Genomic DNA, 57671 nt, shown 5'->3' on the forward strand with positions numbered 1-57671 from the left:
AGTGGAAGTAACCGCTGCTAATGTTTATGACGGCGAGGCAGCCAAAAGCCTAATAGACCAGCAGCCCGAGGGACGAAAGCCAGCCCGCATGCTGGGAGATACCTGTTACGGCACGGGTCCCGTCCGTAAAGACATGGAAGAGCGCCAGGTGGAAGTAATAGCCCCGGTGGCCGAGGCCAGGAACCCCAAAGGATTTCTCAAAAAGAGCGATTTCCAGCTAGACCTAAAGGCTCAAACTTGCCGCTGTCCGGCCGGACATCAAGCCGTAAAAGTGCGCCGCGACCACAAAACTAATGAACCCAAAGCCTTTGACTTCTCCCCTGCGCAGTGCCAGACCTGCCCTTTAAAAGGCCGGTGCTTTGACAATAAAAAAGGTTACCGCACCATTCCGGTGCATCCCTATGAACGTTATCTTCAAGAAGGCAGGAAGCAACAAGAAACGCCAGAATTTAGAGCGGAATACCGCCGGCATCGCCCGGCCATAGAACGCAAACAGGCAGAAATGGTACGCCATGGTGTACGTAAAGCCCGCTACTTTGGCCTGGCTAAAGTCCGGCTACAAATGCTCTTTGTAGCGGCTACTGTTAACTACAAACGTTTAATCAAAAAACTCCAGGAGAAGGCAGAAGCCTCCTTAAAAAATCAAGTTACCAGCCCAGGGATAAGTGTCGCTACTTAGCTGGGAATAAACGGAAATACCAGGAAAAATCAAGGAGCATGATAGTTATTATGAGCCAAAACCATCCCTATGTGCCTCCGTAAGACCGTTTCTATCGCCTAATTTCTGTTAAACAGTTTTTGGGCATAGAAGTTCTTATCCCTAAATAAATGGGTATTGGTCAACAGTCTCCTAGGCTTATTGTAAGATGGGACAGGCAAGGGGGCTTTAAGAATGGACTGGCGAGAAGAAATGGGGCGCGGTCTAAAAAGCGCCTTGCCCATTGTCCTGGGCTATCTACCTCTGGGCTTTGTCTACGGTGTGCTGGCCCGGGAAGCCGGGTTAGATCTTTTCACCACTGTGCTAATGTCGGTGCTCGTGTACGCCGGCTCCGCCCAGTTTATCGCCGTCAGCCTCCTGGCCAGCGGCGCTGCAGTTCTCTCCATTGTTTTTACTGTTTTTTTAGTCAACCTGCGCCACTTGCTTATGAGCGCTTCCCTGGTGCCCTATCTCAGACGGTACCATCCTGCCCTTTTAGCCTTGCTCTCGGCAGAAATCACGGACGAAACCTTTGCCATGGCCATGGCCCATTACGCGGACCACGAGCCAAGCCTTTTTTATCATTTTACCTTGCACCTTACTTCCCACTTCTCCTGGGTGCTGGCTTCCCTCCTCGGCGGCCTAACGGGTAATCTTTTGGGAGACCCCGGCCGTTTGGGCTTCAATTTTGCCTTGCCGGCCATGTTTATCATCCTGCTCATCCTGCAGCTCAAAAATAAAAAGACCCTGCTGGTAGCAGGGATGGCCGGAGCTTTATCGGTAGCTATTGCGCTTTTTTTGCCCGGCAACTGGAATATTATCCTAGCCGCTTGTTTAGCGGCCACTATTGGGGTGGCGGTGGAACCATGGATCGACAGATCCTGTTAGTTATCCTCGGTATGGCTTTAGTAACCTATTTGCCCCGCACGTTGCCTCTGGTAATCTTAAGCCGAACGCAACTGCCGGATATATTTTTACGCTGGCTAAGTTATATTCCTGCGGCTGTGTTAGCTGCTCTGCTGGCCCCCGCTTTATTTCTACCTGAGGGAAAATTCGCCCTGGTGGGAAACCCCTATCTCCTAGCAGCTATACCCACCGGCCTGGTAGCTATAAGGACGCGCAGCATAGCCCTTACCATCTTATGCGGTATGGGAGCCATGGTCTTATTAAATTACATTTAACTCTGCCAACCAAGTCCGCTCCTCTCTACGGGGTAGCCAAGCATGAAATGGCAGCCTGCAAGGCCAGGCCGAGGAATAAATTGGAGGAAAAGTTAGTCCCTTGCTAAGGAGCAGGCTTAAAGCTAAAATTAAGGTAAAAAGGCTACCGGAAGGAAGCTAATACCAGAGGAATGGAGGTGTAACCGAATGAGCGTTATACTGGCAGAACTGGCGGCAGGGCAGGAGCGGTATACCTATGAAGATTATTGCCGCCTGCCGGAAGGAGCACCTTATCAACTCATCGGAGGGAAACTAGTGATGACGCCTTCGCCCACACCTTATCACCAGATGGTGTCTATGAAATTGGAGTTACAAATGGCAGGCTATATTTTGGAAAAAGGATTAGGTATTGTGTTATATGCCCCGCTCGATGTCTACCTGGATGAAACGGAAACCTACCAGCCGGATATAATTTTTATTTCCAATGAAAGGCTAGATATCATTGAGGAGAAATGCATTAAAGGTGCTCCTGACCTGGTGGTAGAGATTCTCTCCCCCAATACCGCTTATTATGACCTGCGCAGTAAATACAAGGTTTATGAAAAGAAGGGTGTCCAGGAATACTGGATAGTCGATCCCCAAGCTAAATCGATACAAATTTTTTATTCGCGAGAAGGTAAGTTTGTACTAGATCAGGAAGCAGAGGCAGAGGGAGTAGTCAAGTCGCGGGTAATTCCTGGATTGGAAGTCCGGGTAGAAAGTATTTTCTAAGCCCCGCCAAAGTTTGTTCGCGCCCTACAGGAGCTACAGCAGAATCTTTTCGTCTGCACGGGGTCCTTTGTGCAAGCCGCCGCTATTGCCGCCCTATATACCGCACATCGCCGGCAGCAAACACGCTGGAGATGTTGGTCTGGTTTTCGTTTTTCCTAGCCTGTTCCTGGACCACTTTGTTGGCACCTATGATGCCCCCACCGTTAACGGCGGAAATGATACTCTGCTGGCAAAGTTGGTGAGGAAGATGGCTTCTTCTTCCATGGCGGCCTACTCAGTGCTCAGTAGTTCCTCTACTTCTTTCCTCAGGGGCAGAGCAGGTATTACGCCTGGACGGGTACACGTGAGGGCAGCGGCCGCATTTCCCCATCGCCCGAGTTTTACTAGCCACTCCTTATCCAGATCCTCTAAAGCAACCCCTTGCTCCAGAGCTCCGGCCAATATCGTGAGCATCCCGGCCATAAAGGCATCCCCGGCCCCGGTGGTATCCACGGGATTTACCTGGAAAGGCGGGAGCAGAACCCTTTCCCTTTTTTCCGCCACCCAGGCCCCTTGTTCGCCCCGGGTCACAGCCACCAGCTTAGGCCCTTTTTCCAGCAAGAAAGTAATGCCCGCAGCCATTTCTTCCTTGACCCCTGACAAGAACTGCAGTTCCTCCTCGTTGAGCTTAATTACGTCGGCCAAACTGACAGCCGCCAGTATTTCTTCTCGGGCTCGCTCCCGGCTTGGCCAGAGGGAAAGGCGAAGATTGGGATCAAAGGAAATGACGGCACCTTCCGCCCTAGCTAGCTGCACCGCTTCTAGGCTGGCACTGCGGGCCGGCTCCACCGTAAGGGAAACGGAGCTGAAGTGAAGGATCCGAGTAGCCTTTAGGACATCCTGAGGTAACTCTTCAGGGGAAAGCCGGGTATCGGCCGTACCGCAGCGGTAAAAGGCAAATTCGGGGACGGCCCGTTGGTTTAAGGCTACAAAAACCAAGGTGGTGTTGGCTTCTGGGTCCCGTAGGAGGCCACGCGCATCGACTCCATTTTCCTCCAGGACCTCTTTTAAATGATCGCCGAAGGCGTCCTGGCCTACCTTGCCGATGAAGCCGGCGCGGCCACCTAAGCGGGCCACTCCAACGGCCACATTGGCCGGCCCCCCGCCAGCAGCGCGCCTGAACTCTTGGACTTCTGATAAGCGAAAACCAGTGTCTTTGCCCACGAAATCAATCAAAATCTCGCCTATGGAAACTACATCCAGTGTTTTACGTTCCATTTTTTATTTCCCCTCATAGTCTCGTTCCTTTATACAGGCCCCGTTTCTTCAGTGCATTTTTCAATACCCTGGAAGCAAAGCTAATTGGGACCAGTGCATAATAAGGGGTATTGCTAAGACCAATATTTTAGAAGCTCCTCAAACTTCCTGTACGCTTCTTCCCAAACTGGCCTATCCTGAGGCTCATACCCTTTGAGCTCGCAGGAATCGTTCACTACCCGCCGTAGCTCGGCAAAAGAAGCAAGCTGTTTTAAGGCCATGGCTTGCACTAACAGATTCCCCGTAGCTGTGGCCTCTACTGGCCCGGCCAACACCAGACGGCCTGTAGCATTAGCTGTAAACTGACAAAAGAGCTCATTCTTACTACCCCCGCCTACTATATGGATAACCCCGAGCCGTCTACCTAGAATCTCTTCTATCCTATCAAGTACCCACCTGTATTTTAAAGCCAGGCTTTCCAGGGCACACCTTATAATCTCCCCCTTTCTTTGGGGTACGGGTTGGCCTGTTTCCTGGCAGAATTTCTGGATGGCCACCGGCATATCTTCGGGATTTAAGAAAGAAGGATGGTCGGGGTCCACTAAAGAAACAAGGGGCCTAGCTTCCCGGGCCATCTGGGTTAAAGTAGTATAATCTAGAACCTCTCCTTGGCGTTCGAAGGCGCGCCGGCATTCTTGCACCAGCCATAGACCCACTACGTTCTTAAGCAGGCGGAAAGAGCCTCCTACACCGCCTTCATTGGTAAAGTTCAACCTCAAGGTATCTTGGTTAATTACCGGTTCCGGTACTTCCACCCCCACCAGGGACCAGGTTCCGGAGCTAATATATAGGTAATCCGGGGTCTGGGCCGGTACAGCGGCTACAGCGCTAGCAGTATCATGGCTTGCAGGGGCAATGACCAGCACTTCCCTGGCGCCTGTCTCTTTGGCCACCTGGGGAAGCAGGGTTCCTAAAATAGTGCCAGGTGGGTGTATTTCAGGTAAGATAGAAGAGGGAAGTTCCAAGGAAGTCAACAATTCTCTAGCCCAATCCTTTTTTCTGGGGTCATACATTTGGGTGGTGGTGGCTATGGTAAACTCACTGGCCTTCTGCCCTGTAAGAAAGAAATTAAAGAGATCGGGCATCATGAGAAAAGTTTTAGCTTGGGCCAGCAGGGAGGGCTGTTGCAATCTATAAGCTAATAACTGGTATAGGGAATTTATAGGCATGAACTGGATACCTGTCCGGTAGAATATTTCATCCTGCGGCACCTTCTTAAAGGCTTCCTCCATCATGCCTTGGGTACGCCTATCCCGGTAATGATAGGGATTGCTTAAGAGAATATCCTTCTCTCCTAAAAGGGCGAAATCTACCCCCCACGTATCTATCCCTATACTTTGGATATCCCTTCCATAACGGGCTACAGCCAGCAGCAAACCCTTCTTTATTTCATGAAAAAGCCGCAGCACATCCCAATAAAGGCTATCTAATACCCGTACAGGCTCATTAGGAAAGCGGTAAACTTCGTCTAAAGTAAGGCGGTCATCTTCTAACGTGCCTACTATAGCCCGGCCGCTCTCTGCTCCCAGGTCAAAGGCTAGAAAACGCATGAAACCCGAACCCCTTTCTGCCTTTAGCCGCTAAAGCCATTACCAAGTGCGATACCTATCAGTACCCTTCCGGTATTCTTTAATATCCTTCTGCAGGGCTTCAGTGAAGTAAATGATCTGGCTAGAGATCTCTAAAGAAGAGGTCCACTGGTAAGCTTCCTCCAAAAACTGGCCTATGGCAAAAGTACCGTGCCCGCGTAACACTACAATTTTATATTTCTGCAGGGCCTCGGACACGATGGCGGCCACTTCTTCAGCTCCTACTGTGTACTCGGAGCTTAAGACCGGTACCCGGTGTAGAAGATAAGACCCTTCAGAATCTAGAGGGATTATCTCATCCCGCGTTAGGGAGAGGGCTACAGTAACCGGGGGATGGGCATGGATTATGGCCAGGGCTGAAGTTTTTTTATAGATGGCCCGGTGGACGCCTATCTCTGTAGAGGCCAGGGCTATATGGCTGTCGTCCTTCTCCAGACCGGTTTCAATGAGGTCATGCTCCTTTAACCGGCCTATCATGGAACCCCGCCGGGTGATAAGTATCCGGTCTCCTAGTCTTACACTCATGTTACCCCCATGGGAACTGACGAGCCCAGCCAAAAAAAGATCCCGGCCTATATCTCTAAATTCCTGGTACATTTTGATCCTCCTCAAGTAAGCCTAGCTCGGCTAATTTTTTAGCAGTAGGTTTCCCGTCAGCATCCCAACCGCGGAAACGGTAATACTCCTCTAGCATCTTTTGAAGCTCTACTTTCTGGCCGGATGAGGGCCCTTGGGTATGGGGTTGTTCGAGGATACGTAAAGGTAAGGTATCGTCTTCCTTAGTGAATCCCGCCCGCAGGTTATACAGGCGCTCTAAGTTATAAATGCGTTCACCGATGCGCTGCAAATCCTGCGCTTTATATTCCTTGCCCAGAGCAGCCGTCAAAAGCCGGGCAAAATATTCATCGGAGATGGCGAAAGTGGCAAAAACGCAAGCTACCAGAGAATCTACAGCAGCCCAGGAATTCTGGATAACTATTACTATCCCTGCTTTGCCCGAGGTAGCGAAACGGTCTATGAGTTTAGGCGCACCCAACACCTCTGGCCCCAGCATATTAGCCCTTAGGTGACACCCACCACGGTTGGAGGTGGCATAGGCCAACCCTTGTCCCTTCATTCCCCGGGGATCATAGGCAGGGAGCTCTAGCCCTTTTACCTGCATGGCCACTTCCGGTGCTCCACATCTTTCGGCTAGCCTTTTAGAGCCCTCCGCCAAAAGATCGCCTATGCCTTGCCGATAAGCTATTTTTTTAATGATCTCGGGGAGCAAGGCTGCATCGCCAAAGGAAAGCCGCTCATTTAGGAGACCTTGCTGGCTTAACTCCATGGCACAGGCTATAGTAGCACCCGTGGAAATAGTGTCTAGTCCCAGCTCGTTGCAGAGAACATTTGCTTTAATTATAGCCTCCAAATTATCAATACCGCAGTCGGCACCCAAAGCCCACACCGTTTCATACTCTGGCCCGTGGACTACCCCTTCGCCTATCTTTATCTCCCGGCCACACCCGATGGGGCAGCCCCAGCAGGCAGTTCTCTTAAACAAGAGCCTCTCCATAGCCTCTCCCGAAATATTCTCAGCTCCTTCAAAATGGGGCTCTCGGTAGTTTCTCGTAGGAAAGGCGCCTATCTCATTTAAAATATTAACGAGCATGGAAGTACCAAACTGAGGCAGCCCTTTAGACGTAATGGGATTAGCCTTAATTTGTTTCCGGGCTTCATATAATATAAAGTCGAACTGTTCCGGGTCGGCGATTCTAGGCTTCTTTGAGCCCTCAACGACTATGGCTTTCAAATTTTTAGAACCCATTACCGCGCCTACGCCGCCCCGGCCGAAAGCCCGCCTGCCCTCGGCTATTATGGCAGCAAACCGGACCAAATTCTCTCCTGCCGGCCCTATGCAGATAACTGAAGAATTCTCCCCCTGTTTAAGGGCTTGTAAAGTAGAAAACGTATCTTTACCCCAGAGTTCTGGGGCTTCTTTTATTTCCACCCCCTTTTCACTTAAGCTTAAATACACCGGCTTAGGCGCCTTGCCCCTTATGAGCAGGGCGTCATAGCCGGCCTGCTTTAGCTTAACCCCAAAGCTTCCCCCTACATTGGAATCATGGATGGTGCCCGTAAGGGGAGATTTGGTAGAGAGGCTAGCCCGCCCTGTGGCCGGAGCTTTGGTAGCCGTAAGGGGCCCTGTGGCAAATACCAGGATATTTTCGGGGCTTAAAGGATCGGTAGTAGGAGGCACGCTATCCCATACTAGCCTCGCCCCTAGACCCCTTCCGCCCAAATATTTTTGGGCTAAATCAATGGGTAGCTCCCTGACCTCTATACTATGGGTAGTAAGATCGATATCTAAGATTTTCCCCATCCAGCCGTACATAGAAGTTAACCTCGCCTTCGCTTAAGATGTCCTTAGCCGCCTCCCAACGGTGGAAAAACGCTTACCACATCGCCAGGTAAAAGTTGTCTCTGCGGAGTAGCATGTACACCATTTACTAAGATTAACATCGGCTCTGCTAGAGGAACGTTAAGCTTTCCTAGCACGTCAGCTACCTGAGCAGTGGTTTCTATTTCTAGCTTTAATGTGCCGTTTCCTTTTTCCTTAGGAAGATACCGGCGCAGATGCCCAAACAAGCGGACTTCGATTATCATAGGTCCTGATTCACACCTTGTATGCTTGATCGTTTCAGGCTAAAGTTTCCAGCCCAACCGGCCCTAAAGCCGGTTGGGCTGGGCCTAGTGCCTCTAAACTACTCGTACAGCAGCGGCTTAATTTGCGGGGAATCTATGTTCGACTTATCGTACCAGTGGAACCCCGTATCGATCTGCTTCGGTAGTTTCTCACCCTTTATAGCCTTCACAGCCGCCTCAACAGCCTTGTACCCTATGTTGATGGGGTCCTGGGTTATAGCGCCAGCCATTATACCGTTACGGATAGCATCCATCTGCAGCTTACCAGAATCGTAACCGACAATAACAATTTTACCTTCTTTCTTCAGCTCTTTTACAGCATTTATGATCCCCACTGCAGAACCTTCATTGGCGCCGAAGAAACCTTTGAGGTTAGGATAGGCTTGAATAATGGCCTTCGCCAGGTCGGTAGATTTGAGCTGGTCGCCACCGCCATACTGGATATCGACAATCTTGATTTTAGGATATTTTTCCTTAATGCGGTTAACAAAACCATCGCGGCGGTCGATGCCGGTACGGCTGGTCTGGTCATGCACGATTAGAGCGATCTCTCCTTCTCCACCGATAAGCTCTGCCATTTTATCAGCAGCAAAAGCAGCTGCAGCAACATTGTTGGTGGCAACAGTAGTAACGGGAATATCACTGTCTACACCCGAGTCAAACCCGATAACTGGAATGTTTGCTGCTTTAGCTTTTTCCAAGAGAGGTATGACCGCCTTGCTGTCTAGAGCAGCTAAGCCGATGGCGCTGGGGTTTTTGCTCAAGGCAGCTTGGAGCATATCGATCTGTTTGTCCACCTGGGATTCACTTTCTGGCCCCTCAAAAGTGATGTCTACATTGTAATCTTTTGCGGCTTTCTCCGCACCCAATTTTACAGCTTGCCAGAACTGGTGCTGGAAACCTTTAGAAATAAGAGGAATATAGGGTTTCTTACCGGATTCCGTCTGTTTCGTCTCCCCTTGCTGGGGCGCGGCTTGCTTCGTTTCCGTCTTCTGGCCACAACCGGCCACTAGCGCGAGGGCAAGCAATAGACTCACAAAAAGGGTAAAGAATTTAATGTTCTTCCGCATGATAGTAACCTCCTTTAGAGACATTCTTATTTGGTGTTATAATTTGAAGGGTTATAAATTGTTAAAGGTTACAAAATACCTACATACTTCATTCCCCCTCCCTATGGTCAAAACCGCTTATCACAAAGCGCTAATAAAGTATTACTGCTTACGGCGCCGGATTATATCCGCATACACGGCCATTATGACTATAGCGCCAATCACTACCATCTGCCACTCTTGTGGGACGGAAAGGATACGTAACCCATTGGTCAGCACGCTCATTATAAACGCGCCTATGACCGTTCCTAATATACTGCCCTCACCGCCGCTAAGAGAAGTACCGCCGATAACAGCTGCCGCTATGGCTTCCAACTCATACCCCATACCCAAGGATGGCTGGGCAGAGTTAAGGCGGGATGCCATTATAACACCAGCTAATCCGCTGAACATTCCGCAGAGTGTATAGATAGCCATCTTCCAGGCGTCAACATTTATTCCCGAAAGGCGAGTAGCTTCTTCATTGCTACCGAGGGCAAAATTATATCTGCCCAATACTGTCTTGGTGAGAATAATACTAGCGATCACGGCTACGCCTAAGAAAATGACTACTGCATTGGGAATACCCAAGAGAGAACCCATAGCGATCTCTCGGAAGACCGGGGTGCTGGTAAAGTAAATGGGCTTAGAATGGGAAATAACAAGGGAAAGCCCCCGCGCGATCATCATCATGCCTAAGGTGGCAATAAAGGGCGGTATTTTTAACTTAGCCGTAACCGAGCCATTAATAAAACCGCATAGCGCTCCTGTAGCTAGCCCACCCAGTACGCCCAAGGCAACGGGTAGCTTCCAAAAGGTAATGAATACACCGGTCATAACTGCGGATAAGGTCATGACCGTACCAATGGATAGGTCAATTCCTCCACTGATGATAACAAAGGTTACCCCCACCGCTAGTACACCATTAACGGCAGTGGAGAGCAAAATGCCTACTATATTATCAAACGTGGCAAAATTTGGTGAAGCCAGAGAAAATACTACCAGCATTATAATCAAGCTAGCAAAAGCAGCCAGCTTCTGTACAGCATCTGCGCGGAGCAGGGATTTTTTGCGGGACGTCTCTAATTCCACGGTTAAGGGTTTATTTTCCATATTACAAAACCTCCGAGACCGATATTTAACACAAAACTCTTTCCACAACCCCACTTTCATTTTGCATGCATAGTAGCATATTTCATAATAAGTTCTTCCGTAGCCTCCCTGGCATTTAATTCGCCTGTAATACGGCCCTCACACATTACAAGGATGCGGTGGCTCATGCGTAAGATTTCCGGGAGTTCTGAGGAGATCATGATAATCGATTTTCCGCTTTCAGCTAAATCGTTGAGTAGCCTGTAGATTTCGCTTTTGGCCCCAACATCGATACCCCGAGTGGGTTCATCAAAGATCAAGATATCGCAGTTGCGCGTAAGCCATTTTCCTATAACTACTTTCTGCTGATTCCCGCCGGAAAGATATTTAACCTTTTGTTGCAGGTTAGGCGTTTTGATTTTAAGTTCATTTACCCGTAATTGGGCCTCTCTCCGGGTCTTAGCCCTCTTAACCCAGCCGAGAAAACCCCGGAACTTTTCTAGGCTAGCCAGGACAATATTGGTTTCCACATCCATATCTAGCACTAAACCGTAACGCTTGCGGTCCTCGGAGAGGTAACCGATCCCGTGCTTGACGGCGTCTTTAGGGCTCCTGATCTTTACCTTCCGACCCCGTACGTAGATTTCCCCCGCATCGATAGGGTCTGCACCGAAAATAGCCCTGGCCACTTCTGTCCGGCCAGCACCCATCAGACCAGCAAAACCGAGTATTTCACCTTTTTTCAGAGTGAAGCTTATGTCTTTAATAATACGACCACGTCTAAGATTCTTTAGTTCTAGTACAACTTCTTGACTCCGCAGTTCCGGGTTCATACGAGAGCTCTCATAAATTTCTCGCCCTACCATCATACTGATGATATGGTCAATAGTAGCATCGGGGGTAGCGACGGTGTTGATGTAACGACCGTCGCGCATTACTGTGATACGGTCCGAAATTTGCTTAACTTCCTCCAAGCGATGGGATATAAAAACTATCCCCACCCCTCTATCCCGAAGCTGGCGGATGATGCGAAAAAGCTCTTTGACTTCCGCCTCCGTCAGTGCTGCCGTCGGTTCATCCATAATTAATACCTCGGAATTGAAGGAAAGGGCTTTGGCTATCTCCACCATTTGCTGCTTGGCCACGGTAAGGTCGGAAACCTTGGCCCGTGGATCTAGGTCTAGGTGTAGCATATCGAGCAAGTATTTTGTCTTTTCGTTTATGGCTTTTTCATCTAGGATAAACCTCAAGCCTTGGCGGGGCTCACGGCCAATAAAGATATTCTGGGCCACCGTCAAGTGGGGCATAAGGTTAAATTCCTGGTGGATCATGCTGATCCCTAATTCTTGTGCGGCCCTAGGGTTGGCGATCTCCACTTCCTTCCCCTTGTACAAGATGCGTCCAACATCTTTTGTATACACGCCAGCCAGTATTTTCATCAGAGTGGACTTACCTGCACCATTTTCGCCAACCAGAGCGTGTACCTCGCCCGACCGCAGCTCAAAACGACATTCTTTTAGTGCGTGTACACCCGGAAAAGACTTCTCTATCCCTTCCATTACCACTAAAGTTTCACCCAACTGGTACCACCCCAGATCCGGATATCCCCCAGTAGAGTCGCCTTCAGGCTTCAAAAAAAATCACATCCCTCTACCATACAGCGGGCCAAAATTCTGGCAGGCCCTGTAGTCGGTATCCACGGAATCTACAGGTCCAAAGGCGCCCCACGCGCTGGGACGGAAGATCCTCTCCTCCGGAACATTATGCATGCATACAGGGATGCGCAATATCGAAGCTAAGGTGATGAGTTCGGCTCCTATATGGCCATAGCTTACTGCAGCATGATTGGCTCCCCAATTGTTCATAACTGAATAAACGTCTTTGAAGGGACCCTTGCCAGTCAGAATAGGTACGAACCATGTTGTGGGCCAGGTGGGATTGGTCCGTTCATTAAGGAGGTAATGAATATCCTCAGGTAAATCTACAGTATACCCTTCTGCAATCTGCAGGACTGGACCTAATCCCTTAACGATATTTATCCTCGACATCGTTACCGGCATCCCGCCTTTGGTAAGGAAGCTAACCGAGAACCCGCCACCCCTGAAATATTCCCTGATAGCAGGATGCCACGTGGCAGCATCAAGACATTTCTTTACTTCTTCTGGAGTAATCTCCCAGAAGGGTTTTATTGCCGGCTGCCCATCGATGGACTGCTGCCCTGTACCATCCAATGCGGCTGAGCCTGAATTAATTAGATGTATTATACCGTTTGAGGCCAGTCCAGTAAGCTTTCTACCTGTAACCCGTTTTACTGCTTCAGGGCTCCAGTATGTCCTGACATCTGCAAAAACTTGGGCCGTATTGGTCAATAGGTGGCCGAACAACATCGCTACAGCGTTTAAGCTGTCATTTTCTGTAGCAAGAATAAAAGGTGGACGTAGGCCGTTCCAATCGAAGGAGGAGTTAAGAATAGCCTCTGTAAAATCGCCATTGGGAAAGTGATCAGTCCACTGCCTCTGGCCCTGGAATCCCGCAGCAATAGCGTTATGCCCTTCCGCTTCTTCAAGATACCCTAATTCAGCCAATTTGGGATTGCCCACCATAAGATCCCTTATAATGAGGGTCATTTTAACCACAGTTTCCCATTCTCTATCTTTTTTCTCCCTTGATGCCTGCCGTGCCGGTGGATTGGGTTCTCTGCCCTCTTGGCAATTCTGTTTTACCCAGGCGAGCGCCTTCTCGTATTCTTCTTCATCGTAGATCTTTTCTTCTATCCTCCGGACGAGCTCGGACATGTCCACATATTCGACCCTCATCCCCAGGTAGCTCTCAAAGAAATCCGGGTCTACTATAGAGCCAGCTATGCCCATGGAAACGCCACCTATGGCGAGATAGGATTTCCCCCTCATAATGGCCACAGCTAAACCCGCTCGGGCGAATTGGAGGAGTTTTTGTTTTACGTCTTCTGGAATAGTGGTGTCCCCGGCATCTTGAACATCTCTTCCATATATGCCGAAAGCAGGCAGGCCCTTTTGATTGTGTGCCGCCAACGCCGCTGCAAGATATACAGCCCCTGGCCGTTCAGTGCCGTTAAATCCCCAGATGGCTTTGGGTATATAAGGGTCCATATCTATAGTTTCTGACCCATAACACCAGCAAGGCGTAACTGTAATGGAAACCCCTACTCCTTCCCTGGCAAACTTCTCGGCGGTTCTGGCGGCCTCAGCTACCCCTCCAATCGTGGTATCAGCAATAACACATTCAACTGGCTTACCATTGGGATATCTTAGATTTTTTGTCAACAGCTCAGCAACGGCTTTAGCCATCCCCATTGTCTGTTCCTCTAGCGATTCCCTTACGCCGCCTCGCCGGCCATCAATCACCGGGCGAATGCCTATTTTGGGTAAGCTCCCCATTAACCTGTAATCCCCTTGTACTGCCATGTTTTCCCCTACTCTCCTTTTCTGAAATTGGAATTATTCATTAGCTTAAGGTTAAAACTCTACATCGAAGTCTTTCTTAAACTCATCGGCCTGTGAGGCTGCCACAAGAAGAACGTTGGCATAAGGAGTAAACTCCCCCGTCCTTACAATGAACTTCACGTTCCGTGAGTGTTCCTTAAATTGAGAATGGGGAAGCATTTCAAATTCCTGATGCTTGAAGAGATTTTTTAGCTCTCTGCACAGCTCTGGGCTTACTTTTTCTGTCTCCTCGGCCATTACCACCTTTTCCACCACAATCTCCTTTAGAATGGCTTTCAGGGTGTCCATGAAGCTCGGTATCCCCTTTATTAGAGCTAAGTCGATTCTCTTCACCTCTTTGGGGATGGGAAAGCCGGCATCGCAAATTATAAACTCATCCATATGGCCTAAACCAGCTAGTTCTCCTGATAGCTCTTTGTTTAATATACCAGCTTTTTTCAATATAGATTCTCCTTTCTATATTTTGTATTTAGAAACGGTTTGGGTTGTGGAGTACTGTTTAAGGACCTTCATTACTTCTCTGTTGGTTTCCCCGAAATATCTGTGGAGAATCCGGTAGGCTTTATAGAGCTCAGCATATCGCTCCTTTGAGGCAGGCCGCGGTTCAAAAGCTCTTCCCTCAACCTTGCCCATCCTTTTAGAAGCCTCGATTACTGAATCGTAACCGCCCTTGCTGCTACCTGCAGCACAAGCCCCTAAAACAGCAGCTCCTACTGCGGAAGCATGGGAAGTTGAAGCCCTCTTAAACGGTAAGCCTGTAACATCCGCAAAGGTCTGGGCCACCAAGTCGTTAGTAGCTAGGGTACCACAAGCGTATAACTCCTCCACAGGTATACCGTTCTCTATAACGTTGTCGATAATCATCTTAGTGCCGAAAGCCAAACTTTCTATCAAAGCGAGGTATATATGCTCGCACTTGGTTTTTAGGGTACACCCGACAATCAGCCCGCTTAGGTCCGCTGTCCCCAAGAATCGGCTCCCATTCCACCAGTCTAAAGCTACCAAGCCATGCCCTCCGGGCTCTACTCTTAATGCTCGCTCAGCCAGAACCTCATGGATGCTTATACTTCTCTCTTTTGCCTCCTGCTGAGTGTCCTTCGGTACCATGTTATCAACAAACCACGCCAGCATGTCGCCACCCGCAGCCTGTCCAGCTTCATAGCCAAAAAACCCCGGCAGGATACCGTCTTCCACTACCCCGGCTACCCCAGGAATGAACCTTTCTTCGAGGGATAAGAACATGTGACAAATGGAAGTCCCCATCACTAATACCATTTTTCCCGGAGCAGTTACCCCCAACCCCAACACCGAAGCATGGGCATCTATTATTGCTGTAGCCACCGGGGTGCCTGGCTCAAGCCCTATCCTTTGGGCAACCTCCTTAGATAATGTCCCTGCACGGGTGCCGCTGGGGTAAACCTCACCCCTTAATTTCTCATCCACCAGGTTTTCTAGCCTGGGATCCACAGAAGCCAGAAATTCTTTACTGGGATACCCCTCTTTCTTGTTCCATATGGCTTTATAACCCGCACAGCATGAGTTGCGGCATAGGTTCCCTGTAAGCTGCCATACTATCCAATCCGCAGCTTCCACAAATTGATCCGCTGCTTCGCATATTTCAGGAGCCTCTCTTAATATTTGCAAAATCTTAGGCAACATCCACTCGGAGGAAATTTTACCTCCATAGCGCTTTAGAAAATTTTCTTTTCTTTTTTCGGCTATATCGTTAATGAGATCAGCTTCCCTCTGGGCTGCATGATGCTTCCATAGTTTTACCCAGCTATGCGGATTACTGCGGTACCGCTCATCCCAGCACAAGGGCTGGCCATACTTGTCAACTGGGAGCATAGTGCAAGAGGTAAAATCTATTCCTATGCCTATAACCTGTTCAGGGAGAATACAGGCTCTTTGGATAACTTCAGGTATACCTTTGGTCAATACCTCCCAATAATCTCCTGGATCCTGTAACGCCCAATCAGGACCCAATATGATACTGATACTACTGTCTGGTAATGTAGAATCGATCACACCGTGCGGATATTTAACCACCGCCGTTGAAGCTATTTCTCCGTCTGAAGTCCGCACAAGGATAAATCTGGCTGATTCTGTGCCAAAATCGATCCCTAAGCTGTATTTATCCTTCAACTAATGATACCTCCCTTATAAGGCCACCTTGTTCACGGTAACTTCACTAGATGCCTCTAACCTTCCCGGAGGCACAGATGAACCTCGAACTACCAGTTCGGGTTTCAAGCGGTACATCTGGGGAAAATCGCTATTATCTCCACTAACTCGCTTATATATCAAATGCGCAGCTGTCTTACCTATTTCCTCCATGGGTTGCACCACTACCGTCAAAGGCGGGGTGGCAATTCTATATAGCTCCATATCGTCAAAAGCCACGATAGCCAGATCTTCTGGTACTCTAATCCCTAGTTCGCTTATAGCTAACATGGCCCCCATGGTCATGTAACAGTTGGCAATGAATACCGCCTGGGGAGGATGAGGTAAAGCCATCAACTCTTTTATTAAAATATAGCCGCTTTGGCTGGAGAAATCTCCTGTACGGATAAGCTCTTCTGCTATAGGCAGATTATAATCTTCAAAGACTCGTAAGTAACCGCGGTATCTCTCTTCTCCAGTGGTCACTTCTAACCGCCCATTTATAACCCCGATACGCCGATAACCCATAGTTACCAGATGCTCTACCGCCTGGTAAGCCCCATTAACGTTATCAACCAAGACGCAATCCACTTGCATGTCTTTTACTAATCGGTCGACCAAGACCACAGGGATACCCTTTTTCTGCGCTTCAAGCAGATGCTCTGAAGAACTGCTAGTAGGGACCACCAAGAGGCCATCCACTTGCCTTTCCACCAGCATCTGTACCCGCTCTATTTCTCGGCTCAAATCCTCATTGCTGTTACATACGATCAAGCTATATCCGTAGCTGTTCAATATCTCCTCTACAGCCTCCGCTACCCGCATAAAGAAGGAACCAAAATCTGGGACTACAAAGCCTATAATCTGGGTTTTCTGCGTTTTAAGGCTACGGGCTACCAGATTGGGCCTGTATCCCAAAGCTTCGATAGCAGCCAGCACCTTTTCCTTTGTTTCCTGTTTTACTCGTTCACCATTTAAGACGCGCGAAACAGTAGCCGTCGATACACCCGCCCTTGCTGCCACGTCCTTTATTGTTGCCATCTTTAGTTTCCCTTTCACAGTTTTCCTTGTTAATTTCTTAATTCGTAATTATTGTTAATACTTGGTCTAGCTCATTAAACGTTATCTCATTGTTAGCGTATAGTTTATGTAATCGTTTACTTAATTAACATATATTCGAGCCTCCCTTTAAAATTCCTGCTGGGGTAAACAAAAATTTTTTTAGGGTGAATGCCATGTATATATTTCCATGTAAATGCAATCAATCCTTTTCTTCCCATATACTTTATGGTAACGTTTACACTGACTATAGCCACGGAAAACTGGAGTATAGCAAATTAACAGCAACCCCACCCCAAAGGTAATAGCCTACTCCCTAGCCTTCCCTCTATAAGGCTACACCTGCACCATGGTTCTAACTTTTCACTCCCCTTATGCGGCATAAAAGCCATGGTCTTATTAAATTATATTTCACTCCACTTGCCGGACCCTCTCCACTTCCTCTCCGCTTCCACTCCGCTTTCTGAACATATGAGTCATAAAACATAGTTAAACACAGCACCGCGCCCCCTACTGCCCCAGGCTTTACCGCAAAAGATAAGCTACCAGGGCTACCGCCATCAGGACCGCCTCAGGGCCGACTAACATACGCAGAACCTTACGCAAATCCGCTTTAAAAAAGTCCACCGTTAACGCCAGGCAAAGATGGAGAGGGGTTAATATGGTGCCAGTAAAACCGGAGATGAAAACAAACACCACCAAGGGGAGGCTCAACTGGTCGCCCAGGCTGACGGCAATAAGGGGGAAGGCAATGCCCACAAAGGCAGCCATGAGCCCCGTCAACATGCCAACTAAGAAGCTCAACAAGCCGAAAACCAGGAAATCGGGCACTGGCAGTCTGGCCAGCAAAGGGGTTAAACCTTCAACCGCCCGCGTGTCCTCTAGTACCTGCTTAAAGACCATAATCCCCCAGACCAACACCAGGGTCTTCAGGGAAATGGCTTCCCGGCAAAGGTGCCACAGTCTAGCAGGGGTGTAGCGGTGATATATTAGTAGTACGACCAGTACCGCTCCTACTGCTAGTCCCACTTCTATTTGGGTTACTAGCACCAGCCCCAATACCGCCAGGACAGGCAGGGTACCGAGGAAAAGTTCCCTGGCCATGGCCCGCCGGTCCATGAACGCCTCGCCTTCTTCCTTTAGGGGAGGAACCCGCCGCAGAGTGGGCAACCCTAGAAGGATGACCAAGAGCCCATAAGGAGCTAAGGAAGTGATCAACCGGGGTAAGGGCTGGCCGCTCAGGCGCGAGGCCAGCAATACTCCCGGGTAGAGGGGCAGGAAGTATTCCCAGATATGCCGGTAGTAGTAATTCACAAAGCTTTTTTGTTCGGCAGTAATCCGGTTGCTGGCTGCCGCTTGCCCTACCAGGGGGGCGGAAAAGAGGGCACCGCCAGCCGAAGGCATCAATCCTATAAAAGCAGGTATCAAGGCCATGACTATCCGGCCGTCACGGAACAGCCCCTGCAAACCCCGGAGCATCCTCTGGAGATAACCTTCCTGGCCCAAGAAATGTTCCAGGATCATGATTAAGGTCAAAATGATCACCAGTTCCCAAGTAGTAGGGCTTTGGGTGGCTCGCCAGACCATCCCTAAAAAAGACCCTGGGCTCGTGCGGTAAAGGGCGGCCAGGAGGATAGAACCACCCAACATTACCGGCCCCAAAGGAGCTCGTCGTATCAAAAGCACCATAATAAATATGAATACCAGCAATAACTTAAGACCTTCCAAGAATTCTCCCTTCTTTACTGCCGTAATAGTTTTTCTCCCTTGGGTATACCTCCAGCTCTTTATAATACCACAAAAAGCGTTAAGCTGTTACTTGATTTTTGGCCCTAATAATAAATAAAACCCCGATCTGGATTTCTCGGGGTTTATAATGTTTAGCCCAACGGCATCCGAGACAATAGTCGTGACAGATCTACAGCCAGATTGACACTGCAGGGCTATGTCCGCGCCAGCTCTTCCAAAGTCTTGCCCTTAGTTTCAATGCCCAGTAAAAGCATCCCGAGAGCTGTGAAAATAAAAACTCCTGCAATGAGGGTAAAAACTAACGGATAAGCTGCTGCTTGTCCTACAGAAGCTATAATTTTACCAACAGCCATGGGGGCAATTATAGCCCCCATCCGGCCGCAAAAAGAAGCCCAGCCCGAGCCGGTAGCCCGCACAGCCGTCGGGTACATCTCCGGAGTATACGCGTAAAGGACACCCCACGCCCCCAGGTTAAAGAAGTAAATGGCTGAACCCCAGAGGATTATCTGGCTAATGGTGGTAGAAAGGGAAAACATGTAGGCTGCTATACCGCTTAGTAGCAGATAAGAGGTCAGCGTATACTTCCGGCCGATCTTTTCTACCAAGTACGCCGCGCTAAAATAGCCTGGTATTTGCGCTATGGTCATAATTAAAACATACTCGAAACTCTTAACAATAGTAAAGCCTTTGCCTTCCATGAGAGTAGGCAGCCAGATAACAATCCCATAATAGGCAACATTAAGTCCAAACCATAAAATCCAGAGGCAGAGGGTGCGTCGCAAGTAGAGGCGGGACCAGAGATCGAAAACATTAATCTTAATGGTAGCTTCCTTAAAGTCTCGACCAGTTTCCGGAGATACTTGGGTTGGAGTAAAAGCCGCTCCGCAAGCTTTCGCCACCCTGACCACTATCGCTTCTGCTTCGGCCAGGCGTCCCTTTTTCTCCAAATACCGGGGGGACTCAGGCAACAGGCTCCGCAAGACCGCAGAATAAAGTGCCGGCAAGCTCCCGATAAAGAAAGCCGCGCGCCAGCCCCATCGAGGTACAACCAAATATCCGATAAGTGCAGCTGCAATCCAACCGAAAGCCCAAAAACTCTCCAACAGCACTGTCATGCGCCCCCTATGGGCTGCTGGGGAAAACTCGCTCATAAGGGTAAAAGCAACAGGTATCTCCGCGCCTAAACCTAACCCAATAATAAAGCGCATAAGCATAAGCATAGTATAATCAGTAGCCAGGCCCGCCAGGAAAGTGGCCACTCCATAGACAATTAGGGTATAAGTAAATACCCTCTTGCGCCCCCACAAATCGCCCAAAGTGCCCCCTACCACAGCACCCAGGCCCATCCCTAACATGCCTATACTTCCCAAGGCCCCGAGCTGGGTGGGTGTCAGCTGCCATTGTTTGCCCACTGCCGGCAAAACAAAGGCTATCAACCCCACATCCATAGCATCAAACATCCACCCCAGGCCAGCTACAATAAGGAGCTTGTAATGGAAATAACTTAGCGGTAGCCGCTCCAACCGGGCAACAATACTCACCGAACCCTACCCCCTTTAAACAAGCCACCTTTGGAAGTATTAATTTGATGATACCACAAAAAGGTAGCTCTATATACGATTTTAGCGACCGCTCGCGAGGAATACAAATTAGCTAAGGTGACCGAACTTGGGCTCAATCTTTTTAGGAATATTTCCTTTTGTTTAGGTAATCATAAACCAAGGATAAAGCTTCTCCGGCAGCGCTAAGAATAGACTACTTCTCGGTCCCGCAGAACTGCAGGACTTAAGTAAACCTCAGGATCGTCGGAGAGATGAGAGGGGAAGTAAGCAATGTCTAACAAATCAAGTCCTGGCCGATCGGACAGGGAAGGCTTGCCTTTATGGTGGTTATTAATCTATATTAGCATGGCTTTAGCCATTAGCTTCCTTTATTACCAGAATCCCGGCCTGTGGCAGTTGATGGAGAGGGCACTGAGATGGCTGGAATGGGCAAAAGCCGTACTAGCTCAAAATGCTATTTTAAGGCTTTGTAGCCTCTAACGTTTAACCCCATAAAAAATTAGACCTACCCCCAGAATAATGGTCAGCATCTTACTCAGGGGAATTTTGCCGGCTAAACCCCAGAGGCCTAAGGCCATCACCGTCAACATAATCGTCGGGCCGACTAAAGCCAGGGTGGCGTTTATTTTTAAAGCTGCTTCCACCCGGTTTAATTTTAACATAAGGATGGCCGCTGTTAATTCTATCAAGCTGGACAATATGCGCACTGCCGCCATGGCCAGCACATGTTTGTCTGACAAAAAAAACCACATGGCATGTATTCCCCCTGTGTTGTATGTACCCCCTGTAGAAATAAAAGAAACCTCCCAAGGAAGTTTATGACAAAATAAGGGGACCTATGAAAAATACCCGCGTTCATCACGCGGGCTGGCTGCGGCATTCCGGGCTGAAAGATGGCCCAATCCTTAGGGTTACAAGCTTCTATCTTATCAGGGCAAGCAGATATTCTGCCCAATTTGTAAATTATGGGGATCCACGTGGGGGTTAAGCTCCATCAACCGCTCCACCGTAGTACCTACTGCCTGGGCGATAGTAAATAAAGTATCGCCAGGGCCTACCTGCCAGAAGATGCCTGAAGGGCATGGCCTCTCTGGGGGTAAACATAAGAGTTGCCCCACCTGAAGGTTATATGGATCTACCCCCGGATTTAGGCGTAGTAGCTCTTCCACCGTTGTTCCTATACGCAAGGCGATTAAATAAAAGGTATCTCCTGCTTTAACACGCCAGTAACGCCCCGAGGGACATGGGGGTTTCAAGTTATCCATAATTGTCCCCTCCTGCGAATGATTTTCAGAATTATTCCATCGTTGTAGTTTATGATAGAGATACCCTCCTTGCGCCACCTTTGAAGGCAAGAGCCACAATCAGTGAGGTTGCCACACCCTCAAAGTTAAGCAACAGAAAAGTTCTAGCTGGGCGGCATGGTTAACCTCTTGATAAGCATTGTTCCGTAGCTTCCCCGTGGTAGCCGGAAGGAAAGGCGGATTTTCTGCTTCCCGGGATAAAGTTCATCAGGTTCCACCGGATCCAGGCGGAAGTCGTCGGGAAAGACTACGGCATCCCGCGGAGTTGACCTGAAAAAAGCCTGGCGCAACTTGCGCAGATTAAAATCGCTGCGCTTGAGGCCCCTCTCCTCCAGAATCGCCGCAAAGAGCTGCTCACTCCGGGAATCGACGAAGGTCATGCGGCTGGCGGCCAGCGGTAATACAAGGGACTTGAGGTAGTTCAGTTCCTTCCTCTCCAGGCGCCGGTAAAAAAGATACGGTCCGGCCACTCCGGGAACGGCCACCAGGTCCAGCCGGAGATCTAAAAGGATCTTTCTCAGGAGTTCATTCCAGAGAAAACTCTGATAGGCCGCAAAAAACAGGGAAAGCTCTTCTCCGGGAATTAGCTTTAGGGCTTCGACATACGCCTTCGGTTTTTGTGTGAGCAAAGTAAATATCTTTTTTTCCATGCTGGTCTTCGCCGCAAAGAGACAAGTAGCCCAGTCTTCCCAGTGTTCGCGGAAAAAGCGTTTCCTATCCTTAGCCTGTCTCGATTCTTCTGGATAGATGGCGGTAAGGTAGATCTCCAGGCTACCTTTGTAGTGCCCCTTGAGCAACCTTTCGGCGATGAAGCCCCTCTCGCGGTCCATACTACCGAAGCGCTGGTCATCGAAGTAATTGGGATAGCCAAACCCTCTGACTTCATCAGCTCGACGACAGATGCGGGATACCTCTTCCCCCTCGAGGGAGCGTATGGTGATAGTGAAAGCGTTTCCTTCCAAGAGGTCCGGCCCCATGGGCCTGTCCAGATAGCCAATACTCCGCAGGGAAAAATTTCGGCCCTCGCTGGTCAAATCAGCGGCATGCCTTACAGTAATGTACTGGAAGGTATGGGCATGCCTATCCTTTTTCCCACCGTAGGCGAAGAGGCGATAGGGAACACCATGCGTCCTGGCAATACGCATCAATAAATCGACAGTGTTCCACCCCTGCTTCTCCAAAAGGTATAAACGGTAAGGCCCCTTTTCCCGGATGGGCAGGCGGGCCAACTCCCTCACCACGAAATCCTCAGGAGTTACCTTCAATTTCATCGTCCGCTACATCCTTTCCCGCTACTTACTCCTCTCTAGTATGTACCATAATCTGCGCGTCCCTAAAAGGGTCGGTCATGGCTATTGCGTTCATAAAGAACATAACGGGCGAGGACCCCTTCTGATCCTCGCCCTTTTTATTTCTAATCAACTGGCCGGCAAAATATAACATAAAAATAGAGTAACGGTGGTTGATTATAACGGCCGGATATCTACCCGGTGGCCATAAAAGGTACTACCCCCACCCAGGTCGGTTAAATCGTCCCCAACGACGCTGTTAATGTTACGGCAGCCTGGGGAATGCTGGCACCACCAGACACCGGGAACTACAGCAATACCCGGGGGAACAGCGCTGCTGGCCCGCACTTTAAGGAGACAGGAGCCGCGCTGGTTGTAAACTTCAGCCAGGGCGCCCTCCACCAGGCCCTTTTTACGGCAGTCATCCGGGTTGATGAGAACCTGAGGGCCGCCTTCCCGTTCCCGGAGGGAAGCCAGCTGCCCGAAATTGGAGTTAAGGGCATAATGGGCCGGGGCGGTGATGAGGTAAAAAGGATAAAGGCCGGCCAGGTCAGTATCGCCGGGCGGCTCGTAGCCGGGGAGTTGAGCACCGGCAGCCATAAGTTCGATTTTCCCTGAAGGGGTGGCAAATCCCGGCGCCGGTTTTAATTTGACCGCCTTGCCGGCTGCCAGGGCTTCCCGGTCTGCCTGTTTCAGGGGAATCTCCCGGAGTAGAAGCTCGACCATATCCACCTCGGAACGCTGGAATATATCTTCGCTAAAGCCCAGGGTTTGAGCCAGGAGGCAAAAGGTCTGCCAGTTGCTCTTCGCCTGCCCCGGGGGTGGTAGTATTGCCGGGCTGCGCTGGAGGTAATACTGGCCGTAACTGCGGTACAGATCTTCTTGCTCTACAGAAAAGGTGGCTGGCAAGATGATGTCGGCGTAGAGGGCCGTATCCGTCAGGAAGCGCTCGTGCACTACTGTAAAGAGATCCTCCCGCCTTAAGCCCGCCAGGACGCGGTTCTGATCGGGAGCTACTGTGGCCGGATTGCCGTGGTAGACATAAAGACTCATCACGGGTGGATCTAGTGCCTCAGTTAAAGCCCGGCCCAGCTGGACCATATTTATCGCCCGTACTGGCCGCTTTCGCAGATCCGGCCGGGTCAGGACATCCAGCTTAAAAGCATTGCCGGTACCGGAGCTTTGCAAAGCTCCACCACCATATTTACAGTAGGCTCCCACCAGGGCCGGGAGGGAAACGATAAGCCGTACGGCCATACCACCCTGGCGGTGGCGGGAAAAGCCATAGCCGATGCGGATAAAAGGCGCCCTGGCGCGGCCGTAGGCCCGGGCCAGGTTAATTATCCTTTCGGCCGGTACCCCGGTAAGGGCGGCAACCCGCTCCGGGCTATAACCCGGAAGCACTTTAGTACAGAACTCTTCATAGCCGGAAACATGAGCGGCAATAAAGCCAGCATCGACCAGTCCTTCCGCTACCAGCACCTGCATGACACCTAAAGCCAGGGCGGCATCGCTGCCGGGCCGGACCAGGATGACCTCATCGGCCAGGGCAGCAGTCCGGGTACGGTACGCATCGATAACAATTAACCTGGCCCCCTTCCGCCGGGCCTGCTGGACCAGAGAAAAGAAATGGACGCTGGTAGAGGCTGGGTTCATGCCCCAGATGATTACCAGGTCCGCGTCCACAACCGTCTCCGGGTCGGTACCCCAGGTCTGGCCCAAAACCTGCTGCCAGCCGGCCTCGGCTGCCGGTGAGCAGATAGTCCGCTGGAGTTCCGTAGCTCCCAGGCGATGGAAAAAAGCATGGCCGGCATTGCGCTGGAGTAATCCCATGACGCCGGCATAGGAATAGGGGAGAATGGCTTCCGCGCCATAGGTAGCTATTATTTCCTGCCAGCGACTGGCGATGGTCTCCAGGGCTTCCGCCCAGGAAATGGGTGTAAAAAGTCCGCTACCTTTGGGGCCGCTACGCTTTAAGGGCGTCAGAATTCGTTCCGGGGAGTGAATAAGCTCGGGGTAATGGCGCATTTTGGTGCAGATAAAACCCCTCGTATAGGGGTGCTCTGGGTCCCCGCTGACTTTAGTCACCCGGCCTTGGTTTACTTCAATGAGCAAGCCACAGGTATCGGGGCAGTCGAGGGGACAGACGGAACGATAGGTAGCCATATCCAAAACCTGCCTTAATTTGCTCGAATGTTATGTTCGACTTCCCAGAGTATCTCTTTAATGGCTACAACCCCGAGGCAGCCTATCCATAGAAACATCTATCTTCAGTAAACGTTTCCCCTTACTCCACGGTTACGCTTTTGGCCAAATTTCGAGGTTTATCCACCGAGCATCCCCGGGCAACTGCTACATGGTAAGCCAGTAACTGCAAGGGCACAACAGATAACAAGGGTGTTAAGAGCTGGTGGATGCGCGGCAAATAAAGGACGCAGTCGGCTTCCGCTGCCACGGCTTCATTGCCTTCCAGGGCTAAAGCCAACACCCAGGCACCTCTGGCTTTGACTTCCTTAATGTTGCTAAGCATTTTTTCTGCTAAATCTTCCTGGGTAGCCAGGGCTATCACCGGCGTCCCGTCTTCAATAAGGGCTAAGGGGCCGTGCTTGAGTTCTCCTGCCGGGCAGGCTTCTGCATGCAGATAGGAAATTTCCTTTAGTTTCAAAGCTCCCTCCAGGGCCACAGCGTAATCCAGACCCCGGCCGATGAAAAAGGCGTGCTCACGGGGCGCTATCTGGGCAGCTAACTCTTTGATGCGGTCTTCTAACTTAAGCACCTGCTCCACCTTAGAGGGAGCAGCAGCCAGTTCCCGGGTCAGTTCTGGGGCCCAGTGAGCTTCCCCGCGGGCCTGGCCCAGGTAAAGGGCCAGAAGGTACAGAGCCGCCAGCTGGGTAAGGTAAGCCTTGGTAGAGGCTACGGCGATTTCCGGGCCCGCCCAGGTATAGAGCACATCATCAGCTTCCCGCGCTACAGAGCTGCCCACTACATTGGTAATGGCCAGGACGCGGGCTCTCAGCTTTTTGGCCTCCCTTAAACCGGCCAGGGTATCCGCCGTCTCCCCGGACTGGCTGATAACCAGTCCTAGTGTTCTCTCATTTAAGATAGGCTCCCGGTAGCGGAACTCAGAGGCTACGTCAAATTCCACCGGCAGGCGCAGCAACTTTTCCCATACATATTTGCCTGCCATCCCGGCATAAGAAGCTGTGCCGCAGGCGATCAGGGCTACCTTCTGCAGATTCTTAGCTTCTTCAGGTGTAAGATTTACACCTTCTAACTTCACCTGGCCGCTAATAACATCCAGCCGGCCGGCCAGAGTATCCTGCAGGGCCCGGGGCTGCTCATGGATCTCCTTGAGCATGAAATGGGCATATCCGCCCTTTTCGGCTGCTTCCAGGTCCCAGGTAACATGAAAAACTCGTTTTTCCTTAAGGCTGCCATTGGCTCCCATAACGGTAGGGCCGGCAGGATTAAGGTACACAACTTCACCATTGTCCAAAATATAGGTATTCCTGGTATAGGGCAGCAGGGCTGGGATATCGGAAGCCAGAAAAGTCTCTTTCTCTCCCAGTCCCACGATCAGGGGGCTATCATGTCGGGCACCCACTATCTCCTGGGGATGATCCTTGGCGATAACTGCCAGGGCGTAGGACCCTTTTACTTTAGGCAATATGGACAATAGGGCCTTAAGCAAATCGCCCCGGTAATAGTGCTCTATAAGGTGGGACAACACTTCGGTATCCGTTTCCGAAATAAACCTATGTCCTTCAGCGGTCAACCACTGCCGCAACTCCTGATAGTTTTCAATAATACCATTATGCACTACGGCAAATTGGCCACTGCAATCCAGATGGGGATGGGCATTAATATCATTAGGGCGACCATGAGTAGCCCAGCGGGTGTGGCCAATACCCAACCGTGCCGCATCCAGGTGCCCGTTTAAGCGTGCCTTGAGTTCCGTCAATCTACCTGCGCTCTTGGCAACCTTTAGGCCGGTAGCATCTACCACAGCTATACCTGCCGAATCATATCCCCGATATTCCAATCTCTCCAATCCCTGCAGTAGTACCGGCACTGCCTGGCGGTAACCCATATATCCTACAATGCCGCACATACGAGGGTTCCCTCCCTCTCCCTTAGAAATTTTCATCACTAGCTTATCTGTCGGAAGCTGTACAAGACCACCAAGGGAGAGAGATTGAAGGTCACCCGGCGCCCTTTGTCCCCGGGATTGCTCCCGGGTTTTGTAGCGCCTTTAACGGTCGTAACCAACCGAGGGGCACCCGCCGAAAACCTCGATTAACCCCTTCCTCGTCAACCACCAGCCTTCCTGGCGTATCTCCAGCTTTGCTTCTAGGCCTGCTTGGCTTGCGCTCGCTCCAGAAACCTTCGCGGGCCAAACTAGTGCTTGGCTCAAGGCTCCGGCAGGCTTCCCGGCAAATTCGGCATCCTGCCTCAGTTGCCGGCCTCGGGCATCCATGCCCTCGGGCCTTTCTTAAGCCTTTCGCCAAGCTTAAGTTTGGCTACCGCGAAAGTTTGCTCGCTCGCTTCCAAGCCTAAACAGGCCTTCCCACCAAAACTGAAAATAACTCAGCCGGCCTTCCTCAAGGCAATATAGACGGCTGGTGGTCCAGGCGCTTGACTAATTTAAGCTTCTTAATCTCTCCCCCTGCTTAAACAGACGGCTTTTCTCCCTCTACCACCACCTTTCTTAACTCAGCCTGCGGGCAGCTTTTTCTAACCGGCTCAAAATCTCCTTTAACTCCTCTTCATCCGGCCCTTCTACCATCAGGCGCAAGATAGGCTCCGTACCCGAAGGGCGCACCAGGACACGACCCCGCTTACCCAGCTGATCCCTGGCTGCTGCTACTTCCGCCAGCAAGACTGGGTCCGCCATGGCCTGCTCTTTATCCTGCACAGGAACATTCACCAGGAGCTGGGGTAACCGCGGCATAACAGCGGCTAACTCTTTCAGGGGCTTGCCTGTAGCCATTATTACTTGCAGAAGCTGTACACCGGTGATGAGGCCATCCCCGGTGGTATTATGCTCCAGAAGGATAATGTGGCCCGACTGTTCCCCGCCCAGGACGGCACCTGTGCGCAGCATTTCCTCCAGCACGTAACGGTCCCCTACCTGGGTCTGGTGCACTATAAGGCCTGCTGCTGTTAACACCTGGTGCAGACCATAATTGCTCATGACGGTGACGACTACCCGGCCTCCGGGCAACCCACCCTGTTCTTGGCGGTAGAGGGCCAGGATGGCCATAATGGCATCGCCGTCCACTACCTGCCCTTCGCCATCTACAGCTATAACCCGGTCGGCATCGCCGTCAAAAGCTAAGCCGACATCAGCTTTAAACTTTCGCACTGCCTCTGCCAGACCTTGGGGGCAAGTAGATCCGCAGCCCACATTAATATTAGTCCCATCCGGACTATTGTTCAAGACCAAAACTTCTGCTCCCAGACGCCTGAATACAGCCGGCGCTACCTCGTAAGCAGCCCCATGGGCCACATCCAGTACTACTTTAAGGCCGTTTAAACCTCTGGTAGCGGTAGAACACACATAGGCTACATACTTTTCAGCTGCTTCAGGAACTTCCCCTACCCTCCCTAAAGCTGCGCCGGTAGGCCGGGGGAGATCATCGGTTTCCTTAAACACCAGTCTTTCAATCTCTTCCTCCACCGGGTCGGGTAATTTTAAGCCTTTGGAGCTGAAAAATTTTATGCCGTTGTCGGCCACCGGGTTATGTGATGCAGAAATCACCACTCCAGCATCAGCCCCCAGACCGGGCGTAAGCCAGGCTACAGCCGGCGTCGGCATTATACCTACTTTTAAAACGTCTCCTCCTACAGAGCAAATCCCTGCTATGAGGGCTGCTTCCAGCATGTCCCCTGAAATCCTGGTATCCCGCCCCACTACTACTCGTACCCGGCTGTTACCGCCGGCCAGGACAGCGGCTCCGCAGCGCCCCAGTCTAAAGGCCAACTCCGGGGTCAATACTTCATTGGCCACGCCCCGGACTCCATCAGTGCCAAATAATTTCCCCATGTTCTTATCCTCACCCTTCTTTACCTAAGCTTCAGGCCGGCCCTATCTCTACTATTACCCGCACCCGCGGGAAACTGCTGAGCTGTATACCCTGGGGAATTTCCAGGTTGCTCTCCACTATAATATTCTTGCGGGCCCCACCGATGTTAATGGGAGTGGTGTTTAGGTAGTCTAAATTAGCCAGCAGATTATAGGGAGCAAAAACTTCTATTACTTCAGGCTCTAAAATAACCCTTTTAATCTGATATCCAGGAGCCGGCTCACCTACCAGACGCGGTCGGACTGTTACCAGTTTATCAGGCATATCCTGTATTACGGGTACAAAGACTTCCACACTATTAGGTGTTACCGTAAGCCACCGGCTTAAGGATCGCCCTTCCCGGTCTACTATTTTAACCGGCAACTGAGCCAGATAATTTCCCCGGGCCTGATCCAGGTTCACCTCCACATAGACCTTACCAATATCTTTTAACATATCTTCGGGACCGGAAACAACTACCTGGGAAGGCTTAAAAACCGGATCTAAGGCGCGATAACCACCGGCCGGCGTACCGGTAAGGTTGGCCTGGACAGGAAGCTGAAGATCCTTAACTTGTTCCACTTTTACGTTAACCTGAGGCGGGTTGACCCGCACCAAGGCCACTCCGTCAGGAAGGCTCACCTGTACCGGCAAGGTGTTTTCCCCAATCCTGGCGGCCCTTAAGTCCACATAAGCTTTGATATCCTTGGGGAGCAAATTGTTGATTAACCCTTTACGTCCCTCTACCCTTACTTGAACTTCCGCTGGTAAGTTGGCCACCACCAGACCTTCCCCCAAATTCTCGCTTTCCAGGGGAATGCGTACCACATACTCGGTATTGGGGTTCTGTTCGGAAGTCACGTATAACCAAAGAATGATGGCTAGAATGATGGCCAGCAAGCGGTAACCCAGGTTTTCCCGCCAATTATTTAGCATCGGTTAAGACCTCCAGGGCCAAAAGAAGCTGGTATGATTAGACTGGGGTAACAGCAAACTCTGGAGCAGCTCCCGCAAGTTTTTCTCGTCTAAGAAACGGGTTAATTTACCCCCCTCGGCCACCGAGACCGCACCAGTTTCTTCGGAAACTACAATTACCACCGCATCGGAAATCTCACTAATGCCTAACGCAGCCCTGTGCCGGGTTCCCAATTGTTTGCTAAGGTAGGGGCTGTCCGAAAGGGGTAGAAAACAACCTGCTGCCACCACCCTGTCCCCCCTGATTATGGCTGCTCCGTCGTGAAAGGGTGTAAGGGGTACGAAGAGATTGATCAACAGCTCAGCTGAGACCAGGGCGTCCACGCGAATTCCGGTTTCTATATAATCGTTAAGGCCGGTTTCCCGTTCTACAACTATAAGGGCTCCGGTTTTTCCCTTGGCCAGTACCTGAACTGCCCGCACCAGCTCATTAATCACCCGGGCCATATCCTCGGTACCCAAGAGGGTAAAGGGCCGGGCAAAAAATTTACCCCGGCCAAGCTGTTCCAGGGCGCGCCGCAGTTCGGGTTGAAACACTACGGGTAGAGCCACCACAATTACCAGGCGTAACTGGCTTAAGAGCCAGTTGATGGTAGTAAGTTGTAATTTCTCTGCTATTACTGAGGCTACCACCAGCATAGCCAGCCCTTTAAGTAACTGCACTGCCCTGGTCCCTTTAATGAGCAAAAGAAACCTATATATTACATAAGAAACTATGGCAATATCTATAATTAAGCGCAATACATCTATAAAATTTAGCTCTGCTAAGCGCCACCAAAGGCCCGCCAAATCATCCACCCCGTTATTTACCAGTGCTTTTAGTATATGGAGGTCAGGTCACTTCATTCGACAGCCACTTTAAAAATCCCTTCTTTTTGGTTCTTCCCGTTTTTGCTAGTTGCAGTAAAGTCCCCTCTGGGCTAGAATAACCATAAGGGGGCGTTTGCTTTGAGACGCTTTTATACTTCTCTGGTTTTCGTTTGTTTCCTATCAGGATTACTCGTAGCCTGGCAGTTTCGCACTAACCTGGCCAGCTCTGAACAAATCAAAAAAGACACCAGCCTTATAGATGTCATCCAGGCACTGGATAAAGAGAATACTTCCCTCCAGGAACAGATAGCCTCTTTACGCCAAAAGCTAGAGGAAGCCCAGAAGCAGCAGACGCAGTACCAGGGTCAGCTGACGGAGATACAACAACAAATAGACGAGCTAAAAGTGCTCGCAGGCCTGGTACCCCTTGCTGGTCCAGGTATAGTTATAACTCTGGATGATAATAATGCCGGCGCCCAGGTAGCCAAGACTAGTTCTCCTGCCACTTATAAACCTGAGGATTACATTATTCATGATAAACACATTCTTTACCTGGTAAATGAATTAAAAGCGGCCGGAGCCGAAGGCATAGCTGTGAACGGAGAGCGCCTGATCACCGGCTCCCATATTCGTTGTGTAGGCACAGTTATCCTGGTCAACTCCACCCGCCTCGCTCCGCCCTATGAGATCCAGGCCGTGGGGGACCCGGATAGATTAGAAGCCGCTGTTCTACAAGCTCCAGACTTTGTTGACCTCAAAAACCGGGATTTCCCGGTTAAAGTGGTCAAAGTTACCCGGCTAGTTCTACCGGCCTACAAAGGCGGCCTGCCCGTGGAACATGTGCGACCGCTGGTCGCAGGGAGGTAAGCCAGATTTATGCTAAACAATAAGCGCTGGTGGCAAGTTTGCCTCACCCTAGTCTTACTAGCTCTGGGCTTACTGCTTTCCTTACAATTTCGAACCCAGCGGTTACTCGCCAGTTCCTTGGAATTTCAAAAAACAGAGGATCTAGTAGCCATGTGGAAGAATTTGAGTGCCAAGAGGACTCAACTACAACATGAGGTAGCGGAATTGGAGGAACAGTTACGCGCCCTGACGACCGGTTCAGGCGAAAGCGATAAAGCCCGGGCAGCGTTGGAAAAAGAGCTTATGCGCTTGAAAAATCACCTGGGCCTTGCTCCTGTAAAAGGACCAGGAATTACGGTGACCTTTACGGGAGATGCCCCTCTTCTCTCTATGGATCTTGTAGACCTGATTAACGAACTGTGGGTATCAGGGGCTGAGGCTATTGCCATCAATGACCTTCGCGTCACGGCCTTTACCTTTATCGGCGATAAAGAAGAAGGCCGTAACCTCTACCTCACTGTCAACGGCCAGAAATTGCTTTATCCTATAGTCGTTAAAGCCATCGGCGATCCCAACACTTTAGAGAAAGGTTTAACCTTTGTAGGTGGGTTAATAGATAACCTAACCACCCTTTTTAACATCCACCCCAACATTAAGAAGCACCAGGAGCTTGAGCTGCCGGCAGCTGCTCTTATAAACTATAAGTATGCTCGCCCCGCCAAAGAGGAACCTCCGGCCAAACAGCAGCCCAGGTAAAAGTCTGCCCTTCAACCTTGCTTGGCTCAAAACTAGAGCTACATCAGCCATGCGCTGCTGCTTTTTTTCCCTGCTGCTCTTTAAGGAGAGCGTATTCCATACTATCCAGCAGCGCCTCCCAGCTAGCTTCGATAATATTGGTAGAGACTCCCACAGTACTCCAGGAACTCTCCCCGTCCCTGGATTCAATAAGCACCCGGACCTTGGCGCTGGTAGCGTCCTTTTCATCCAGGACTCGGACTTTGTAGTCGGTCAAGCGCATGCGCCTTATGGCCGGGAAGAATTCTTCCAGGGCTTTGCGCAGGGCGTTATCCAGAGCGTTGACCGGCCCGTTACCTTCAGCAGCCGTATGTACAACGTGGTCGCCCACCCGGAGTTTTATAATAGCCTCGGAAACGGCATCCTGGTCCGCCTGCTTTTCTACAAAAATGCGGAAATAGTCCACCTGGAATTGTTCGCGGTATTCTCCGCTGGCTTTACGCAAGAGGAGTTCCAGGGAGGCTTCGGCTCCTTCAAATTGATAACCCTGCCGTTCCAATTCCTTGATGCATTCCACCACATCGCTGGTCTGCCTGCCGTTTAACTGCACGCCCAGTTCTGCCGCCTTATAGCGCAGGTTGCTGGCTCCGGCCAGCTCGGACACCAGGATTCTCCGCTTGTTGCCCACCTTTTCCGGAAGGATATGTTCATAGGTAGAAGTATCTTTCATTACTGCGCTTACGTGAATGCCGCCTTTATGGGCGAAGGCGCTATAGCCCACAAAGGGCATATTGGTGGGCTGCACTATATTGGCTATTTCGCTAACATAGCGCGATACCTCGGTAAGCTCTCGCAACCGTCCCGGCGGCAGGCATTGGTAACCCAGCTTTAGTTCCAGGTTGGGAATAACCGAACACAGATTGGCGTTGCCGCAGCGCTCTCCCAGGCCGTTAATAGTCCCCTGCACCTGGCGACAACCGGCTAAAACCGCCGCCAGAGTATTGGCCACGGCCAGCTCTCCATCGTTATGGGTATGAATGCCCAGGGGCGTGCTGATTCGCTGCCGCACTGTTTTCACCGCTTCTTCGATTTCGCCTGGCAGACATCCTCCGTTGGTGTCGCAAAGGACAATCCAGCTGGCTCCACCTTCAGCAGCCGCTTTAAGACATTCCAGGGCGTAATCCTGGTTAGCCTTGTAGCCATCAAAGAAGTGTTCGGCATCGTACACTACTTCCAGGCCCCGGCTTACCAGGAAGCTCACGGTTTCGCGGATCATGGCCAGGTTTTCGGCCAGGGTAGTGCCCAGGGCCTGGGTAACGTGTAGATCCCATGTCTTACCAAATATGGTAGCCACTTTGACCCCGGAGCGTAAAATGGCCAGGAGATTCTCATCCTCTTCTACCCGGCCGCCGGGTTTACGCGTTCGGCCGAAGGCGGTCAGTTTGGCATGGTGCCAGAGCAGCCCTTTAGCCTTCTGAAAAAACTCCATATCTTTGGGATTGGCACCCGGCCAGCCGCCTTCGACATAGTCTATACCGAAAAGATCCAGCCGGGCGGCAATTTTCAGCTTATCCTCTACCGAAAAGCTTATGCCTTCTCCCTGGCTCCCGTCGCGCAAGGTAGTGTCAAAAACATAAATCTTTTCCGCCATACCTATCCCTCTTCTACTGCCCGCCTGACTAATGTTCCCATTTCCTCAGTATTGACCAGAATTTTACCCTCACCCATAATATCCGGGGTGCGGAAACCTTTATCCAGTACCCGGCTTACCGCGGTTTCGATATCTCGGGCGCCTTGCTCCATTTTAAAAGATATGCGCAGCATCATGGCTGCGGAAAGGATGGTGGCTAAGGGATTGGCCTTCTTCTGCCCGGCAATATCGGGGGCAGAGCCATGGGCCGGCTCATACAAGGCTACCTTTCCACCTATGCTGGCTGAGGGCAGCATGCCGATGGAGCCGGTCAATACCGAGGCTAGGTCGCTTAAAATATCGCCAAAGGTATTTTCCATAACCAGAACATCGAACTGCCGCGGCCAGCGCACCAGCTGCATGGCGCAGTTATCCACGTACATATGGGTCAGTTCCACATCGGGGTATTCCGTGGCCAGCCGCTCGGCCGTCTCCCGCCACAGGCGGGAGGTAATTAGAACATTGGCCTTATCCACGGACGTTAGTTTCTTGCGACGTTGCCTGGCCAATTCAAAGCCCAGGCGCAAAATACGCTCGATCTCTTCCGTAGTGTATATCAAGGTATCCCAGGCTACCTCTCCGGTAGCAGTACGCTCTCTCTTTTTCTCTCCAAAATAGAGCCCTCCGGTGAGCTCTCTCAAAACCAGTAAATCGGTTCTTTGTACAATTTCCTTTTTGAGAGGTGAGGCCTCCACTAAAGCAGGAAAAAGATAGGCCGGCCGTATATTGGCATAAAGGCCCAGGCCCTTGCGCAAGGCGAGAAGGGCGGCCGTCTCCGGCCGCTCAGCCGGCGGCAAGGAATCCCACTTGGGACCTCCCACCGCACCCAAAAGGATAGCATCGCTTTCCTGGCATAGCTTTAAGGTTTCCGCCGGCAGGGCCGTGCCCGTTGCATCTATAGCTGCACCGCCTATTAGACCTTCCCAAAACTCAAATTTAACCCCGTACTTCTTGCCTACAGCTTCCAGCACTTTTACCGCTTCTGGGATGATCTCTGGCCCAATGCCATCTCCTGGGAGGACAGCAATCCTTTTAAGCATGGCCTTTCACCTTCCTGGCCACGTAGGCCATAAGCCCTCCCGCATCCATCAGTTCCTGCATAAAGGGGGGGAGGGGAAACATACGATAGGTTTCGTTCTTGGTCAGGTTGCTGATCAACCCTTTTTCCGGCTCGATTAACACTTCATCCCCGGCCTCAATCCTGGCCGCTGCCTCTGGCGCTTCGAAAATGGGTAGCCCGATATTAATGGCGTTGCGGTAAAAGATGCGGGCAAAGGAGGAGGCTATAACGCCTGCTACTCCCGCCGCTTTTATGGCCAGGGGCGCATGTTCCCGCGAACTGCCGCAGCCAAAATTCTTGCCCGCTACTATGATATCGCCTGGCTTCACCCGGCCGGGAAAGCTGGGATCGGCATCCTCCATACAATGTTTGGCCAGTTCCTGGGGGTCGCTGGTATTGAGATAACGGGCGGGTATAATGGCGTCGGTATCTATGTCGTTGCCGAATTTATGGCATCTGCCTCGTATTAGCAGCATATTTTACAGTACCTCCTCTGGAGCTGCTATCCGGCCTTTGATGGCGCTGGCGACCGCTACCGCCGGACCGGCCAGGTATATTTCGCTTTCAGGGTGGCCCATGCGGCCTACAAAGTTGCGGTTAGTGGTGGCCACGGCCTTCTCTCCCTTGGCCAGGATACCCATGTGGCCCCCCAAGCAGGGGCCGCAGGTAGGGGTAGAGACGGCTGCCCCTGCTTCAATAAATATAGTGATAAGTCCCTCTTTTATGGCCTGGGCATAGATCTTCTGGGTACCGGGTATGATGATAAGCCGGACTTCCGGGTGCACCTTTTTGCCCCGCAAAAGTTCGGCCGCGATCCTTAAGTCTTCCATCCGCCCGTTGGTACAGGAACCGATGACCACCTGGTCAATCCATATCTCCCCCACTTCGCTTATGGGCCGGGTGTTCTCCGGCAGGTGGGGAAAGGCCACCTGGGGTTCGATTTTGCTAACATCATATTCCCTTACTTCGGCATAAACGGCATCCGGATCGCTCTCGTATATACGGTAAGGACGTTTGGCCCTCCCCTTTAGATATTCTTCAGTTTTTTCGTCTACAGGGAAGATGCCATTTTTAGCCCCTGCTTCAATGGCCATGTTGGCCATGGTAAAACGGCTATCCATGGATAATTCCCTTATGGCTTCGCCGGTAAATTCCAGGGCCTGGTACCGGGCGCCATCCACACCCAGGTCTCCGATGGTATAAAGTATGAGGTCTTTACCGACTACCCAGGGCCGCAGCTTCCCGTAATAGCGCAAAAGGATGGTCTGTGGCACTTTAAACCAGCATTCCCCCGTAGCCATAGCCGCAGCCAAGTCGGTGGACCCCACGCCAGTGGCAAAGGCTCCCAGGGCACCGTAAGTGCAGGTGTGGGAGTCGGCTCCAATAATGAGGTCTCCAGGTGCTACCAGCCCCTCTTCCGGTAAGAGGCAGTGCTCGATCCCCATACGCCCTACTTCATAATAGTATTCGAGCTTTTGTTCCCGGGCAAATTCCCGTACTATCTTGGCCTGTTCGGCCGACTTTATGTCTTTATTGGGAGTAAAATGGTCGGGGACCAGCACCACCCGCTCAGGATCGAAGACCTTTTCTACCCCCAACTGGCGGAATTCTTTAATGGCTAAAGGAGCGGTGATATCGTTGCCCAGGGCCAGGTCTATCCAGGCGTTTATGAGCTGCCCCGGCTCTACTTTCTCCAGACCTGCGTGGGCAGCCAAAATCTTTTCCGTCATGGTCATGCCCATGGCTACTTATCTCCCCCGTTATTTGGTTCGGAAACATATTTTAAGTTTTCTTCTCCTATTTCGTAGACGAGCTTATTTATAGCGTTTAAGTAAGCCCGGGCACTGGCTTCCAAGATGTCAGTACTAATGCCGCGTCCGATGAAGATCCGCCCCTCATATTCCACCTTCACCGTTACTTCGCCTACAGCATCCTTGCCGCCGGTAACTGCATTTAAGGAATAAGACTTAAGGCCCACAGGAATGCGGGTAATTTTGTCTATGGCCTTAAAGGCGGCATCTACCGGACCTTCGCCACAGGCAGCCTCTTCCAGAACTCCTTCTCCTATTTTAAGGGCCACGGTAGCCGTGGGGACTACCCGCGTACCGGTGGAAATGTGCAGATATTCCAGAACATATTTTTCGGGAACATGTTTCACTTCGTGTTCCACGATAGCTTCGAGATCCCGGTCGGTGATTTGTTTTTTGCGATCGGCCAGCTCTTTAAAGCGTTGGAAGGCCTTATCCAGCTCGGCTTCCGTCAAATTATAGCCCAATTCGGCCAGGCGGGTGCGCAGGGCATGGCGACCGGAATGCTTGCCCAGGACTATATTGCTCTGCACCAGGCCGATCAAGGCCGGGTTCATTATCTCATAGGTAGTACGTTCCTTTAGAACGCCGTCCTGGTGGATACCCGATTCGTGGGCAAAGGCGTTTTTCCCCACAATAGCCTTGTTATACTGGACCGGCATGCCAGTTAGACTGCTTACCAGCCTGCTGGTCCGGTAAATCTCCTCGGTTACAATTCCTGTTTTGTAGCCGTAATAATCGTAACGGGTAAAGAGGGCCATTACGATTTCTTCCAGGGCTGTATTGCCAGCGCGCTCGCCTATGCCGTTGACAGCGCACTCCACCTGGGTAGCGCCGTTCTCAATAGCAGCCAGAGAATTGGCCACCGCCAAGCCCAAATCATTGTGGCAGTGAACGCTGATGGTAACCTTGTCTATGTTGGGCACCCTCTGCCGTATCTGGGCAATAAGGCGGCCAAATTCCGGTGGCGTAGCATAACCTACCGTATCGGGAATGTTTATCACCGTAGCTCCCGCCTCTATGGCGACTGAAAGCGCCTGACACAAAAAATCCAGGTCGCTGCGGGAAGCATCCTCGGGAGAAAATTCGATGTCCTGGCAATACTGTTTGGCATAGGACACGCCCCACCGGATAGCAGCCAGAACCTCCTCCCGCGTCATGCGCAGCTTGTGTTTCATATGAATATCCGAGGTGGCAATGAAGACATGGATACGAGGCCTGGCCGCATACTTTACAGCTTCCCAGGCGCGATCAATGTCTTTCTCGTTAATACGGGCTAAAGCTGCAATCACGGGCCCTTCTATCTCCTGGGCTATAGCTTTGACCGCTTCAAAATCGCCCGGAGAAGCGATGGGAAAACCAGCTTCAATGACATCTACTTTAAGCTTTGCCAGCTGCCGGGCAATTTCCAGCTTCTCCTGTACGTTAAGGCTCACCCCGGGTGACTGTTCCCCATCGCGCAAAGTAGTGTCAAAAATATAGATCCGTCGACCTTCTTTCTCCATTCCTGTCTCTCCTTCTAAAACCTAATCCTGCGGCAAGATCATTTCATTTAGTCCTCCGCCTACCGGCACCATGGGATAAACCATCTCTTCTTCGCTGATAAGGCATTCTATGAGGGTCAAACGATTACTCTGCATGGCTTCCTGTAAAACCGGAATAACTTCTTCCTGTTTAGTTATTCTTAAACCTACGGCGCCGTAGCAGCGAGCCAGGCATACAAAGTCGGGATTGCCCCTAAAGTGTATAGCAGAGTATTTACCCTCATAATAGAAGTGCTGCAGCTGACGCACCATGCCTAGGGCCTGGTTATTAAAAAGTAAAATTTTAATGGGTAAGTTCTGTTCCATGGCCGTACCTAGTTCAGCCATGGCCATCTGGAAGCTACCATCCCCCGTGATCAACCATACCATGGCTTCCGGCCGGGCCAGCTGAGCCCCTATAGCGGCAGGAAAACCATATCCCATAGTTCCCAGGCCGCAAGAGGATATAAAGGTACGCGGCCGGGTAACACCGTAATAGAGGGCGGCCCACATCTGATGCTGGCCGACATCGGTGGCAATAATGGCCTGGCCCCGGGTCATCTCCCCCAGCCGTTGTATTACCCATTGGGGCCGCACTTCTCCACCATGACCATAGGTTAAGGGAAATTCTTCCCGCAATTCCTTAATCCGCTTCAGCCAGGCCTCTCTTTTAACCGGCGTAAGCAAGGGCAAAAGATCCTCCAATACCGTCCGGGCATCTCCCACTAACGGCAGGTCTACCCGTACGTTCTTGCCGATTTCGGCCGGATCGATATCCACATGGGCAATCTTAGCCTGGGGAGCAAATTTATCCAGAGCACCTGTTACCCGGTCGTCAAAGCGCACTCCCAGGCCGAAAAGGAGGTCGCACTCCATGAAGGCATGATTGGCATAGGGCTTGCCGTGCAGGCCCACCATGCCCAAGGAGAGCGGGTGATCTTCCGGGAAAGAACCCAGGCCCGTTAGGGTAGTGGCTACCGGGGCCTGCAGGGTTTCAGCTAGTTGCAGTAATAGATCCTCTGCACCTGAAGCCACCACCCCGCCGCCCACAAAGATTACCGGGCGCTCCGCTTCCAACAACATGGACGCCAGAGCGCGTATCTGGCCCGGATGGCCTTTATATGTGGGCTTGTAACCCCTTATTTCAACTTTGTCGGGTACTGGTGCTTCACAGGGAGCCTGGGCCACATCCCGGGGCAGGTCTATGAGAACCGGTCCGGGTCGGCCTGTGCGGGCAATATAAAAGGCCTCTTTAACTATACGGGGAAGCTCTGCTACATCCTTAACCAGATAATTATGCTTGGTAATAGGCATGGTAATCCCCGTTACATCAACCTCCTGGAAGGCATCGGTACCTACCATAAAGGTAGGCACTTGCCCGGTAATAACCACTACGGGAACGGAATCCATATAGGCAGTAGCGATCCCCGTCACCAGATTGGTAGCTCCCGGGCCAGAAGTAGCAAAGCACACACCTACTTTGCCGCTGGTCCGAGCATAACCGCTGGCCGCATGAACGGCATTTTGCTCATGGCGTACCAGGATATGCTTTATGGGGCTATCGGCCAGGGCATGGTATAGGGGTAGGACCGCCCCGCCGGGATAGCCGAAAACAAGTTCCACACCTTCGGTCAATAAGGCTTCTATAACTGCCTGGGCACCCGTCCGAGTCAATGCCTTTTTCCTCCCTCTAACCGGTCTGGCTGACTGTCTCCTGGTCGTTTACACTTGCTTCCAGGACTTTACCTCTGGCTCCCCGCACCAGAGCAATTTTTCCCGTCCTGGCTACCTCTCGTATACCGAAAGGTCGCAAGGCAGCCACGATAGCATTTATTTTATCCTCATCTCCTGTAGCTTCAATAATCAAACTATCGCGGGCAATATCTACAATCCTTGCCCGGAAAATCTCCACAATCTGCATGATTTCTCCCCGTACCTGGGGGTCGGCATTCACTTTGACGAGTATTAATTCCCGGCCTACATGGGGATCATGGGTTATATCGCTCAGCTTAATAACATCGATAAGCTTATTTAGTTGCTTGCAAACTTGTTCTACGGTACGTTCATCGGCATCCACCACGATGGTCATACGAGAAATAGAGGGGTTTTCCGTGGGGCCGACAGCTAGACTTTCTATATTGTAACCCCGACGTGCAAACAGTCCCGCCACCCGCGTCAAAACCCCTGGCTTGTTTTCCACCAGAACTGCCAAAGTACGCTTCATATTTTCCTACCCTCCCACTATCATCTCGTCCAGTTGTCCGCCAGGAGGTACCATGGGGAAGACATTTTCCTCCCGGTCCACCTTTATATCCACCAGGAAGGGTCCCTTGTGCGACAGGGCCGCCTCCAAGGCCAAGGTTACCTGGGACTGTTCCGTGACCCTGAGGGCCTGTATCCCGTAGGCATCGGCCAGCTTGACAAAATCAGGATTGCCCCCCGCCAGGTCTGAATAAGAATAACGCCCCTCAAAGAAGAACTCCTGCCACTGGCGCACCATACCTAAATAGCCGTTGTCTAATAGTATGATTTTTATTGGTAACTTATAGAAACTTATGGTGGCCAGTTCCTGGGAGTTCATCTGGAAGCTTCCGTCACCGGTAATGGCTATAACCGTGGCCTCCGGCTGGGCGATCTGAGCACCGATGGCCGCAGGTACACCAAAGCCCATGGCCCCCAGGCCACAAGAAGAAAGAAAAGTACGAGGCCGTTTGACAGGATAGTACTGGACAGCCCACATCTGGTGCTGACCTACATCAGTGGTGACTATAGCCTCTCCCCCGGTCAGACGATGGAGCTCTTCGATGACATACTGGGGTTTCAGAGAGCAGTTTTTATTGTACTTGAGCGGATACTTTTCCTTCCACTCCTGGATCCTTTCCTTCCACTCTATATGGCTGCCTCGCTCAGGTAAATTATCCAGCAAGGCCTTTAAAGCTAGCCGGGCATCGGCCACCATAGGAATATGGGCAGGCACATTTTTGCCGATCTCGGCCGCATCAATGTCTATGTGTATTATTTTAGCCTTGGGAGCAAATTTTTCCAACCTGCCGGTCACCCGGTCGTCAAAGCGCACGCCTACACCAATCAAAAGATCGCACTCACAAACAGCATAATTGGCGGCTACTGTGCCGTGCATACCAACCATGCCTACGAAAAGAGGATCGTCTTCCGGGAAAGCCCCTTTACCCATCATGCTGATAATTACTGGAATATCCTGTTTCTGGGCCAGAGCCTTCAATTCCTCGTGAGCGCCAGAGGTAATAACCCCTCCACCGGCAAAGAATAATGGGCGCTCTGCCCTGGAAATGGCCTTAGCCGCCTGAAGCACCTGCAAAGGGTGGGGTTCCAGGCAGACACGGTATCCCCTTAAAGTTAACTGAGGTGGATATCTATTCCAACTAGCAGTCTGGGTGGTAACATCTTTGGGGATATCAACAACTACCGGTCCCGGCCGGCCAGTAGTAGCAATATGAAAGGCCTCATGAATTACCTCGGCCAGTTCATTTACATCCTTCACCAGGAAATTGTGCTTGGTAATGGGCATGGTGATCCCCGTTATATCGGCCTCCTGGAAAGAATCGCGGCCAATCATGCTGACTCCTACCTGGCCGGTGAGTACAACAAGGGGGACAGAATCCATGAAGGCATTAGTAATCCCGGTAATCAGGTTGGTGGCACCCGGTCCTGAAGTGGCTATGCACACTCCCGGTTTACCGCTGGCCCGGGCATAGCCATCAGCCGCATGAACAGCTCCTTGTTCGTGGCGGGTTAAAATATGGCGGATATTGGCCCCATAAAGCTCATGGTATAGGGGCAACACTGCGCCCCCGGGATACCCGAATACTGTATCCACGCCCTCTGCTTGTAAGGCCTTAATTATAATCTGGGACCCCGTCAATTTGCTTTTCGCACCGCAATCCCCAATTTTAAAAGCACCTCCATATACGACTCGTTTACTTTATAAATTATTCCAGCACTGCTCCTCTGGCACCTGAACTTACCTGCCGCGCATAACGCGCAAGATACCCACTTTGGATCTTGGGAACAGGTGGCTGCCATTGCTGCTTACGCCGCTCCAGTTCCTCCGGATCTAACAACAACTCCAACTTGCGCGCCGGTATATCGATGGCGATGAGATCACCTTCCTTCACCAAGGCGATAGGCCCGCCTGCTGCCGCTTCTGGAGACACATGGCCTATGGAAGCACCGCGGCTGGCCCCGGAAAAGCGGCCATCGGTGATCAGGGCTACTGAGGTATCCAAACCCATTCCGGCCAGAGCAGCAGTGGGGCTTAACATCTCCTGCATACCCGGACCGCCTTTAGGCCCTTCATAACGAATAATAATTACATCCCCTGGCTTTATTTTCCCCCCAATGATGGCCTGGAAGGCCTCTTCCTCACTTTCAAAGACCCTGGCCGGCCCTTTATGGACCAGCATTTCCGGCAGGACTGCTCCTTTTTTGACTACAGCCCCTTCCGGAGCCAGGCTGCCGTAGAGAATGGCCAGACCTCCATCCGGGCTATAGGGATTCTCTGCCGGCCGGATCACTTCACTGTTCAAAATCTTTTTCCCTGCACAATTCTCGGCTACCGTCCGGCCCGTTACTGTAAGACAGTCGCCTTTTATTAACCCCGCACGGTATAGCTCGGCCATTACAGCTGGAATCCCGCCAGCCTCGTGCAGGTCCTGGATATGGTGAATCCCAGCCGGGTCTAGCTTGCACAGTTGTGGAATGCGTCGGCTTAAGTCATCGAAAACCTTAAGAGGTAAATCCACCCCTGCCTCGCGAGCAATGGCCGGAAGGTGCAGGCAGGTATTGGTGGAGCCGCCCAGGGCCATATCCACAGCCACCGCGTTATGGAAAGCCGCTTCCGTCATTATATCGCGAGGCCGTATATTTTCTTTTAACAAGTTCATAATCTGCATTCCAGCTGCTTTAGCCAGGCGCAGACGCGCTGCATGGATCGCCGGAATGGTGCCGTGGCCCGGTAAGCCCATTCCTAAGGCTTCTGTCATGCAGTTCATAGTGTTGGCGGTATACATCCCGGCGCAGGAACCACAACTGGGGCAGACGCAATCCTCCAGCTCAGCCAGTTCCTCTTCCGTCATCCTTCCGGCCCGGACTGCACCTACCGCTTCAAATATGTTACTTAGGGAAACATCCTGCCCCCGGTACCTGCCAGCCAACATAGGTCCGCCGCTTATAAAAATAGAAGGGAGATTGAGCCTGACTGCCGCCATAAGCATACCGGGAACTATTTTATCGCAGTTAGTAATGAAGACCAGAGCATCAAAGGGATGGGCCATAGCCATGACTTCCACGCTATCGGCAATCAATTCCCGGCTGGCCAGGGAATATTTCATGCCTATGTGGTTCATGGCTATGCCGTCACATACTCCAATGGTAGAAAATTCCAAAGGGGTGCCTCCAGCCATCCTCACCCCGGCCTTCACCGCTTCAGCTATGGACCGAAGGTGGACATGCCCTGGCGCCAGTTCATTAAAGGAATTCACAATACCGATAATGGGCCGGGCCAGCTCCTCGTCGGTAAGACCCATAGCCTTGAAAAGAGACCGGTGGGGAGCTCTGGCCAGGCCAGCTTTCATGGAATCGCTGCGCATCCCTAACGCTCCTTTTCTTCAAAGATTTCAGGGCCTTCCGTTTCGGTTAACTCCCGGAAACTGCTTATGAGCCGGCGAGTAATGGGACCCGGCCGGCCGTCGCCTATAGGCCGGCTATCCAGCTGTACTACCGGAATAACTTCTGCCGCTGTACCGGTCAGGAAACACTCGTCAGCCGTATAAACATCGTGACGGGTGAAGACTTTCTCCTCGGCCGGGATACCTAATTTCCTGGCTAGATCCAACACCGTATTCCTGGTAATACCTTCTAGCAGACCAATGTAGGCAGGAGGGGTATACAGGTGACCGTTTTTGACAATGAAAATATTGTCTCCTGTCGCCTCCGCCACATACCCTTCTTTATTTAGCATAAGCCCCTCCGGCGCGCCAGCCCGGGTGGCTTCTATCTTGGCCAGAATATTATTAAGGTAATTCAGGGATTTAATTCGGGGATCCAGGGCATCAGGGGCATTGCGCCGGGTTCCCACGGTTACCAGCTCTAGCCCCTTCTCGTACAATTCTTCCGGGTAAAGCTGGATACCGGCTGCAATACAGAAAACCAGAGGTTTAGGGCATTTGCGCGGGTCCAGCCCCAGGTCCCCTCTGCCGCGGGTCACCACCAGGCGGATATAAGCATCACGCAAGTTATTACGCCGACAAGTCTCCAGCACTACCTCCATCATCTCTTCCTGGGTAAGGCCGGGATCCAGAGCAATATGCCTGGCTGATTCAAAAAGTCTAACAATATGTTCTTTTAATTTAAAAACCCGCCCATGATACGCCCGGATGCCTTCGAAGACCCCGTCGCCGTATAACAAACCGTGATCGAAGACAGATACTTTGGCCTCTTCTTCATCTACAAATTGACCATCGAAGTATATGATAAGCCCCACCTGTTCTCTCCCCTCCTGCTTATTTCCAGCTTATCCTGGCCGTCACCTTAAGGTGTTTAAATATGTTTACGTTTCAGTATAAAGAACCTGCCAAAGGGTGTCAAGGATTTTCCTATGCAAAAATAAATAAAAGCCCCGGCCATATCAGACCGGGGAAAGAGCAAAATCTTTATCAAGGTGTATAAGGTGGTATCATCCACGGGAACACGTAGGCCTGCAGGAAAATCCATAGGCTCAGGAGGATGGCTAGAGCTAGGCTGTGCCAGACCACGGCCCGGAAAATAGCGCCTACAGCTTTGGTGCCTTCTTCCTGATCCTCATAACAGGCTGCCGTGGCAACAACAATGCTCTGGGCATCGATCATCTTCCCCATCACGCCGCCAGTGCTATTGGCTGTAACAATCAACACTGGGTTCATACCTAATTGTTCAGCAGTAATGCGTTGCAGGCTCCCGAACATGGCGTTGGAAGAGGTATCGCTTCCGGTTAAGAATACGCCCAGCCATCCCAACATAGAGGCAAAGAAAGGATAAGCCCATCCGGTCCTAGTAAAGGCCAGCCCTAAAATGGCATCCAATCCAGAGTAGCGCGTGGTAAAGCCAAGGCCTAGCACCAAGCCGATAGTAGCCAGGGGTAGTTTCATCCTGTTAGCTGTACGCTTAATAGTTAGAATCCATTGCTCTCCTGTTAACCTAAGTACAAAGAAACCTGAAACAAGGGCAGAAATGAATATACCCGTTCCGGCCGCTGATAACCAGTTAAGAGTGTAGACTGCTGCCTCAGGATGGGGTTTAGGAGCAACAGGGGGAACACGGTAGACCACGTTATCGAGATAAGGTATGGGAATGTTGATAATAGAGATCTTATTAAGAAATGCTTTCCAGCCCGGTAAGCCCCAGAGGAATACTGCAATTGAGAGTAAAATCCACGGCAACCAAGCCTGTACTACTTCCCCAGTAGTGTACCGGGGCAGCCTGAACCGCCACTCCTCAGCAGTAACCTTGGTGCTACCTTCCTGGCTGAATTCTTCCTCGCTGGTGATGATACGCTTAGGTTGCCATATTTTCAGGAACAAAGCAGTAACTATCATACTAAAAATACCGCTAACTATATCGACGATCATAGTATTCCCCAGTTGAGACATGGTGAATTGAGCTGCAGCAAAGGAGAGCCCACAAACCAGGGTAGCAGGCCATACTTCCCATACATCCCGCCATTTGCCTTTATTCATAAATACAAGAGTAGCTACTAACCAGAAAGGCACGATAATCGAAAATAGCGGCAACTGTCTGCCGGCCATTACTGTAATAAGTTCTTCCGGTATACCGCTAACCTTGGCCAGAGTAATGATGGGTGTGCCAATGGCGCCCCAGGCTACAGGCGCAGTATTGGCAATCAAACAGATGACTGCAGCCGGGAGGGGTCTGAAGCCTAACCCCACCATCATGGCGCCAGCTACAGCCACCGGAGTCCCGAAACCAGCCGCGCCCTCCATAAACGCACCAAAAGAGAAAGCTACTAACAAAGCCTGTAAGCGCTTATCGGGCGATATGCTGGCCACGGTATTCTTTACAATTTCAAATTTGCCAGTTACCAAGGTCATAGTGTAAAGAAACATCGCCGAGACAACGATCCAGCCAATGGGCAACATGCCGAAGGCGAAGCCGTTAATAAAGGCGGCTATAGCCGTGGGCACGGGCATTCTTAAAACAAAGATGGCTATTATAAGAGCTGTTGCCCCAGCGATGGCCGCAGCATAAGGGGCTAATATGCCTCTATGTTGCCTCCCTTGCTCATCTTTCCAAGGGTGAATGGCCAGTAAGTAAAGCAGCACAACGATAGGTAGGGCAGCTACTAGGGTAGATAACGCAAAATTTCCAAGCGGGTTATAATTCTGGTAAAACTGCATAATATTCCTCCTTACAAAGCTTAACTGGTTGACTTATTCATTATTTTTGTTTAGTCCTTTGTTTAGCCCCCAGCGCTAAGATTCTTTCTCACCCCCTTTATCGCTCTAATAATGCATAAAATGCATAAGGTTAGGGTTAGTCGCTCTTCCGGCATTCAGGTGGTTAGGCCATCTTACAGCAATATTTTCGACAATCAAACAAAAAATCCTCCTTGCAAAAAATAATTTTCTTGCAACTGCTAACACTTATAATAAAATATTAGTTGCTTCTAAGTGCTTTTTTTCACTAATTGAATTAACTCTTGCTTCTATTATGACCACCCTTACTTACGCGCACTGCAGTTTGAAATGCTCTGAAATAAAAAAGCCCCCTGAGCAGGGGGCAGAGAACTTTATTTAAGGATTATTTGAACCAGCCAAACAAACCGCTCCCGAAACCTATGACGGTAAAGCTTCCGTAAAAGATAACTAATACTACTATAACTAATTTAGCCCACAAGGGTGACCGAAGCTCGGGAGAGATAAGTTTTTCTACAAACAGCAGCTGCAATCCGCCTACAGTGAAGGCCAGATTAGCTGCATTAGCCTGGAAAGTTACTAAAAACAGAGGGGCACCTTTAAAAGCCATGTAGATGGACCACAAGACAAATACGACCAAAATAGTATAGTACAGGACACGGATATCATTCTTCGAAAGCTTTTCCCTAGCCCAGGGGCTGGTGCTCCAAAGCAGGTCGGTCATTTGGCGGACAAAGGTTTCACTAGCCGCCAGTTGAGTGCCGAACAAGACCCAGAAACCGATGAACAGCAGCCAGTACCATCCAAAAGAGCCCAAAACTTTACTTACTGCCTCTGCCTGGTAGGCTGCAACTGCCCAACCGCCCATCTTGGTACCCGGTGGTACCATAGCATAGGCCAGTAACACAGTTAGGTACATACCGATAAAGCAGCCGGCCGACCAAATCCAAAGCTGATCCACGAGAAGGTATTTCCACCATTCTTTAAATCTTTGTATAGTAGTCTCATTGGTCGGCGGAACCTTACCTACTGGGGACACATTAACTTTAGTACCGCCAATGAGGGCCGGAATATATCCTACTATTGATCCCATTCCATATCCCTTATCGCGATACCAGTTACTGGTGCCCATATTCAAAATACCACCCGCACCAGCATATCCTGCTAAACCCGCTAATAAGAACCAATCTACTTTGCCAGGTGGCACCTTACCAAACTGGAAGAAACCTGTAAAAACTTCAATCCACTTGCTAAACGGCGCAAACATAATAACCAAAATTATCAAACTACCAAAGATGAAGGCCACAAGTATTTTATTTATTACTTCTAAGGTTCTTTCAATTTTACCACCAATCATTAGAATAATTATAACAATAAAGAAGAGTATTAAACCGGCGGTTAAAACCATGGGCTTATCTGCATTCCCCGGCATCCTTCCCAAAAACATGGCTGCCAAAGCTGTCGCTGAAGCGGCCGCCCAGCCCGGCCCCACAGAGATAATGGATATAAGAACCCACACCGGGGTCCACAACCATCTTCCCGGCGCCAGTCGGGTCAGGCCCACCATTATGGGTTCGCCGCAATAAAGGGTATAACGAGTGACCATCAGGTTGAAAACAGATTGGGTCAGAATTCCTATAGTCACAATCCAGAGAACATAAGTACCGTACTGAAGAACACTCGCCGGACCCATTAACCATTCGCCGCTGCCGATGGAGAGTTTTAGCAAAATAACACCGGGGCCTATTAGAGTTAAAAGGTTTTTCCAGTTGAATGGAGGTGGAGCAGGCATTTCCTTTACTCTTTCCCATGGCGGGCCATAACCTGCAGGAACCTTTTCCGGAGTTTGTTCCATGTTTTATTAACCCCCCTTTAGTTATCTTTTGAACAAACTTTTGCTTTTAGCTAGAAAAGCCTGACAAGTACGCCTTCTCACCCCTTTCCTTTCCCGATCTTTTCCGAATGTTCCTCTGCTTTTACCTTCCCCCTTTCTGCCAGCCACTTTGGCAATGTTCTAATGGTCAGACCTTCCATAGATTATATATTCAACATTCCGGCAAAAAATCCTTTTTATAAAGAAAAAATTTTCTCGCAACTTTTAACACATGTACAACGGTACAAACCAAATACAAGTGCTCTCATTCTCTATTTGATATCCCCGGAAGAAGCCGGCAGCCTTTAACGGCAGCCGCTGCAGCTACTGCAACTGCCACCGCTACAGCTGCCGCCCGAGGTGCTAAAGCTCTCTCCGCCACCCTTTCTGACATAAAGAAAGCCGGTAAAGCGCTGGCTTACCTTCCCTCCACAAACAGGGCAGCGGACTTTATCTTTATCTTTTAAAGCAACAAACTCGCTAAACAAATGGCCACATTCCAGGCACTTAAAATCATAAGTGGGCATCTCTCATTACCCCTTCTTTATTTAGAATTTATGTTCCCGGCAGCTCTCCTGGCTGTATAACCCGGCTCACCCAAAGATGAGGTTCTACGAGCAAATTTATTTCCGGTTGCGTTGTAAGCCGGTTGCCGTACTTATCGTACAGCAACCGCACTCGCGGCCGGAAAGAATGTCCCCGCGGTGTATCGATCACCACCCCTGTCTCTCCGGTATTGAGCCGAACCAGGGTGCCCGTAGGATAAGCTGCTATATTATAAAGAAAAGCCTTTATCAGACGATAATCATGCCGGAAATTGCCTGCGCCGGCCAGCAGCTCGTAAGCTTCATGGGGCGGGTACGCCTTGCGATAAACGCGGTCGGCGGTCAGGGCATCATAAACGTCTACAATACCTGTTATGGCTGCGAACTCATGAATATCCTCACCTTTAAGACCGTTAGGATAACCGCTGCCATCATAACGCTCATGGTGCTCCAGGGCTACCATGGCAACTGCAGGGCTAATCTCCTGCTGGCTGCTTAAAATATCAAAACCATAGCGCGAATGGCAGCAGATGATCTGGTATTCTTCCGGGGTCAAAGCACCTGGCTTGTTCAGAATCTCAGAGGGGATAAGAGTCTTGCCTATATCGTGAAACAGGGCTCCCATCCCCAGCTGAAAGAGGCTCGATCGCGGATATCCCAGGGTAATACCTGTAATCAGGGCCAAGATGCATACATTCACCGAGTGACCGAAGGTATACTCATCTATGGCCCGTATATCTATCAGGTTAACCATTATTTCCTTCTGGGCTAAAAGATCATCGATAATATTATTTACAACCTGCTCTACGCGTTTGGGCTCAATGAGAGCAATCCCGGAAGAATTCTTTTTCTCTTCGCTCTCTGTCATTATCTCTTTAACTATTTTCAAGGCCTTAAGGCGGGCGGTATCAGTTACTATATCAGTTACTTCCAGGTCGCCTAAAAGCTCGTCCGCTACGTAAACAGCAGGTACGCCTAATTCTCGCAAACGTTGGATATAATAGGGTTTTAAAACAACCCCTCTATTTAATAATACCTGGCCTTCAGCGCTAAAAATAGGCCGAGCCACTACCATCCCTGGTCGTAAGTACTCCAGAGGGAGTCTGCGCAATTTCTCCCCTCCTTCAGCCACTTACGACCAGTTATTCGACATGATCTTTATTTTCCCTTTTGTTACTCAAGAATTTGCGTAACTATAAAACATAAAACTTATTACGTGGAAAAATGTCATATCCCGGCTCTTTACGTTGCCGGTACAAGTAATAAATTACCGCCAGGATTGCCCCACCTAAGATGATGATCCCGTAAACCATAAACCATCACCCAGGAATAAATTATAGCATATTGACCTTCAATCTCCCAGGTGCCGGGATACTGCATCTAGGGGACTGTATCTGTCGAAGGGCTTAGGCCAAGCTGGCCTGGCTTAATATTTCCCTCTCCATGAGGCTGATAGTACCTTTCAGTACACGAATATATTTTAACTCCGGATCTTCCGGTCCCTGAAGATCGGCACGCTCCTTTTTCAGGAGGTTAACGTAATCTATAATCTCCCGCGTGATAATCTCCCCAGGGCAAATTAAAGGAATACCGGGTGGATAAGCTGTAATGGCCTCGGCACTAATTTCCCCTTCGGCATACTCCAGTTCTATGCTTTGGGTCTGACTATAAAAGGCTTCCCGGGGCGAGGCCAGCATGCGAGGAATAGCCGGCAGCGGAGGGCAAAAACGCACTACATTTTTTAAAGGACGTCTACGTGCAATATCCTGGAAGGCCGCCACCAGTCGCCGGGCCATTTCCCAATCATCCCCTATGGAAATAAGTAATAACACGTTGTATAGATCGGAAAGCTCTACCTGAATGCGATATTCCTGGCGTAAAATATTTTCCGTTTCATAACCCGAAAGCCCTAACTCCTGGACATTAATCGTGATCTTGGTAGGATCCAGAGCACAGCACCCTGGTAGTCTGGTGACCTCCTCGCCCATAACGCGCAAACCATCAATTTTGGCCACCTCCTGCCGGATCCAGTGAGCTATCTCCAGAGCACGGTCCAAGAGGGTGCGCCCATAAAGGGCCATCTGCTTGCGCGCTACATCCAGAGAAGCCAGCAGAATATAAGAAGGGCTGGTGGTTTGCGAAAGATTCAGAACCGCTTTGATATGTTTAGGATCTAGCCGTCTGCCCTTGGCGAGGAGGAAAGAGCTTTGAGTAAGGGACCCGGCCAGTTTATGAGCGCTGACGGCTGCCAGATCCGCTCCCGCCTCCATGGCCGACAAGGGTAAAGAGGGATGAAATTTTAGATGAGCTCCGTGAGCCTCATCCACCAGCACTGGTACGTCATACCGATGGGCTACCTTTACAATTTCCTTAAGGGGTGGAGCTGTCCCGTAATAGTTGGGGTTGATTATAAAAACCGCCTTGGCATCCGGATGTTCGCTTAAGGCCCGCTCTACCTTCTCCGGAGTTACGCCCATGGAAATCCCGTAATCACTGTGGATCTCCGGTTCAATATAAATGGGCCGCGCTCCGCTTAAAATTAGGCCTCCCAGGGCTGAGCGATGGGCGTTGCGCGGAATTATGATTTTATCCCCCGGTTGGCAAACAGCTAGGATCATGGCCTGGATGCCAGAGGTGGTACCATTAACCAGAAAAAAGGCATGATCAGCCCCATAGGCAGCCGCCGTCAGCTCCTCGGCCTCCCGGATAACGCCTCGGGGGTTACAAATGTTATCCAGATCTGGTATACAGGTCAGATCCATGGCCAGTACCCTCTCGCCCACGTACTCCTTAAACTCGGCCAGGGCCCGACCCTGCTTGTGACCGGGCACGTGGAAAGGAATAACTCCATCACTAACATATTGTTTTAGCGCAGTAAAAATCGGCGTCCTTGTCTGATCCACCGCGGTCCTCGCCCTCCACTTCCTACTTAGGAACAGAATTAATTACACCACAAAGAAACGGGGAATGCAAGAAAAAATTTGCGGCCGGCTCTATTATTTTATGCACTGCATTAAGTAGAGGTTCGTTACCAAAAGGATTTGGGCTTTAGGGGACTTGTTAACTCACATTTAGTCATGTGCATTTAATTGAGAAGCTTAAATTTAGCTACAAATGATGGAGGTATTTCTTGGAGTAGAGCAAAATTTATAAATTAAAGCTAGATATCTTAAAAAGGAGAGAGGTTCATGGGTGCTATAACACCTAAAGAGCGTTTCTTAAGAGCTTTGCACCGGCAGCGGGTGGATCGCATCCCCGTAGGTAACCCCACTTCGGTAGCCACTGTAGAGTCCATGGAAGCTTGTGGCGCTTATTTTCCCGAGGTACACTTGGATCCCGAAAAGATGGCTCGTCTGGCCGCCACTGGCCACGAACTCCTGGGCTTCGACACCATCGCCCCCTATTTTAGTGTGCAACAAGAAGCAGCAGCCTTGGGGCTAAAAATCAATTGGGGTACCATTGATACCATGCCCGATGTTTTGGAAAATCCCTTTGAAGATCCAGAGGAAATAAATGTACCCGCGGATTTCTTGGACCGACCACCCGTGCGTACTGTACTGGAAGCCTTGAAACTCTTAAAAAAAGAATACGGTGACCACGTCTGCTTGATAGGTAAGGTTATGGGGCCTTGGACTTTATCCTACCACTTGCATGGCGTGCAAAATTTTTTGATAAAAACTATTCTGGAACCCGACAAGGTACACCGTTTTCTAGCTAAATTAAAAGAGGTCTCGGTCATGTTTGCCAATGCCCAGCTTAAAGCAGGAGCCGACGTAGTTACCGTAGCCGATCATGCCACGGGCGACCTGGTAAGCGGCACCTGTTATCGAGATTTCTTGGTCCCTGTGCATCAGGAAATGACCAGGCAAATCCAGGGACCCACTATCCTGCATATCTGCGGCAATACCACCGACCGCCTGGATTACATCGCCCAGACCGGGTTCACCGGCTTTCATTTCGATTCCAAGGTTGATCCTGGGCGGGCCCATGAAATAGTGGCGGGCAGGATTTCCCTCATCGGAAACGTTAATAACCCTGTCACCCTCTTTGACGGGACCCCTGACGATGTGCGTAAAGAGGTCTTCTCCATCTGTGCAGCAGGTATAGAAATTATCGCCCCCGAATGCGCTGTGCCCCTCAGAACACCTAATGCTAATCTAAAAGCTATTGTAGAAGCTGTGGAGGAATACTGCCGCAACCGGTAGGCCATATTTAGCCCCGGGGTTGCCGTGCAAATGGCGGGCGCACAAATTGAAAGGGAGCAACCTATAAGGTCACTCCCTTTTCCGGGGGGAAATTTGAATCAATGCCAATTACGGCCAGGTTTTGTTATTTCGCTCCCAACTCTTCCAACGTAGCAGCCACTTCCTTTTCGGCTTCCTTTCCAACCTTGACAAACCGGTGCCTTAGCCTGGCCATGACTTCCGGCATAGTAGTATATTCCATATCCTCCAGAGGCAGGCGATGCGGCTCGAAGGGCCCCAGCTGGCGCAGGTAACTGGCGATTTCATTGGCGATTTGACGCGCCCGGTCGAAGGCTACATCGGCAAAGAGGTCCTGCGGGCCCACCAGCTTGCCATTGGCTATCTGGAAGCCCAAAGCCACCACTCGCGGCGGCCCATCAAACCGCGTCGGAACAGCGTTAGCTACCGATACAGGCATCAAGGGGCCCACATGAGAACCGCGCATCCAACCTGCTACCAGATGGGGATTGGCAAAAGGCTCTAAGGCCTCACCTACCGCCGGCAGACCGCTTTGGCACCTCACAATGCATACAGGATCATCCTTGCCTACATAGCGGCCGGCCATAAGGTTAAGTCTCTGGGTGCTGGAAACAGCCGCAATTTCTCCCGTGGCTTTAGAGTAAACGGCTCTAATGGCATAGCGGCCCGGCGCGCCGATGAACACCAGTAGATCGTACATTTCCTCTGGCAAGGAAAAGATTACTTTTTTATTTTCAATTAAATCATAGACCTCAAAGCGGAAACCCTGATGCATTTTGGGATCGATAACCAGACCGATGGTGTTAAAAGGATCGGCGAACATCTTATAAAGGGGAAGATTCCACGCGCCGGGCTCCGTTTTATCCGCCATAAAAATGATCACCGGCTCGCTCTTGCGCTCTTCAAACTCCATTTCTGCCACTCCCGGCCCCATGCCCTTTACATTGCCGGAGAAAGCATCGGAAAGCAGGTCCTGCCCGGCGCCGTATAGCTTTAGTTCGCGAGCCACCTCTGTGCATCGCAGGAAAGTATTCCAGGCCAGGTGATGTATCTCAGGGCTATCCACTCCACGGCGGTGAGTCATAATGAGATTAATATCATCACCTACATGAGTCACATGAAAATCGATCAGTAAATCGCTTTCAGCTAAAACCTGCCGGGCTGTATCTAGAAGGCGAGGGTGAACATCTGAGTGTCCTACCCACCCTCCAATGTCAGCCTTAATAACACTTAAGGTAATCTTTTCTGCCATGGAAATGTGCCCTCCTTTTCTTTCCCTTAAATATAATTATGCTATACTTTTGTCGTTGCCACTATCATATTATATATCATTTTTACCCATTGTAGAATAGTTATTTGGCTGTTTTTAGAAAAAAATAAGCAGGTTTTTACCTGCCTCCAATATATGAAGCAATAATTGTCCTTTATAACCTATACTTTATACTTCTCGGCCCAGTTAAATTTTTCATACAGGGCCAGCTCTACAGCCGGCGGTACCAGCCCCCGGATGCATCCCCCTAAAGAAGCAACCTGGCGTATTATACTGGAAGTCAAGAAAGAATACTCAGTAGCGGTCATAAGAAACACCGTTTCTACTTCTTCGGCCAGCTTTTTGTTCATAATGGACATTTGAAACTCATACTCGAAATCGGATACGGCTCGCAGACCTCGAATAATAGCGCAGGCGCCTTCGCGCCGTACAAAATCGATCAAAAGTCCGTGAAAAGCCTTCACTTCAACCCCGGGAATATCTCGCGTCACTTCCCGCACCAGCGCAACCCTTTCATCCAGGGAAAACAGGGTCTGCTTATAATTATCCCTCGCCACTCCTATGATTACCCGGTCAAAAAGCTTACACGACCGGTTGATCACATCCAAGTGGCCATTAGTTATAGGATCAAAAGTACCGGGGTAAACTGCCACCCGCAACTTAAAACCCCTCCTCCGGAATGGAAACTTACTCTAAGTATACACTCCCCCCAGTTACCAAGGGGTTATAAATTTTTACAAAAAATCTAGCCCCGGCTAGGCGCCAGGGCGTAAAAGAATTAATCTCCTTTCCCGTTGGTCCTCCCGGTCGGCAGACGAAAGGCTTAAATTAGCCCATTTACCGCATCGGCTCCCCCAGCGGCCCACCAGTTCCCCCCGGACATAGAGCTCACTGATTTCACAGTCATTGGCACAATCGCTGCAAATAAAGCTTCTGGGGGTGCAGCGGAAAGTAGCTATGGCCGCTATACCGCGGAATTTGGTAGGCGCTCTGTTTTTAAGCCAGCGTTCTCGGGCCAGCAAGGCTGCCCCCAGAGCGCCCATAACGCGGAAATGGGGGGGGACCACAATGGGCAAGCCCAGGAGAGTTTCGAAGGCTGCCCTTAAGCCTACATTAGCCGCCACTCCGCCCTGGAAGAGCACCACCGGTTTGATTTCCCTGCCGCGGGCCACATTGGTAAGGTAATTCCGGGCCAAAGCCAGGCACAGCCCAGCAATGAGGTCTTCCTTGCTGTAGCCCATTTGCTGTTTACTTATAAGGTCAGATTCGGCAAAAACTCCGCAGCGCCCGGCTATGCGCACCGGGCTTTTGGACTTTAAAGCCAGCTCGCCAAATTTTTCAATAGGAATATTTAAGCGCGTAGCCTGATGATCTAAAAAAGAACCTGTTCCCGCCGCACACACGCTGTTCATATTAAAGCCTCGTGATACACCATCTTTAAGGTAGATTATCTTGGAATCCTGGCCGCCAATATCAATAACCGTTCTCACCTCGGGATTTACTTCCCTGGCTGCCACGGCGTGGGCGGTAATCTCGTTCTTGATAGTATCGGCCCCTACCATGGCTGCAGCCAGGTGCCGGCCAGAACCGGTAGTGCCTACGGCCAAAACCTGGGCCTCGGGTAACTTTTCTTGTAGCTCCCGAAAGCCGGTTTGTAAAGCTTCAATGGGTCCGCCATGGGTCCGGAGATAGGTTTCGAAAAGTATTTCTTTCTCTTCGTTAATGGCTACTATTTTGCTGCTCACGCTTCCCACATCAATACCCAAGAAGCACTCCAACCCGCTCACCTCCATAAGCTAAATGGTGCTCCCGCCTCTCAGCTAAAACCTCGAGAAAGGCCTCTAACCTAGTTTCCCAACCTGCTGTGCCGGTCTGTTCATTAATGATGAGGGAGAGGAACGGTAAGTCTAGTTTCTCACTCAAGGGCACCATTATATTCTGGGCCACTGTTTCCGGCATACAAGTAAAGGGAAGGAGGTGTATCACTCCATCAAAGCCTTCCTCTTGGGCCAACACTAACTCGCCCACGCTTTCCTGGCCATGGCCGCCTACAGGAACATCTAAATAAGGCGCCGCTGCTGTTATGACCCGGTGGTAATGTTCCAAGGCAGACTTCTTATGTAACACATTAAGGTCAAACCACTGGCTAGCGGTCAGATCCCGGACAACCTCTACCCTTAGGCCTGGCCGGGAGGCCAGAAAGCGTTCGATCTCCTGGTTAACAAAACTTTCTAAAACTGTATAAATCTCGCCCACAATCTTTATCCGTAAAGGAGCAACTCCTTCTTCCGGAATGCTCTGTAATTCCTCCTGAAATGCGCATATCAGTCTCTTAACCTGCCCTACGCCCTCTGCCGCCCTGATGCTGCGGACAAACCGCCGCCACGCCTTATCGGCTGCCCCCCTTTCCCTTTCATAGGCCCTTTTCCGCCGTACCCAGCTCTCCCCTCGATCCAGGGCTGCCATTTTGTGGTATCCCAGATAAAGGCCTTTGGCAATCTTCCATAAGGGCGCATTGCCCGTAGCCTGCCGCAACATCTCCCGAAAGGGCTTCCAGCGCGTCCGCAGGGGTACAGGAGAATCCACGATCACTAATCGAAAATCCGCGCCCTTGCGTTTAAGCAGTAGCTCCTGAAGTTGGGCATACCATCCCAGCCGGCAGCGCCCCTTACCACCTACCATGATTATGGTATTGGCACCCTGTTCCAGGATAGCCCTGATCTGGCCCAGGGTGGTTACCAAGGGATAGCATATAAACTCCGGGGCTAACTCTTTGCCCCATTCTACAATGCGTTTAGATACCGGCGGGGTAGGC

50 protein-coding genes (1 of these 50 running past the window's edge) are annotated in these 57671 nt (G+C 50.7%); 8 read left to right on the top strand and 42 right to left on the bottom strand.

Annotated elements, in window-relative coordinates; genetic code table 11:
* The 4 genes from AC1BI1_RS07410 to AC1BI1_RS07425 all read left to right on the top strand — a co-directional run.
* A partial coding sequence (locus AC1BI1_RS07410) for a transposase (RefSeq protein WP_476716654.1) occupies nt 1–679 on the top strand: 679 nt, incomplete at its 5' end.
* A 213-nt stretch (nt 680–892) separates the two neighbouring features.
* Nucleotides 893–1585, top strand: a complete 693-nt coding sequence (locus AC1BI1_RS07415; protein ID WP_476716655.1) for an AzlC family ABC transporter permease — start codon at nt 893–895, stop codon at nt 1583–1585.
* The gene (locus tag AC1BI1_RS07420) at nt 1564–1878 is read left to right on the top strand and encodes an AzlD domain-containing protein (RefSeq protein ID WP_476716656.1); all 315 of its coding nucleotides are present in this window, start codon (nt 1564–1566) and stop codon (nt 1876–1878) included. The genes AC1BI1_RS07415 and AC1BI1_RS07420 overlap by 22 nt, the downstream gene beginning before the upstream one ends.
* 186 nt (nt 1879–2064) lie before the next feature.
* Nucleotides 2065–2628: a Uma2 family endonuclease gene (locus AC1BI1_RS07425; RefSeq protein ID WP_476716657.1), complete on the top strand. Its 564-nt coding sequence runs from the start codon at nt 2065–2067 to the stop codon at nt 2626–2628.
* Between the two features lie 270 nt (nt 2629–2898).
* On the opposite strand, the gene AC1BI1_RS07430 is transcribed toward AC1BI1_RS07425, so the two are convergent.
* The 14 genes from AC1BI1_RS07430 to AC1BI1_RS07495 form a co-directional block, all read right to left on the bottom strand.
* On the bottom strand, nt 2899–3885 hold the full coding sequence (locus tag AC1BI1_RS07430) for a carbohydrate kinase family protein (protein WP_476716658.1): 987 nt from the start codon (nt 3883–3885) through the stop codon (nt 2899–2901).
* 113 nt (nt 3886–3998) lie between these two features.
* The gene (locus AC1BI1_RS07435; protein WP_476716659.1) at nt 3999–5474 is read right to left on the bottom strand and encodes a rhamnulokinase; all 1476 of its coding nucleotides are present in this window, start codon (nt 5472–5474) and stop codon (nt 3999–4001) included.
* A gap of 39 nt (nt 5475–5513) precedes the next feature.
* Entirely contained in the window at nt 5514–6110 is a 597-nt protein-coding gene (locus tag AC1BI1_RS07440; protein WP_476716660.1) for an aldolase, read from the bottom strand.
* Entirely contained in the window at nt 6094–7887 is a 1794-nt protein-coding gene (locus tag AC1BI1_RS07445) for an aldehyde ferredoxin oxidoreductase family protein (protein ID WP_476716661.1), read from the bottom strand. The genes AC1BI1_RS07440 and AC1BI1_RS07445 overlap by 17 nt, the downstream gene beginning before the upstream one ends.
* A 32-nt stretch (nt 7888–7919) precedes the next feature.
* Nucleotides 7920–8159 (bottom strand): MoaD/ThiS family protein, encoded by a 240-nt coding sequence (locus AC1BI1_RS07450; RefSeq protein ID WP_476716662.1) that lies wholly within the window; start codon nt 8157–8159, stop codon nt 7920–7922.
* A gap of 98 nt (nt 8160–8257) precedes the next feature.
* A complete protein-coding gene (locus AC1BI1_RS07455) occupies nt 8258–9268 on the bottom strand; it encodes a substrate-binding domain-containing protein (protein ID WP_476716663.1) in 1011 nt (336 codons plus the stop codon).
* A 141-nt stretch (nt 9269–9409) separates the two neighbouring features.
* Nucleotides 9410–10399, bottom strand: coding sequence for an ABC transporter permease (locus AC1BI1_RS07460; RefSeq protein WP_476716664.1), 990 nt, complete (start codon nt 10397–10399; stop codon nt 9410–9412).
* 56 nt (nt 10400–10455) lie between these two features.
* Complete coding sequence (locus tag AC1BI1_RS07465) at nt 10456–11958, bottom strand: sugar ABC transporter ATP-binding protein (protein ID WP_476716746.1); 1503 nt, start codon at nt 11956–11958, stop codon at nt 10456–10458.
* A gap of 60 nt (nt 11959–12018) precedes the next feature.
* Complete coding sequence (locus AC1BI1_RS07470; protein WP_476716665.1) at nt 12019–13821, bottom strand: L-fucose isomerase; 1803 nt, start codon at nt 13819–13821, stop codon at nt 12019–12021.
* A gap of 51 nt (nt 13822–13872) precedes the next feature.
* Entirely contained in the window at nt 13873–14301 is a 429-nt protein-coding gene (rbsD, locus tag AC1BI1_RS07475; protein WP_476716666.1) for a D-ribose pyranase, read from the bottom strand.
* Nucleotides 14302–14316: 15 nt separating this feature from the next.
* Nucleotides 14317–16005: a ribulokinase gene (locus AC1BI1_RS07480; protein WP_476716667.1), complete on the bottom strand. Its 1689-nt coding sequence runs from the start codon at nt 16003–16005 to the stop codon at nt 14317–14319.
* A 15-nt stretch (nt 16006–16020) separates the two neighbouring features.
* Nucleotides 16021–17064, bottom strand: coding sequence for a LacI family DNA-binding transcriptional regulator (locus AC1BI1_RS07485; RefSeq protein ID WP_476716668.1), 1044 nt, complete (start codon nt 17062–17064; stop codon nt 16021–16023).
* 543 nt (nt 17065–17607) lie between these two features.
* The gene (locus AC1BI1_RS07490; RefSeq protein WP_476716669.1) at nt 17608–18810 is read right to left on the bottom strand and encodes a DUF401 family protein; all 1203 of its coding nucleotides are present in this window, start codon (nt 18808–18810) and stop codon (nt 17608–17610) included.
* 215 nt (nt 18811–19025) lie between these two features.
* Nucleotides 19026–20372: an MFS transporter gene (locus AC1BI1_RS07495; protein WP_476716670.1), complete on the bottom strand. Its 1347-nt coding sequence runs from the start codon at nt 20370–20372 to the stop codon at nt 19026–19028.
* Between the two features lie 291 nt (nt 20373–20663).
* On the opposite strand from AC1BI1_RS07495, the gene AC1BI1_RS07500 reads away from it, so the two are divergent.
* Nucleotides 20664–20873, top strand: a complete 210-nt coding sequence (locus tag AC1BI1_RS07500) for a hypothetical protein (protein ID WP_476716671.1) — start codon at nt 20664–20666, stop codon at nt 20871–20873.
* Here the strand turns inward: AC1BI1_RS07500 and AC1BI1_RS07505 are convergent.
* The 9 genes from AC1BI1_RS07505 to cdaA all read right to left on the bottom strand — a co-directional run bounded on the left by AC1BI1_RS07505 (nt 20870) and on the right by cdaA (nt 30815).
* Nucleotides 20870–21145 (bottom strand): YqhV family protein, encoded by a 276-nt coding sequence (locus AC1BI1_RS07505; RefSeq protein ID WP_476716672.1) that lies wholly within the window; start codon nt 21143–21145, stop codon nt 20870–20872. The genes AC1BI1_RS07500 and AC1BI1_RS07505 overlap by 4 nt on opposite strands.
* Before the next feature lie 177 nt (nt 21146–21322).
* Nucleotides 21323–21658 (bottom strand): LysM peptidoglycan-binding domain-containing protein, encoded by a 336-nt coding sequence (locus AC1BI1_RS07510; protein ID WP_476716673.1) that lies wholly within the window; start codon nt 21656–21658, stop codon nt 21323–21325.
* Between the two features lie 143 nt (nt 21659–21801).
* Entirely contained in the window at nt 21802–22968 is a 1167-nt protein-coding gene (truD, locus tag AC1BI1_RS07515) for a tRNA pseudouridine(13) synthase TruD (protein WP_476716674.1), read from the bottom strand.
* A gap of 195 nt (nt 22969–23163) precedes the next feature.
* On the bottom strand, nt 23164–25152 hold the full coding sequence (locus AC1BI1_RS07520) for a molybdopterin oxidoreductase family protein (RefSeq protein WP_476716675.1): 1989 nt from the start codon (nt 25150–25152) through the stop codon (nt 23164–23166).
* A gap of 121 nt (nt 25153–25273) precedes the next feature.
* Complete coding sequence (gene glmS, locus AC1BI1_RS07525) at nt 25274–27097, bottom strand: glutamine--fructose-6-phosphate transaminase (isomerizing) (protein WP_476716676.1); 1824 nt, start codon at nt 27095–27097, stop codon at nt 25274–25276.
* A gap of 141 nt (nt 27098–27238) precedes the next feature.
* Entirely contained in the window at nt 27239–27463 is a 225-nt protein-coding gene (locus tag AC1BI1_RS07530) for a hypothetical protein (protein WP_476716677.1), read from the bottom strand.
* A gap of 231 nt (nt 27464–27694) precedes the next feature.
* Entirely contained in the window at nt 27695–29032 is a 1338-nt protein-coding gene (gene glmM / locus AC1BI1_RS07535; RefSeq protein WP_476716678.1) for a phosphoglucosamine mutase, read from the bottom strand.
* Between the two features lie 31 nt (nt 29033–29063).
* A complete protein-coding gene (locus AC1BI1_RS07540; RefSeq protein WP_476716679.1) occupies nt 29064–29987 on the bottom strand; it encodes a CdaR family protein in 924 nt (307 codons plus the stop codon).
* Nucleotides 29988–29990: 3 nt separating this feature from the next.
* Nucleotides 29991–30815 carry a diadenylate cyclase CdaA gene (gene cdaA, locus AC1BI1_RS07545; RefSeq protein ID WP_476716680.1) on the bottom strand — a complete coding sequence of 275 codons (825 nt, stop codon included), beginning with the start codon at nt 30813–30815 and terminating at the stop codon, nt 29991–29993.
* Between the two features lie 159 nt (nt 30816–30974).
* On the opposite strand from cdaA, the gene AC1BI1_RS07550 reads away from it, so the two are divergent.
* On the top strand, nt 30975–31703 hold the full coding sequence (locus tag AC1BI1_RS07550) for a DUF881 domain-containing protein (protein WP_476716681.1): 729 nt from the start codon (nt 30975–30977) through the stop codon (nt 31701–31703).
* Between the two features lie 9 nt (nt 31704–31712).
* On the top strand, nt 31713–32438 hold the full coding sequence (locus AC1BI1_RS07555) for a DUF881 domain-containing protein (protein ID WP_476716682.1): 726 nt from the start codon (nt 31713–31715) through the stop codon (nt 32436–32438).
* Nucleotides 32439–32481: 43 nt separating this feature from the next.
* Here AC1BI1_RS07555 and cimA read toward each other — a convergent pair whose 3' ends face one another.
* The 15 genes from cimA to AC1BI1_RS07630 all read right to left on the bottom strand — a co-directional run bounded on the left by cimA (nt 32482) and on the right by AC1BI1_RS07630 (nt 52266).
* The gene (gene cimA, locus AC1BI1_RS07560) at nt 32482–34068 is read right to left on the bottom strand and encodes a citramalate synthase (RefSeq protein ID WP_476716683.1); all 1587 of its coding nucleotides are present in this window, start codon (nt 34066–34068) and stop codon (nt 32482–32484) included.
* A gap of 2 nt (nt 34069–34070) precedes the next feature.
* Nucleotides 34071–35147 (bottom strand): 3-isopropylmalate dehydrogenase, encoded by a 1077-nt coding sequence (leuB, locus tag AC1BI1_RS07565; protein ID WP_476716684.1) that lies wholly within the window; start codon nt 35145–35147, stop codon nt 34071–34073.
* On the bottom strand, nt 35140–35643 hold the full coding sequence (locus AC1BI1_RS07570; protein ID WP_476716685.1) for a 3-isopropylmalate dehydratase small subunit: 504 nt from the start codon (nt 35641–35643) through the stop codon (nt 35140–35142). Before AC1BI1_RS07570 ends, leuB begins: the two co-directional genes overlap by 8 nt.
* Before the next feature lie 3 nt (nt 35644–35646).
* Nucleotides 35647–36909 carry a 3-isopropylmalate dehydratase large subunit gene (gene leuC / locus AC1BI1_RS07575; protein ID WP_476716686.1) on the bottom strand — a complete coding sequence of 421 codons (1263 nt, stop codon included), beginning with the start codon at nt 36907–36909 and terminating at the stop codon, nt 35647–35649.
* 2 nt (nt 36910–36911) lie between these two features.
* Complete coding sequence (locus tag AC1BI1_RS07580) at nt 36912–38480, bottom strand: 2-isopropylmalate synthase (protein ID WP_476716687.1); 1569 nt, start codon at nt 38478–38480, stop codon at nt 36912–36914.
* Nucleotides 38481–38501: 21 nt separating this feature from the next.
* Nucleotides 38502–40172: a biosynthetic-type acetolactate synthase large subunit gene (ilvB, locus tag AC1BI1_RS07585; RefSeq protein WP_476716688.1), complete on the bottom strand. Its 1671-nt coding sequence runs from the start codon at nt 40170–40172 to the stop codon at nt 38502–38504.
* A gap of 16 nt (nt 40173–40188) precedes the next feature.
* Nucleotides 40189–40722: an acetolactate synthase small subunit gene (gene ilvN / locus AC1BI1_RS07590; RefSeq protein WP_476716689.1), complete on the bottom strand. Its 534-nt coding sequence runs from the start codon at nt 40720–40722 to the stop codon at nt 40189–40191.
* A 6-nt stretch (nt 40723–40728) separates the two neighbouring features.
* A complete protein-coding gene (ilvB, locus tag AC1BI1_RS07595) occupies nt 40729–42399 on the bottom strand; it encodes a biosynthetic-type acetolactate synthase large subunit (protein ID WP_476716690.1) in 1671 nt (556 codons plus the stop codon).
* 67 nt (nt 42400–42466) lie between these two features.
* Nucleotides 42467–44125 carry a dihydroxy-acid dehydratase gene (gene ilvD, locus AC1BI1_RS07600; RefSeq protein WP_476716691.1) on the bottom strand — a complete coding sequence of 553 codons (1659 nt, stop codon included), beginning with the start codon at nt 44123–44125 and terminating at the stop codon, nt 42467–42469.
* Nucleotides 44126–44127: 2 nt separating this feature from the next.
* Entirely contained in the window at nt 44128–45018 is an 891-nt protein-coding gene (gene ilvE / locus AC1BI1_RS07605; protein ID WP_476716692.1) for a branched-chain-amino-acid transaminase, read from the bottom strand.
* A 172-nt stretch (nt 45019–45190) separates the two neighbouring features.
* Nucleotides 45191–46927: an L-lactate permease gene (locus AC1BI1_RS07610; RefSeq protein WP_476716693.1), complete on the bottom strand. Its 1737-nt coding sequence runs from the start codon at nt 46925–46927 to the stop codon at nt 45191–45193.
* Between the two features lie 403 nt (nt 46928–47330).
* The gene (locus AC1BI1_RS07615; RefSeq protein ID WP_476716694.1) at nt 47331–48800 is read right to left on the bottom strand and encodes an Nramp family divalent metal transporter; all 1470 of its coding nucleotides are present in this window, start codon (nt 48798–48800) and stop codon (nt 47331–47333) included.
* A 323-nt stretch (nt 48801–49123) separates the two neighbouring features.
* Nucleotides 49124–49345: an FmdB family zinc ribbon protein gene (locus AC1BI1_RS07620; protein WP_476716695.1), complete on the bottom strand. Its 222-nt coding sequence runs from the start codon at nt 49343–49345 to the stop codon at nt 49124–49126.
* Between the two features lie 28 nt (nt 49346–49373).
* Entirely contained in the window at nt 49374–50474 is a 1101-nt protein-coding gene (locus tag AC1BI1_RS07625; protein WP_476716696.1) for an HD-GYP domain-containing protein, read from the bottom strand.
* 295 nt (nt 50475–50769) lie between these two features.
* Nucleotides 50770–52266, bottom strand: coding sequence for an aminotransferase class I/II-fold pyridoxal phosphate-dependent enzyme (locus AC1BI1_RS07630; RefSeq protein ID WP_476716697.1), 1497 nt, complete (start codon nt 52264–52266; stop codon nt 50770–50772).
* Between the two features lie 285 nt (nt 52267–52551).
* Here AC1BI1_RS07630 and AC1BI1_RS07635 point away from each other — a divergent pair, with 285 nt between their 5' ends.
* Nucleotides 52552–53568 (top strand): MtaA/CmuA family methyltransferase, encoded by a 1017-nt coding sequence (locus AC1BI1_RS07635; protein ID WP_476716698.1) that lies wholly within the window; start codon nt 52552–52554, stop codon nt 53566–53568.
* A gap of 124 nt (nt 53569–53692) precedes the next feature.
* Here AC1BI1_RS07635 and fbp read toward each other — a convergent pair whose 3' ends face one another.
* The 4 genes from fbp to AC1BI1_RS07655 all read right to left on the bottom strand — a co-directional run.
* Nucleotides 53693–54838 (bottom strand): fructose-1,6-bisphosphate aldolase/phosphatase, encoded by a 1146-nt coding sequence (gene fbp, locus AC1BI1_RS07640; protein WP_476716699.1) that lies wholly within the window; start codon nt 54836–54838, stop codon nt 53693–53695.
* A 179-nt stretch (nt 54839–55017) separates the two neighbouring features.
* Nucleotides 55018–55515, bottom strand: coding sequence for a pantetheine-phosphate adenylyltransferase (gene coaD, locus AC1BI1_RS07645; protein ID WP_476716700.1), 498 nt, complete (start codon nt 55513–55515; stop codon nt 55018–55020).
* A gap of 96 nt (nt 55516–55611) precedes the next feature.
* Nucleotides 55612–56634 carry an acyl-CoA dehydratase activase gene (locus tag AC1BI1_RS07650; RefSeq protein ID WP_476716701.1) on the bottom strand — a complete coding sequence of 341 codons (1023 nt, stop codon included), beginning with the start codon at nt 56632–56634 and terminating at the stop codon, nt 55612–55614.
* Nucleotides 56612–57671: the final stretch of an acyl-CoA dehydratase activase-related protein gene (locus AC1BI1_RS07655; protein ID WP_476716702.1), read on the bottom strand. The gene runs 1154 nt beyond the window's last position; the window shows 1060 of its 2214 coding nt (coding positions 1155–2214); its start codon lies off the right edge, out of view; the stop codon is at nt 56612–56614. The genes AC1BI1_RS07650 and AC1BI1_RS07655 overlap by 23 nt, the downstream gene beginning before the upstream one ends.

It is taken from the genome of Thermanaeromonas sp. DSM 22490 (genome assembly GCF_056378755.1).

What these genes read in the sequence shown, in the direction of transcription:
- AC1BI1_RS07615 (WP_476716694.1), bottom strand. Translation starts at nt 48,800, where the DNA reads ATGGAACAAACTCCGGAAAAGGTTCCTGCAGGTTATGGCCCGCCATGG.
- AC1BI1_RS07620 (WP_476716695.1), bottom strand. Translation starts at nt 49,345, where the DNA reads ATGCCCACTTATGATTTTAAGTGCCTGGAATGTGGCCATTTGTTTAGC.
- AC1BI1_RS07415 (WP_476716655.1), top strand. Translation starts at nt 893, where the DNA reads ATGGACTGGCGAGAAGAAATGGGGCGCGGTCTAAAAAGCGCCTTGCCC.
- AC1BI1_RS07500 (WP_476716671.1), top strand. Translation starts at nt 20,664, where the DNA reads ATGTCTAACAAATCAAGTCCTGGCCGATCGGACAGGGAAGGCTTGCCT.
- AC1BI1_RS07485 (WP_476716668.1), bottom strand. Translation starts at nt 17,064, where the DNA reads ATGGCAACAATAAAGGACGTGGCAGCAAGGGCGGGTGTATCGACGGCT.
- fbp (WP_476716699.1), bottom strand. Translation starts at nt 54,838, where the DNA reads ATGGCAGAAAAGATTACCTTAAGTGTTATTAAGGCTGACATTGGAGGG.
- AC1BI1_RS07420 (WP_476716656.1), top strand. Translation starts at nt 1,564, where the DNA reads ATGGATCGACAGATCCTGTTAGTTATCCTCGGTATGGCTTTAGTAACC.
- AC1BI1_RS07445 (WP_476716661.1), bottom strand. Translation starts at nt 7,887, where the DNA reads ATGTACGGCTGGATGGGGAAAATCTTAGATATCGATCTTACTACCCAT.
- AC1BI1_RS07610 (WP_476716693.1), bottom strand. Translation starts at nt 46,927, where the DNA reads ATGCAGTTTTACCAGAATTATAACCCGCTTGGAAATTTTGCGTTATCT.
- AC1BI1_RS07580 (WP_476716687.1), bottom strand. Translation starts at nt 38,480, where the DNA reads ATGGAGAAAGAAGGTCGACGGATCTATATTTTTGACACTACTTTGCGC.
- ilvN (WP_476716689.1), bottom strand. Translation starts at nt 40,722, where the DNA reads ATGAAGCGTACTTTGGCAGTTCTGGTGGAAAACAAGCCAGGGGTTTTG.
- leuC (WP_476716686.1), bottom strand. Translation starts at nt 36,909, where the DNA reads ATGGGCATGACCATGACGGAAAAGATTTTGGCTGCCCACGCAGGTCTG.
- AC1BI1_RS07470 (WP_476716665.1), bottom strand. Translation starts at nt 13,821, where the DNA reads ATGGCAGTACAAGGGGATTACAGGTTAATGGGGAGCTTACCCAAAATA.
- AC1BI1_RS07460 (WP_476716664.1), bottom strand. Translation starts at nt 10,399, where the DNA reads ATGGAAAATAAACCCTTAACCGTGGAATTAGAGACGTCCCGCAAAAAA.
- leuB (WP_476716684.1), bottom strand. Translation starts at nt 35,147, where the DNA reads ATGCTTAAAAGGATTGCTGTCCTCCCAGGAGATGGCATTGGGCCAGAG.
- AC1BI1_RS07440 (WP_476716660.1), bottom strand. Translation starts at nt 6,110, where the DNA reads ATGTACCAGGAATTTAGAGATATAGGCCGGGATCTTTTTTTGGCTGGG.
- AC1BI1_RS07450 (WP_476716662.1), bottom strand. Translation starts at nt 8,159, where the DNA reads ATGATAATCGAAGTCCGCTTGTTTGGGCATCTGCGCCGGTATCTTCCT.
- cimA (WP_476716683.1), bottom strand. Translation starts at nt 34,068, where the DNA reads ATGGCGGAAAAGATTTATGTTTTTGACACTACCTTGCGCGACGGGAGC.
- AC1BI1_RS07635 (WP_476716698.1), top strand. Translation starts at nt 52,552, where the DNA reads ATGGGTGCTATAACACCTAAAGAGCGTTTCTTAAGAGCTTTGCACCGG.
- AC1BI1_RS07455 (WP_476716663.1), bottom strand. Translation starts at nt 9,268, where the DNA reads ATGCGGAAGAACATTAAATTCTTTACCCTTTTTGTGAGTCTATTGCTT.
- glmS (WP_476716676.1), bottom strand. Translation starts at nt 27,097, where the DNA reads ATGTGCGGCATTGTAGGATATATGGGTTACCGCCAGGCAGTGCCGGTA.
- AC1BI1_RS07510 (WP_476716673.1), bottom strand. Translation starts at nt 21,658, where the DNA reads ATGGATAACTTGAAACCCCCATGTCCCTCGGGGCGTTACTGGCGTGTT.
- AC1BI1_RS07540 (WP_476716679.1), bottom strand. Translation starts at nt 29,987, where the DNA reads ATGCTAAATAATTGGCGGGAAAACCTGGGTTACCGCTTGCTGGCCATC.
- AC1BI1_RS07555 (WP_476716682.1), top strand. Translation starts at nt 31,713, where the DNA reads ATGCTAAACAATAAGCGCTGGTGGCAAGTTTGCCTCACCCTAGTCTTA.
- AC1BI1_RS07425 (WP_476716657.1), top strand. Translation starts at nt 2,065, where the DNA reads ATGAGCGTTATACTGGCAGAACTGGCGGCAGGGCAGGAGCGGTATACC.
- truD (WP_476716674.1), bottom strand. Translation starts at nt 22,968, where the DNA reads ATGAAATTGAAGGTAACTCCTGAGGATTTCGTGGTGAGGGAGTTGGCC.
- glmM (WP_476716678.1), bottom strand. Translation starts at nt 29,032, where the DNA reads ATGGGGAAATTATTTGGCACTGATGGAGTCCGGGGCGTGGCCAATGAA.
- AC1BI1_RS07520 (WP_476716675.1), bottom strand. Translation starts at nt 25,152, where the DNA reads ATGGCTACCTATCGTTCCGTCTGTCCCCTCGACTGCCCCGATACCTGT.
- AC1BI1_RS07530 (WP_476716677.1), bottom strand. Translation starts at nt 27,463, where the DNA reads ATGGATGCCCGAGGCCGGCAACTGAGGCAGGATGCCGAATTTGCCGGG.
- ilvD (WP_476716691.1), bottom strand. Translation starts at nt 44,125, where the DNA reads ATGCGCAGCGATTCCATGAAAGCTGGCCTGGCCAGAGCTCCCCACCGG.
- AC1BI1_RS07570 (WP_476716685.1), bottom strand. Translation starts at nt 35,643, where the DNA reads ATGCTGCTAATACGAGGCAGATGCCATAAATTCGGCAACGACATAGAT.
- AC1BI1_RS07435 (WP_476716659.1), bottom strand. Translation starts at nt 5,474, where the DNA reads ATGCGTTTTCTAGCCTTTGACCTGGGAGCAGAGAGCGGCCGGGCTATA.
- AC1BI1_RS07430 (WP_476716658.1), bottom strand. Translation starts at nt 3,885, where the DNA reads ATGGAACGTAAAACACTGGATGTAGTTTCCATAGGCGAGATTTTGATT.
- AC1BI1_RS07505 (WP_476716672.1), bottom strand. Translation starts at nt 21,145, where the DNA reads ATGTGGTTTTTTTTGTCAGACAAACATGTGCTGGCCATGGCGGCAGTG.